This is a genomic window from Legionella lansingensis (assembly GCF_900187355.1).
In the GTDB taxonomy this organism is placed as follows: Bacteria; Pseudomonadota; Gammaproteobacteria; order Legionellales; family Legionellaceae; genus Tatlockia; species Tatlockia lansingensis.
This window is the reverse complement of the sequence record NZ_LT906451.1, coordinates 1,064,559-1,122,229: the sequence shown is the minus strand read 5'-3', so window position 1 is coordinate 1,122,229 and position 57,671 is coordinate 1,064,559. Positions and strand designations below refer to the sequence as shown.

Genomic DNA, 57,671 nt, shown 5'->3' with positions numbered 1-57,671 from the left:
CAGGGACTTTTATTTTAATCTCATCTACCATATCTATCCTCAGCACAGAACCCTACAGTGTATGACTTATGCAGGGGTTTGCATATTAAACAGGAATCACTCATTGGGTCACTGGGTTTGGTTTTTTACTATCAATGCCATAACGTTTCATTGCATCCACAACCATTGACTTTGATAACACATCTTGTTGTGCTAAAGCATCTAGAACAGCAATAACAATGAATTTGGCATCAACTTCAAAGAAATAGCGCAGGCGCTCCCGAGTGTCACTGCGTCCATAACCGTCAGTACCCAAACTAATAAACGGCGCAGAAATAAATGGTCGAATTTGATCTGCATATAAACGTATATAATCAGTAGCTGCAATGACTGGCCCTTTTCGACCGGCTAACTGCTCACTGACATAACTTTGCTTTGGCTTATCTTTGGGATGCATACGATTATGGCGTTCCACTGCCAATCCATCACGTCTTAACTCATTGAAGCTTGTTACACTCCATACATCCGAACTGACCCCAAAATCTTCATCGAGCATTTTTGCCGCTGCAATAACTTCACGCAAGATAGTACCGCTTCCCATTAGCTGCACATGTTTTTTGCTTGGTTTTTTAGATTCCTGCAACAAGTACATTCCTTTGATAATTCCCTCTTCCACTCCCTTGGGCATATCTGGATGGGTGTAGTTTTCATTCATTACGGTAATGTAGTAAAAAACGTTATCTTGCTTTTCATACATTCGATATAAACCATGCTGGATAATTACTGCCAATTCGTAGGCAAATGTTGGATCATAGGAAACACAGTTAGGGATCGTCGAAGCCAGAATATGACTGTGTCCATCCTGATGCTGCAGACCCTCTCCCGCGAGTGTGGTTCTACCCGCTGTTCCGCCTAATAAAAATCCACGAGCCTGCATATCACCTGCAGCCCAGGCCAAATCTCCAATTCGCTGGAAACCAAACATGGAGTAATAAATATAAAAGGGGATCATGGGTAGTCTATTCGAGCTATAGGATGTCCCTGCCGCCATCCAAGAGCAAAAAGCACCCGCCTCATTAATCCCTTCCTCAAGTATTTGTCCGTCTTTGGCTTCTCGGTAATACATTACCTGCTCATGATCGACAGGAGTATATAGCTGACCTACGGGTGAGTAGATACCAATCTGGCGAAACAAACCCTCCATCCCGAATGTTCGGCATTCATCTGGCACAATGGGGACGATTCTTTTACCCAATTCCTTGTCTTTAAGCAGCGTAGATAATATACGAACAAAAGCCATAGTCGTAGAGATCTCACGCTCACCCGTGCTTTGAGTAATCGTGTCAAAGGCAGACAGTTGAGGCACTTTAAGAGGTTTAAATTGACTCTCACGTATTGGCAAAGAACCACCCAAAGCCTCTCTTTGTTTATGCAAATATTGAATTTCCGGACTGCTAGCATCGGGACGATAAAAGGGGATTTCTGTGATCTTATCGTCACTTATTGGAATGCTAAATCGGTCTCTAAACGCTCGCAATTGTTCGATGGACATTTTTTTCTGTTGGTGGGTAATATTTAGACCCTCCCCAGCAGCCCCCATACCATAGCCTTTAATGGTTTTAGCCAAGATCACGGTAGGGTTACCTCGATGTTCAACTGCTTGGGCATAGGCAGCATAGACTTTTTGTGGATCGTGGCCTCCGCGATTCAGACGCCAGATTTCATCATCTGACATATTTTCAACCATTTTTTTAAGCTCAGGATACTGACCAAAAAAATGCTTGCGAACATAGGCACCATCATTGGCTTTATAAGCTTGATAATCACCATCCACGCATTCTTCCATGCGCTTTTGCATTATACCCTTGTCATCACGAGCAAATAGCGGATCCCAACGCCCGCCCCAGATGACTTTAATTACATTCCACCCTGCCCCACGAAATAATCCCTCTAATTCTTGAATTATTTTGCCATTACCACGAACGGGGCCATCAAGTCGTTGTAAATTACAATTGACTACAAAAATCAGATTATCTAACTTTTCACGCGCAGCAATGGATAACGCCCCTACTGATTCAGGTTCATCCATCTCTCCATCACCAAGAAAAGCCCAGACTTTGCGACCCTCGGCCTTGATTAGGCCACGATTTTCAAGGTATTTAAGAAAACGAGCCTGATATATTGCCTGTAAGGGCCCCAAACCCATCGACACTGTAGGGAACTGCCAAAAATCTCCCATTAGCCAAGGATGAGGATATGAAGACAGGCCATTCACTTCGACTTCTTGCCTGAAGTGATCTAATTGTTCCTCAGACAATCGCCCTTCCAGAAAGGCACGTGCGTAGATTCCTGGGGAAGAATGTCCTTGGAAATAAATTAAATCCCCACCATTTTCTCCCTTTGGTCCTTTGAAGAAATAATTAAACCCAACTTCATATAAGGTGGCTGCTGAAGCGTAAGTAGCGATATGTCCACCCAATTCTGGAGCATATTTACCTGCACGCAAAACCATGGCTACGGCATTCCATCGAATAAGAGCAGCAATTCGCTTACCAATTCCCTCATCAGGTGGCATTAATTTTTCTTCATGCGTTCTAATGGTATTACAATAAGGGGTATTAATGGAGCTTGTCAGTTTCACTCCCTCGGCATTAGCTTTTTTAATGAGCTCTTGTAAAAGAAATGTGGCACGTTCGCTTCCATCAGCGGAGAGTACAGCCTGTAAGGCATCCAGCCATTCACGTGTTTCAATCGGGTCTATGTCATTACTATTTTCATATAACATGAATGTTCCTCACTATCTGAAGCTTCAGGGGCATACTGGCTGCAAGCTTTTATAAACCATCCCACTGCAAGCCTGCATACAAACCTGGTAATCGGCTCGACAATCGCAAGTTGTTTTGCGGCATTGTAGTGGATCGCGAAAGGAATTCAACTGAAGTGTGAGAAAATCCCCTTTTACACAGACTTCATTTTTATAGCGCTTATAGTTCTTCACCGTTGTTCTCGTTGAAGATGCACAACATTGTCGGCAATTATTGCGACAAGCTTGTTTACATGCTTGAGCTCTAGCTTCACACAAGCTTTGGCAAGAAGCTATTTTGTTTTTCTCTTGTGCGCTCATCATATAAGTACACGAAACAAGGAAGACACAACACAATATGCAAATAAGTTTTATCATCATTCACTCGTCAATTATGGTTGTTCGTTATAGCCAAGACGTAAGGGTAAACAATGCCAAAAAAACTAAATATACAACGAGTGCCTGCTCCATCAAGTTCTCAGCGTAAGGCAAGATTACTGTTTCGGTTTCATTCGTACGTGCTGCCAATAAACCACCCTGACTTAATAAGTCATCATTTTTTTCTGGGGATGCAAAAAACATTCCCATGAAAAAACCAATCCCTCTTTGGAAATTTCCAACCAACAAATATAACAAAAGTGTCAGCCTAGCAGGAATCCAATCCAAAACATCAGTAATTGTTTGAGCCAGTTTTGCAGTTAATGATTGCTCGCTACATAACGAAATGAGTCGATAAACAAGTATTCCTATGGGCCCAGCAACAATGTACCAGAAAATAACTGCAAAAAGTTCTCCATTAACTTTAGCAAAATAATCACCCACCATCGTTTCATTTTCCTGTTCCTCACTTCGAACTGGATAAAAAGGATTTTGTGGGCCTAAGCAATAATAAAAAATTACCAGATTAAGTAGAAATCCTATAAAACCAAACAGCAAATGACCAAAAATGTACAATAGTAGCCAAACAATCACCACCGGAATGAGTACTACAAGAGCTAGAACTGAAGCCTGGATAAGAAATGAGGTTTCTGCTGCTACCCATTTTTGGCTAATAGCGGCAAAGTAGGATGAGAACCAATAGAATCTATTGTGTGATACAGCATGGATGAGGTAACGCTCGCTCAACAAACAAAGGACAATAACAAATAATTTCATTTTTAATCCTTACGCATTTTATCAGACAAGGCTATTGGTGTTGGGTATTTTAACACCACCCAATAAGAAGAGACGATAAAGGTTAAGATTGTTGTTGCTTGTATCAGATTTGCCGCTACTTCGGAAATCAGCTTGGTACTTAAGGAGACACTGGCTACTAGCAAAGAGAACTCACTTGCTTGCCCTAATCGTACACCAACTTCTCTCGCCACGGGTTTCTTTTCACCGGCTTTACTCAGAAGTAAATTAAAGAGAATTGGCTTAATAACCAACATTAAAACAGCTAGAATAAAAGCAGGTATAACCACCTGGGCAGCAAAACCAAAGTTAAACGTCGCACCAATTGCAAAGAAAAACATTACCAGAAAAAAGTCACGAAGAGGCTTCAGACTTTCAGCAATATAAAGTGAAATTGGACTTGAAGCCAGTGTTACACCCGCTATGAAGGCACCAATATCTTCCGTCAACCCTAATCTCTGTGCAAGAACTGACATTCCCAAACACCAACCTATTGATAATAAAAAAACGTACTCTTGGGTACGATCAAAACGAGCTAACAATCTCACCAAAATATAACGCTCTACCGCAAAACCGAACAAAGTAAGCGCTGGCAGTGCAAGACAAACCAAGAGTAAATCATTCCAGGAGAATCCCCCGCCCTGAACACCATTAATTAAAATGAGAACGATAATAGCAATCACGTCTTGCATTAACAGCACACTGATCATCACTTCACCTGTATGTTGATGATGCAAGATCGTTGTAGGGAGCAGTTTTAAGCCAATGATAGTACTTGAAAACATCATGGCCGCCCCTAGAATCCACGATTCGGTTTTCTCCAAACCAAACCAGCGACCTATTAAATAGGCAAGAACAGCAAAGCATATTGAGCTGATAACGGCAATCAAGGTTATCTTTCGTAACATATGCACTAAATTTTGCGGCTGCAAATGAAGGCCTAATAAGAACAATAGAAATACGATGCCAACGTCTCCTACCTGTTGGACAACACTAACATCAGCAACGAGCCCTAAGCCCCAAGGTCCTAAGGCAGCTCCTAATAAAATGTATGCAACGAGTAGAGACTGCTTGGTATAGAGCACCAATGTTGAAAATATAGCTGCTCCAGCAAAGATTAAAAAAATGGTATAAAAAACTGCCCCTGTATGCATACGCTTCTTGTCTCTCTCACTTAAATTAACAAATTTTTAATTCCGAAAAATCAAAAAACAAATTACCGTGGCTTGACCACGGTATACAGCAATCTCCAGTAAACCATGGATACCGTGGTCAAGCCATGGTAATTCGGTGTTCTAAAGTCAAGCAATAGAAACTCGGAGATCGAGTATTAAATAAATAACAGCGCCTAGGATACCATATATTAGGATCTATGCATCAATGATAACCTTCATGTGATTTCCCACGAAATACATAATACGTGTAAGCCGTATAAGCGAGCAAAAGAGGCAACATAATTACCACTCCCACTAGAATAAATAATAAGGTAGAATTTGGAGCCGCCCCCTCCCAGATATCAACCCGATGAGGAATCAAGTAAGGATAGACACTAATAGCGATTCCCGTATAAGAACATAAGAAGATTACAATACTATAAAGAAAAGGCTTAACCTCATTGCTGCTTGCAAAACTTCTCCAAGTTAACACAATCACCAAAGCTGTAATAAGAGGTAAGGGCGATAATAATAATACATTAGGAAAGCTATACCAACGCTGAAAAACTTCCTCACTATGCAATGGTGTCCATATGCTGACAAAAACTAAAAAAATACTGACCAGCACTAACAAACCTTTCGCTAAATGAGCCATTTTGCTTTGTAATCGCCCTTCGCATTTCATGAACATCCAGGTAGCACCAAGCAAACCGTAGCCGCATATAAGAGCAATGCCTGTAAGTAAGCTAAAAGGGGTTAACCAATCTGCCTCATTAATAGTCATGGATGCTTCATTTATTGGGAAGCCTTGAACAAAAGCACCTAATATCACCCCTTGAAAAAAGGTCGCAGCCAGGGAACTGATTGCAAATGACCAATTCCATAAATATTTGGTTCGCTCCGCTTTAAAGCGAAACTCAAAACTAACACCCCTAAAGATTAAGGCAATGAGCATAAGCATAATAGGCATATAGAGAATAGGGAGTAATAAGCCGTAAACAGTTGGAAAAGCCCCATATAACATCGCTCCACCAAAGACGAGCCAAGTTTCATTACCATCCCAGACCGGAGCAACTGAGTTCATCATTTGATCGCGTTCTCGCTCGCTTTCCGTAAAAGGAAATAAGATACCAACGCCCAAATCAAAGCCATCCAGAACGACATACATAATCACTATAAAAGCCAATAAACTCGCAAAGACAAAAGGAAGCATTATTTTTTCCCCCGCTGAGTATCAGTCATATATTGGAATATATGATGTTCTACATCATGAGTGACTAGAGGCGCACGACGGATGGTTTTGAACAAATAATAAAGATAAAAACCAAAAACAATCCCGTACGCCAAAATCAAAAGAACCATGGAAATGATCACTTCCTCAACACCAATGGCCGAAACCGCAGCTTTCGTTCTCATCAAGTTATATACTACCCAAGGCTGACGGCCTATTTCAGCCGTTAACCAGCCACAGACGCTAGCAATAAAGCCCAGTGGCGCCATAAAAAGACAGAATTGATGAAAGCGCTTTGAGGTAAAAAGGGCCTTTCGCCTCCTTAAGAGCAAGCCCACTAACGCAGTAGCCAGCATCAAGAGCCCTATCCCTACCATGATTCGAAAGCTAAAAAAGACGGGGGCAACCAAAGGTTGATCCATCTTGTCTACAGATTTTAATCCGAGAAGTTCCCCATCTAACTCATGGGTATTCAATAAACTGCCTAACTTGGGTATAGCTACAGTGAAGTGATTTTTCTGTTCTTGCTGGGATGGCCAGGCGAAAACTAAAAAAGGAGCGCCGCGTTGTGTTTCCCACACACCTTCCATTGCTGCAGTTTTTAATGGCTGGTATCGATGAACAGTAAGACCGACAGTATCTCCCAGATAAATTTGGATAGGGACTACAATCAGAGCTGCCCACATAGCAAAAGATAAGCAGGTAGTAGCCACATCAACATGTTTATGTTTTAACAAGAAGTAACTAGAAACTGCAGCTACGACAAAACACGTTGTGGTATATGAAGCCAAAATCATATGCAGCATGCGTGGAATAAAAGACGGATTAAAAACGACGTCCCACCAATTGGCAACAAGATATTTCCCATTCAATAGAACATAACCCGTAGGCGTTTGCATCCAAGAATTTGCTGATAAAATCCAGAAGGCAGAAATGGTCGTTCCAACAGTAACCAGCAAGGTTGCTATAAAATGAAGCCCAGGGGGTACTTTCTTCCAACCAAAAAGCATAACACCTAAGAATCCTGCCTCAAGAAAGAAGGCTGTTAGGGTTTCATAGGCAAATAAGGCACCTAGAACATTACCAAACTGAGCGATAAACGGACCAAAATTTGTGCCTATTTGGTAAGCCAAGACAATTCCTGAGACCACCCCCATACCAAAGGTGAGTGCAAAAATTTTGGTCCAGAATTGACAAATTCTTAAATAAATTGGGTTGTGAGATTTAAGCCACATCGCTTCCATAATGACCAAAAACATGGCCAGGCCTAAATTGAGTGTGGGAAAAAGAATGTGGAATCCTATGCTAAAAGCAAATTGTACCCGAGATAGAATTTCTACGATCATAGTGATCATCCTTTGGAAGGCTTTTATGAATAGATTGATCTTAAAATTTTTTAAATTTGCCAAATCAAAAAACCGAATTACCGTGGCTGATCACGGTATCCAGCGATCTTCAATATACTATGGATACCGTGGTCAAGCCACAGTAATTCGGTGTTCTAAAAGTCAAACAATAAAAACTTGAAAATCGAGTAAGATAATATCAGAAAACATCATAACTTATTGTTCTCCGAAGAAAAATAGAGAGTTCATCTTGGGAAGAATCCATTTAAAAAACATCAGGACATCTTTTACCTGCACACAGAATAGACAAATAGTAGGCAGGGTGATAGTATTTTTAATTTCGCCCTAGGTTACAACTCGTTGAAGTTGTAATAATTGTGCAGAGTGGTTCAATCAATAGACAGGAGTAAAGACGTCGATGGATTACAGCAGTTCAGTGGCACCGAATCATTCCTCCCTTCAATCGTTTCTGCCCTGGATTGTATGGGGATTAGGTTGTTTATTTTATTTTTATGAGTGCTTGCTTCAGGTCTCACCAAGTGTGATGAGCACCGAATTGATGCGTGATTTTGCAGTTACCAGCCAGACTCTGGGTATTTTATCAGGTATTTATTTTTACTCCTATGCAGCCATGCAATTGCCTGGTGGTGTATTAATGGATTACTTCGGCCCTCAACGCCTATTAACAATTGCAACAACGATCTGCGCTGTTAGTACAATCGCCTTTGGTTTAACCAATAGCTTTTTTATGGCCTGTATCGCTCGTCTGATGATCGGCTTTGGCTCTGCCTTCGCTGCCGTAGGTTCAATGAAGCTGGCCGCTAATTGGTTCCCTCCTCAACGTTTTGCATTATTAACAGGCATGATGGTAACAATAGGAATGCTAGGTGCGATTGGTGGGGAAACACCCTTGGCTTTACTAATTGATGGTTATGGTTGGCGCAAAAGCATGATCATTATGGGCTCCGTGGGAATCGTCTTAGCCTTATTGATCATGCTCATTGCCAAAGATTCTCCTCATAAACGAGTAGCCCTAAAACATAATATTGAAGAAGAACCTCTACTTCCCAGTCTTTTAACTATTGTCAAAAATCGGCAGTTATGGTTGGTCGCTATTTATGGTGGATTAATGTATATGGCTACACCTGTATTCTGTGGCCTATGGGGAGTTCCCTTTTTGATGTATAAAATGCATATTGCAAAAGCAACAGCCGCAAATTATATCTCCTTGGTTTTTGTAGGCTGGGCCATCGCCAGTCCGATATGGGGAATTTTTTCAAATCGCATAGGTCTAAGAAAACCACCAATGTATATAGGCAGTATCGGAGCCATAATCACCAGTTTGCTATTTATTTATGCTAACATAGAGGCCGGTTGGATTATGCAAATCCTTTTGTTTAGCTTTGGCATTTTTTCTGCTGGTTTTCTTCCTGCTTTTGCCATTGCTAAGGAACTGTGCAGTAAACGCTATGTTGCCACTGGCTTAAGCTTCATGAATATGATGAATATGGTAGGTATTGCCTTAGCACAACCCATCATTGGTTTTATTCTTGATAGAATGTGGCATGGAGAAATCGTTGATAAAGTCCGGGTTTATCCGTTAGAAGCCTATCATGTTGCTTTAGCTTTGTTACCTGCTGGCATGCTAGTTTCCTTGTTGATTTTACCTCGGATTAGAGAAACGTATTGTCAATCTGTAGAGGATAAACGGGAAGAGTTGAAAGTATAATTCGACGTTTCTCATCACGGTTCGAGCTACACTTTCCAATCGCACCGAAATTATAGACTTATTTGAAACATACATATGAACATGGCAAAAAAACTTTATATTAAAACAAATGGCTGCCAGATGAATGAATACGATTCATCCAAAATGGCAGAAGTACTGCTACAGTCCCATGGACTGGAAAAAACGGACAATGTTGAGGAGGCAGATGTCATTCTTTTAAACACTTGCTCCATTCGCGAAAAAGCCCAAGAGAAGGTCTTTTCTCAACTCGGGCAATGGCGAGAATACAAACAGAAAAATCCTCACGTTGTTATTGGAGTTGGTGGTTGTGTTGCTAGCCAAGAAGGTGCCGACATTATAAAGAGAGCTCCTTTTGTGGATCTCGTTTTCGGTCCGCAAACCCTTCATCGTCTACCTGCTTTGCTTAACGAACGTTTGTACACAAAAAAGCCCGTTGTTGACATCAGTTTTCCTGAAATTGAAAAATTTGATCATCTGCCTGCGCCACGAGCTGAGGGACCTGTTGCCTTTGTCTCTATCATGGAAGGTTGCAGCAAATATTGCAGTTACTGTGTTGTTCCCTACACCCGGGGTGAAGAGATTAGCCGCCCTTTTGATGATGTTTTAGCCGAGTGTTACCAACTCGCGAAGCAAGGGGTAAGGGAAATTAATCTCCTTGGACAAAACGTAAACGATTATCGCGGTGCTATGGACAATGGTGATATTGCTGATCTGGCACTACTCATTCATTATCTGGCAGCGATTGATGGCATCGGTCGTATTCGCTTTACAACATCTCATCCTCTGGCCTTCTCTGATAATTTGATCAATGCCTATGCTGAAGTTCCACAACTCGCCAATCATCTACATCTACCAGTACAAAGTGGTTCAGATAAAATCCTTACAATGATGAAGCGCGGCTATACCGCAATGGAATTTAAATCGAAAATCCGCAAATTACGCAAAGTACGCCCCGATATTCGTCTATCAACAGATATTATCGTTGGCTTTCCTGGCGAGACAGACGAAGATTTTCAAGCAACCATGAATCTTGTCCATGAAATTGGCTTTGATACCTCTTTTAGTTTTATATACAGTCCTCGTCCAGGAACACCAGCGGCTAATTTAGCCGATGAAACCCCCATGGAAGTAAAGAAGCAAAGACTACAGATTCTACAGAATCGGCTACTGTTGCAGGCCTCTCACTATAGTCAAGCGATGGTTGGAAGTCACCAACGCATTCTTGTTACTGGCGCATCCAAAAAAAATCCGCAACAGTTGGCAGGACGAACGGAGTGCAATCGCGTTGTTAATTTTGACGGTCCTGCAACGTTAGTAGGTCAATTCGTTAATGTTCTCATTAGTGAAGCTCTGCCCAATTCCTTGCGCGGACGATCAATTGACGAGCATATTACGGCATGACCGATTCCATTAAGCAATGCGTTACCATACCCCGCGAATATCACGGACAACGAATTGACGTGGTACTCGCACAATTATTCCCAGATTACTCGCGTTCGCAATTAAGCCATTGGCTAAAGCAGGGACTTATCACATTAAATCAACAGTCATGTAAACCTAAAGATAAAGTCTTGGGTGGTGATGAAATCCAAATAGATGTGGAATTCCCCGAAAATGGCACTGAGACTTCCCTCCCAGAAGCCATCCCACTAGATAGTATTTTTGAAGATGACGAAATCCTAGTGATTAATAAACCAGCAGGTTTTGTCGTTCATCCTGGTGCTGGTAATCGTGAACATACCCTTGTGAATGCTCTATTACATCACGCTCCGCAACTTGGCCATTTGCCACGAGCAGGTATTGTTCATCGGCTAGATAAAGATACCACTGGTCTGCTCGTGATTGCCAAAACGCTACCGGCACATACGAATTTGATTAGGCAAATGCAGGCACATGAGATACATCGCTGTTATATCACATTAGTCAATGGACACCTCATCTCAGGGGGAGAAATTGACACTTTTTTTGGTCGCCATCCTCGCAATCGCCTCAAAATGGCTGTTTGCGAACAAGGGCGGCAAGCTATAACCCATTATTCCATCCGCAAACATTACCACTATTTTACTTTGCTTGATGTTCAGCTATTAACCGGTCGAACGCATCAGATCCGGGTACATATGGCTTATATTAATCACCCTGTTGTTGGCGACCCATTATACGGTGGACGGATGCGTTTTCCTCCACAAGCGAATGAGGAACTAAGAGAAGTCCTTCAGCGATTTAAACGTCAGGCATTGCATGCAGCTACCTTGTCATTTTCTCACCCTAAATCCAAAGAAGAATTGACATTTGCAGCACCTTTACCGGATGATTTTCGCTTTCTTCTTGAAACCCTGGATAAATATCTTGACTAAACTCCATGCAAACTGGCCTTCTCCTTCTAATGTCAAGGCCTTTACAACTCTACGACATTCAGGCTTTAGTAAAATACCTTTTGACAGCAACAATCTAGCTGCTCATGTTGGTGATAACCCAGATGCTGTTTCCTTGAATCGGCAGCAGTTAAGAAAAGAGTTAGGGACGACACAAGAGCCCGCTTGGCTTGAGCAAATCCACAGTAATGTTTGTGTTGTGACGGAAGAAGACAATAATCGTGTTGCAGATGCAGCTATTACCAGAACTGCACGTCAACCTCTGGCCATATTGACTGCGGACTGTCTACCCATTTTACTCTGTAATCAGGAGGGTAATGAGATTGCAGCGATTCATGCTGGCTGGCGTGGGCTGGTTAACGGGATCGTTGAAAATACGCTAGCTCGCATTAAAAGCGCTCCTGATAAACTGATGGCATGGATTGGCCCAGCAATCTGCCAATCGTGTTATGAAACCGGTCCTGAGGTATTGGAAAGTTATCAAAAACGCTATCCTTTTGCGACGCAAGAGTTCCGTCCCATCGGTGAGAAATGGCATGCTAATCTAGCAAAACTCGCGGAACGAATTCTTAATTACTCTGGCGTTACAGCTGTTTATCAATCAAATTCCTGCACATTTGAGCAAAAAAATGACTTCTATTCCTATCGCAGAGAGTCACAAACAGGTAGAATGGCAACACTTATTTGGTTTACTGAAACATTTGGAAACAAACAATATGACTATGACTAATGCAATCCGTATAACTCTAGCAATCTTGCTTTTAAATATCTTTTCTTTTACAGCAATTGCCCAAGAAGAACCCAAGGCCTTGGGTACATGGGCACCAATCCTCAAGAGCACCATGCCGGCCATCGTAAATATTGCTGTTCAAGGCTACATTCCTAGCTATGTACCTAGCGCAGAGGATGACGATGAGGCCAATGATAATGATAGACCTTCCCACCCACAACCACAATTGCCTGAAAAACCAAAAAAATTTCAAAGCATTGGTTCAGGAGTTATCGTCGATCCACAAAATGGGATAATTATCACCAATGATCATGTCCTGCGTAATGCTTCCTTGATCACTGTTACCTTAAATGATGGTCGTCGTTTAAAAGCGAAACTCATCGGTGGTGATAGCGATACAGACATTGCTGTATTAAAAATTGACGCAAAAAACTTAAAAAGCCTCCCTATTGGTAACTCCGACAACGCCGAGGTAGGTGATTTTGTGGTTGCCATTGGTAATCCCTTTGGATTAAATAGCTTTGGTAATAGCCAAACCGCTACGTTTGGAATTATCAGCGCAACCAAACGCAGTGATTTAAACATTGAAGGTGTTGAGAATTTTATTCAAACCGATGCTGCAATTAATCCAGGAAATTCAGGCGGTGCTTTAGTTAATACGAAAGGAGAATTAATAGGAATTAACACCGCGATTATTTCACCTTACGGTGGTAACGTAGGCATTGGCTTTGCCATTCCAATTAACATGGCAAAAGATGTTGCTCAACAATTAATTAAATATGGTACTATCCATCGCGGTTTAATGGGTATTTTTGTACAACACCTCACCCCTGAATTAGCTCAAGCCATGGGCTATCCAGAAGATTTTCAAGGAGCAATTATTGCGCAAGTGAATCAGGATTCACCAGCAGAAAAAGCGGGTTTGAAACCTGGGGATATCATTACCAAAATTAATGACACGAAAATCACCCAAGCGACTCAGGTCAAATCCACTATAGGACTGTTGCGTGTTGGTAGCGAAGCAAAATTGACTATCCAACGCGATGGAAAAGAGATGACATTAAGCGCAGTAGTGACTGATGTCAAAAAACATGAGCAAAAACTGCAAGCTGGTAATCCCTTCCTCTATGGACTTGCACTCAAAAACTTTGAGCAAGACTCTCCTCTGCATGGTCATGTGGTGGGAGTTCAAGTTACTGGGGCTGCAGAGACTAGTGCTGGTTGGCGAGCTGGCTTAAGGCCTGGTGATATTATCATTAGTGCTAATAAGCAACCTACTCCCAGCGTTAGAGCTTTACAAACAGTCGCTCATCAGCAAAGCAAGCAATTATTGCTGCAGGTTTTACGCGGCCCTGGCGCACTGTACTTGTTGGTTGTATAGATTATCGTAATCCCCCGGCCTCTGAACTCGAATTCCCGCGGCATCGACCGCGGGATCCATCATCAGTCTGGACATGGTTACCACGGATCAGTCATTCACGAATAGAACAATCTTTAACTTAATCGAGATAACAAGGGGCCTTGCCTATAGGCTTTCAATTTGTCGTTTCAGAGGTAAAAAATATTAATGATCAGTAAGTAAGTATTGACATTAAACGTCTAAAGAGACAAAATCACGACCTCTTGTGGCTATGTAGCTCAGCCGGTTAGAGCGCGGCACTCATAATGCTGAGGTCGGTGGTTCGAGTCCACCCATAGCCACCACTTGACCGCAGTTTTGTATATTGAATTTAGCCCCCTTCTTGACTCGCAAATTCGCAAAGGGTAAGCCCCCCTATTCTGGAGTAGAGCCTAATCTCACTCTAATTTTATCTGCTTAAAACAGTAAGGAAGTTCATTTGCAAGCAACGGGCCAATTTGATCAACGAAAGGGATATTGTTAACGCCGCTATTCATATCAACTCCTTTTGCTTAGGAGCAGAAGCTTACACTCCCTTCTCCGAATATCTTTTATTCGTAAATCCAAGAAATTATTCCATTCTATTAGGTGCAAATAACGCGTGTCAAATGAAAATAGATCATAAATCAATCTAATTGATGAATTATACTATAATTTGTGCATATATAATTTCATCTTATGGATTGTAATATGAAAAGTAAAAAAGACACTACAAAAGAAGCTTCTGTTATCAAACGCTCTAAGCTTGAGCCTCCTTATGATGCCGGAGATTGTGGTTATTATGCTGTATGTGTTGGTCTGTTGCATCTTGGAATGCAAGCTAAAACAGATGAAAAGCTCGCTGCAACAATAAATAACAGCCAAATGTTATCAACTGTATTCTCTCACATGCCCAAGATAAGCAGAATCACTGGTGCCAACAATGTGCAAACCCTCGAGAATATACTAACAGAGCTCAACGCAACAGGCTGGGATAGCCTTTCTTTTAAAGAGATATTGAGTGAATTTAGCGATGGGATCCGCAGCTCCCTTGTAGCTTCTGATTGGGGAGTCAACTATTTTAAAGCCATACTAAGAGAAGGAGCGTGGGTACTTGATCACCAAAAATGGATGGACCTGCCACCATTTAAACGTTTAAATGGGAAAATTTTAGACAGAATGGTGGAGCTTGCAAATGGTAAAGACGTAGACATTGATAAGGCAGGTGAGTTAAGGTTCCAAGCCACACTCGAAATTTTTAAAGAATTAGAGGATACAGCGTTAGAAAGTATGGCAACAGCGGTCATTACGAAACATTATGGTCCTAGATCTGCAAAAGCCTGGGTCGACGATGAGTTTTTAAGATACTTTTCGAAACTACTTTTCCCCAATGCCGAGAATGTGTTTTTTGATCCTAAAGGAATTGAAATTACCAGTAAGGGGCCTTCAACATCACACTGGTATATCGATGTTCCTAAAAATGATACAACAGATTCTTTATTAAAAACCGTAAACTCAGGGTCCAGCAAAGATCTTAAAGAAATTGAAGTGTATCGAGTAAAAGATAAACATTCGGATAATCTTTCCACACTTATAAAAGAGCACGAAGAGTTACTGAAAGCACAACAACAATTAATCACGACATTTAAAGATGCAGCTTCAGGTCTTTATGCGAAGTATCTTGATTCATCCCTTGCAGAAGGACTTTCTGCCTTAAGCTATTTTGATAAAGAACCACCTACTCAAGAAACCATCGATAACGCTTTAATCCCTATTATTGCAGCCGATGAAACGAGTACAAAAGTGTACACTGAATTGAGTATGACTCGAAAATCCATTGCTGATATGAATGAAAAAATCAAGAAAGTTGAAAAAGAACTTGAATTAAGAAAGGACAAAACCTCCATATCCTCACTTATCAGCTCTGGTTTGTCATTGCAGACAAGTAAAGAAAAACATACTGCTAGTGACAAATCTGAAGTGATTGATGAAGTTCAACTCCCGGGAAATAAAGATCTCCCGACATAAGGGAACGTCTCTACGGATGCAGATGATGTTGAGAAACTACCTGACGAGTATTTATCTCGTTCTATCGCAATAATTGGAAATTTTGCACATATTTATTACTTCAATCAAAGATTAGGGCAAGATCAAGCATCAGATCCTCTGCCAATATCACCTTTGTCACCGCATGCGCATGCTGTTCCTCTTAGAAATTTATTGTTGTTAAAAACAATCTCAATATGAATTTTTTATAATTAAATTGATTTTTTAATAATCTATTAAGCTTTTTATGATTCAATGCTCTCTAAATAATTAAATTTCATCTTGATAGTGTACATATGAAAAGTAAAATAGACATTACAAAAGAAGCTCCTATTATCAAACGTTCTAGGCTTGAGCCCCCTTATGATGCTGGAGATTGTGGTTATTATGCTGTATGTGTTGGTGTGTTGCATCTTGGAATGCAAGCTAAAACAGATGAAAAGCTCGCTGCAACAATAAATAACAGCCAAATGTTATCAACTGTATTCTCTCACATGCCCAAGATAAGCAGAATCACTGGTGCCAACAATGTGCAAACCCTCGAGAATATACTAACAGAGCTCAACGCAACAGGCTGGGATAGCCTTTCTTTTAAAGAGATATTGAGTGAATTTAGCGATGGGATCCGCAGCTCCCTTGTAGCTTCTGATTGGGGAGTCAACTATTTTAAAGCCATACTAAGAGAAGGAGCGTGGGTACTTGATCACCAAAAATGGATGGACCTGCCACCATTTAAACGTTTAAATGGGAAAATTTTAGACAGAATGGTGGAGCTTGCAAATGGTAAAGACGTAGACATTGATAAGGCAGGTGAGTTAAGGTTCCAAGCCACACTCGAAATTTTTAAAGAATTAGAGGATACAGCGTTAAAAAGTATGGCAACAGCGGTCATTACGAAACATTATGGTCCTAGATCTGCAAAAGCCTGGGTCGACGATGAGTTTTTAAGATACTTTTCGAAACTACTTTTCCCCAATGCCGAGAATGTGTTTTTTGATCCTAAAGGAATTGAAATTACCAGTAAGGGGCCTTCAACATCACACTGGTATATCGATGTTCCTAAAAATGATACAACAGATTCTTTATTAAAAACCGTAAACTCAGGGTCCAGCAAAGATCTTAAAGAAATTGAAGTGTATCGAGTAAAAGATAAACATTCGGATAATCTTTCCACACTTATAAAAGAGCACGAAGAGTTACTGAAAGCACAACAACAATTAATCACGACATTTAAAGATGCAGCTTCAGGTCTTTATGCGAAGTATCTTGATTCATCCCTTGCAGAAGGACTTTCTGCCTTAAGCTATTTTGATAAAGAACCACCTACTCAAGAAACCATCGATAACGCTTTAATCCCTATTATTGCAGCCGATGAAACGAGTACAAAAGTGTACACTGAATTGAGTATGACTCGAAAATCCATTGCTGATATGAATGAAAAAATCAAGAAAGTTGAAAAAGAACTTGAATTAAGAAAGGACAAAACCTCCATATCCTCACTTATCAGCTCTGGTTTGTCATTGCAGACAAGTAAAGAAAAACATGGCAACCCTAAGGCGCGTGATGAAATTCAAATCCCACAAAGTAAAGATCTGTCTTCGACATAAAATTATTCTAAGGCCTGTTGACAATTCATTTATCCAATTTCTCGAAAACCCCTACTCACCCCGCTCCTAGACTTGATCAGGGAGCGTCAAGTAGGCCTTGTAGAGCCATAGACCCTGGTTATTTATACGGAGTAGTTGAATAGACTTTCAGGATCATGGGTTTTATCAATTTTAGTTGCTGGTGGGAAAAGAGAACTATAGCTCGATAAAGCGATCTCAACTTTAGTTCCTGGTAATACAATGGTCAGTCCAGAGTGATAGCCTGTCTTATAGATTGAAATAAATTTTTGCGTGCATTCATCATTGGGAAGTTCTATATACCAATGATTATTATTTGGTCCTTCCCCTGTTATTTTTACGCTATCCTTGTCAAACATAATATTGGATGAGCCTAACAAATGAGTAACCAAGCGTTTGAGAAATGCATCGTCTAACCAGGCTTTCGGCGCGTCTACTGCATAAAAATGAGAAATGACCTCCTTAGCGGAGAGGATTAGCTCTTCATCAGTTAAGGCATCACACGCTTCAATTTGCGCTTGAAACATAATTTCAAATAGCAAATCGTCATTAGGTTTTTGGGGGTTGACTGCAATTGCTTTTTCATAAAGTTCGTCTGCTTTCATTTGAATTTTCTTCATTATTTTTTTGAATGAAGGTAGTTTTTCCCATGCTCGATTGGTTTCTAACCATAAACCACTTTTAATTTCATTCTTAACCCGTTCTTCTAACCAATCTGAGTCGCAATTAAGTCGTTTCAATTGTGATGTGAAATTAGATAAAATCTCATTAAAAGTGAGTTGTTCAAAGCCTGTTGCAGCCATTGCATCTAAATAACTCAACAAGCATTCTTGGTTGGTTTTAAATGGTTTTACAAGACATTTTTTAAGCGAACCAGGTTGTGCCGCTAAAAGTTTGCTGAGTGTGTCACTGACATTAATCACAGATGCTATTTTCTCATCCTCCCTGGCTTTGAGTGCTAAGTAAAAGAGTCCAATAATCACTGTATGATAGCCGCAATCCCCAACACTTTGGACAGGAGATAATTTAACCTTCCCTGTCATAGCAATCTCTGTCTTTTTTTGCATTATCCATATGAATCAAAAAAATAAATTGTGTTTATTATATCGCACTACTAAACTTCGCTCTAATTAAATTGGTGATTCGAGTTCACTATTAGAGAAATTTTAATCAATATGATTTCATATTAATCGTCATATTTTCTGAAAACCCTATGGTATCCTTTTAAATTTAGTTATCATGTCTCTATCAATTATTTTATGGTTGTTTGATGCGAAAGATTGCGGTTGGCCTACTCGTTCTATTTTGCTTAACAGTTGTTCGCGCTACAGAAGTCACCATTAAGTCTGTTACCCTTGAAGGCAAGCCGGCTTATGTGCTTCAAGTTGGCGATTTTGCGCATCAGAATAATGCTCTCCAATTAAAGTTTAAATTATCCTACTCCATTAAGCAGCCAATAAACATTGAGCAATCTCCCAATCAGAGCAATTATTTAGTTAAGGTTGGCCCGATTCCTGATTACGCACTGGCTATCGATTTACAAAAAAAATTGCAGGAAGAGATAAGCAAAACTCAGATCATGAAGTTTCCGACTGTTAGTACAGTCAAAGTTGATCCCATTATTGCAGCGCAAGCTCAACCTCTAAGTACAACAAAAATCGAACCTGTTAGCGAAGAAAAGCTGCAGCTTGGGAGTGAAACAAATGTTAAAAAATCTATTAAAAGGGAAGAGGAAGTGCTTCCTCCTTCCTCACCCGCAAAAAAACTGTGGAATTTGCGAGGTGCTGATATTCGTGCAGTCATTGCCGAAGTTTCTCGAGTCACAGGTAAAAACTTCATTATTGATCCCCGTGTCCAAGGCAAAATATCTATTGTTTCAAGTACAGCAATGTCAGATAAAGAACTCTATCAAGTTTTTTTATCTATGCTACAAATCTCAGGTTACGCAGCCATTCCAAGTGGCGATGTGATAAAAATTGTTCCTAATATTGACGCAAAAACCCAGTCCCCCGATCTTTTAAGCCAAATGAGAAGCCCACCCAAAGGCGATGACATGATGGTTGCAGTCATCCCGGTTCACTATGTTCCTTCAGAACAGCTGGTGCCTGTTTTAAGGCCTTTGATGCCACAATGGAGTAGTGTCTCCGCATATGCGCCTTCCAATATGCTGATTTTATCTGGCCGAGCAAACAATGTTAAACAAATGGCTCGAATCATTCGCCAGGTCGATAGTTCTTCAGCCAATGGCATCGATATGGTCCCTTTAAAACATGCTCTAGCAATGGATGTCGCCAACACGCTAAAAGATTTAGTCAAAACGCAACCAGGTCTTGGTAGTCATACTCAGACGATGTTGGCAGCCGATGATCGCAGCAATTCCATTTTATTGAGCGGGAGTAGAACCGATAGGATCAGGCTGCGGTTACTTATTGCGAAACTGGATAAAGAAAGCCCTTATGGCACGAACAGTAATACGCAGGTTGTTTATCTCCATTATTTACGAGCCGAGGATTTGGTACCCATCCTGGCAGGAATTGCTCAGGCAAATTTCAGTGGCAATGTCGCGACAACCATAGGAACAATTACTAGGCCTGAGATAGACAGTACCAATCCTGCCTTCAATATGGCAAGTGGTACATCCAGTAGTAGCCAAAGCCTCACAGCACTAACACCCCCACCAACGTCGACCAGTCCGGCGGCAACACCCAATACAACTGGAACAGCTACACAAACAGAGGGTTCAACCAAGCCAACAGTGCAGATCATTGCCGAACCGAACACCAATTCCATTATCCTCAATGCACCAGTTACTCTGATTCGCATTTTAAAATCGGTTATAAGCCAGTTAGATATTAAACCAGCCCAATTACTTATTGAGGCGCTTGTTGTTGAAATCGATGAGGCTGATCTTACCAGTTTAGGCATTGAGTGGGGCTCTGATCAACAAACCGGTAGGCCTCGTGATTTCAGACCAGGTTTTGCTATTATTAATTCAAAAACAGCAATTGATGACCTGCAAGCGCAAATATTTGCTCTTGCTCGTGATCGCAAGGCGAATATTTTATCCACCCCTTCTGTCGTTGTTCTTGATAATAGGCAAGCAAAAATTCTTGTTGGAAAACAAGTTTCAGTAGCTACAACGAGTTATCCCAATAATGCTGGGGGAACAACAACGGCCAGTCCCTTTGTGACGTTTGATCGTGTTAATGTTGCTCTTCATTTATATGTAAGGCCACAAATTACCCGTGGTGATGGCATCCAACTTCAGATAGATCAAGGGAACGATACGATAGATCCCTCCAGCACTCTCAACACGGATAATCCAATCTTCAAAATTTCAAGCATCGTGACTGCTGTCCATGTAGAAAGTGGAGACATTGTTGTATTAGGAGGACTCACCCAAGACAGCTTGGCTGGAGATGATACTCGCATACCATTTATCGGTGATATTCCAGGTGTGGGTCGCCTTTTCCAACATAACATTAAGAACCGTGAGAAACGTGTATTAATGGTATTTATACGGCCTTGCATATTAAGAAGTCGCAATGATGCTCTTTATGTGACTAGTGGTAAATATCATGATGTAAGAGAAGAGCAATTGGAATTCTTGCGAACACAACCTTATCATCCTGAAAATACTGATGTGTTACTGCCACCGCGAAACCAGGCGGCCTTACCAAGACCCTTCAGTGGCTCAACACAACAGACTGTTATACTTAAACAACCTAAACAACGCATATTAATGACGAAATAACCGCTTATGGAAACCAGTGAAAGAACAAGACGTCTTCCTTACAGTTTTGCTAAAAACCATAACATCATCGCCAATGTGCAAGAGAATGGCAGAGCGGTAGTCTATCATCTAGCGAATCCCTCTTTACCCATTTTGGCGGAAGTGAAGCGTTTATTACAATGCGAACTTCACTGTAAAGAGGTTAATGAGACTGAATTTCAACAGCATCTGGCACAGATTTATCAATCTCAATCTTCAATTCTGGATGCCGCCGAGGTCATGGAAGAAGACATGAATTTATCTTCGCTGGCTTCCCAATTACCCATCAGTGAAGATTTGTTGGATAATCAAGATGATGCGCCAATTATTCGCTTACTCAATGCCTTATTCACCCAAGCTATCAAACAGAAAGCGTCTGATATTCATATCGAAACGTATGAAGATAGGGTTCTGGTTCGTAACCGTATTGATGGGGTACTCAACGAAGTTCTGGAAATTCAGCGTGCTGTTGCACCTTTAGTTATTTCTCGTGTTAAGGTCATGGCAAAGTTGGATATTGCCGAAAAACGCATCCCGCAAGATGGTCGCATTGCCTTACGGATAGGTGGACATAATATTGACGTGCGCGTCTCTACATTGCCTTCTAATCACGGAGAGCGCATCGTCCTTCGTATTCTGGATAAACAGACCGCGCAGTTAGACTTAAAGCTTTTAGGGATGCCGCAATCCACTTTAGTTGCCATGCGCAGCTTAATTGCTGAACCGCATGGCATCATTCTCGTCACTGGCCCAACAGGCTCGGGTAAAACAACTTCTCTATACGCAATGTTAACTGAGCTCAATCAAGTCAGTCGCAATATTTTAACTATTGAAGATCCTATTGAATATGACCTACCCGGCATAGGTCAAACGCAAGTTAATGTAAAGGTGCAGATGACTTTTGCGAAAGGACTACGAGCCATTTTGCGTCAGGATCCAGATGTTGTAATGATAGGAGAAATTCGAGATTTGGAAACTGCTGAAATTGCAGTACAGGCAAGTTTGACCGGCCATTTAGTTCTTTCAACACTCCATACAAATAGCGCGCTTGGTGCTATTACCCGCTTGCATGATATGGGTGTTGAATCCTTCTTACTGGCCTCAAGCCTTGTGGGTTTAATCGCCCAACGATTGGTTCGCAAGCTCTGCTCACATTGCAAAACCCCTCATCAATTACGTGACGATGAACAAGAATTAATGCGTCTTAAACCAGATACCGATACCTCAAATGTCTATGAACCAAAAGGTTGTGAACATTGTAATCACTCGGGATATCGTGGTCGTACCGGTATCTATGAGTTAATCATGATTGATGAAACGCTGCGTGGCATGATTCATCGCAACGAAAGCTTACAAATCATTGATAGTTATCTACGCCCTACTACACCCACAATACGCGAAGATGGCTTCAAAAGGGTACTCGCGGGAGATACCTCATTGGCGGAAATATTAAGGGTGACCAGTCAGCATTAATAATGCTTCGCAAAAATGACAGGGATGTTCAGAATGACAGGAAATAATCAAAATGTGAAGCCTAATTCATCAGCATCAGAGATTTGAAAAATCTCTAATTTTTCAAGTTCTGTTCTTGCCTCGTTATCATTAAACAAGCGGGCTACCGAACGTCCAGTGACAGATAAATGGGAATCCCAAAATTCAATAAAACTAGCAACTTGATCTTGGGGTTCAGGGAGATTATTGAGTATTGCAGTAGAGTGATGAACGATAGCTTTTGCGATATCCTCATTGTTCAACTGAAAACCTACACGGGTGGTAATTATTTCGATAAATATTTCGTGGGATTCTAAAATAAAATTGCATAAAAAATCGGGGTGTTCCACTAAATACTCTCTTAACTTCGTCATGAACTCCATTTCTGACCTATGATTGAGGAGAATATCAACCTGCTTCCGCTTATCGAGGTGAGAAAACTCCAATCCCGAAAGCGATGATAACCATGAGGTAAAATCACTGGCGCTTTCTGCTGTTGAATCCCCTGCTCCGTAATTAAAATGAGGGTAAGTCCTCTTGCGTTTATCAGGTGTATCCCAAACAATATACATGCCGTTTTCCTCTGCCACCGCTTCCATACGAAATTTGACTATATAACCATCGACATAATTCCCTATAACGGGCAGAGCTTGTTTCAGAACAACAATTAATTGGGATAGTGAAGCAGACCCATCCTTATACTTTTCAAGGGTTTCCTTAAGGGTTTGGACTTCAGAGTTAATGTATGTCCCAGTTTCTCTTGTCTGTAGTTCAAACATGTATGCTAAAGATTCTTCTAAAGCTGCCAGTGAATCCTTCATACTACTTCCTTTATTCATCCCCTATTTTTAACCTTAGTCTAAAAATTTGCATTTACCAAATAGCAAACTGCAATATTAATAAATGAACATAATGGGCAGCAGGAAAGCTTTTAGAATTTATGACAGATCTTGATGGTCGTGCAGACCCATCAAGATTATTTATGAATAACTTCTGAAGATACTTTAATAACCAGATGGTGAAGTTGATGTACCTCCATTGGTTGTATTTGAATCACCATTGGTATTTGTATTCGTACTATCTGGTGTTGTACTTGTGCCAATCCCTGAATCAGTGCCTGTACTGGTAGAATCGTTGGTACCTGCATTAGTAGGATCATCCGTGCCAGGTGATGTATCTGTTGTACTTGGCTCAGTCGGTGTAGTAGTGCTATCACCAGGTAATGGGGTAGGCGTTGTGCTATCACCATTGGTTGATGAAGGCGTCTCAGATGGCATACCTGGAGTGGTTGTTTGATCCGAAGTACTACTGTTTTGATCCACAGATGTTGAGCCCGGTGTTGAAGTCAAAGCATCCTCATCCGAAGCGCTAATCAAAAACTCGCCAGTTATGCTGCCGTCCAATGGATCTAAAGTGCTAGTATCATCATCGGCAGACATTGATTGTGTCGTGGTAGCATGAATGGAATCCGTATTATCCACACCTGAAGAAAAACAGGAGCCAGAGAATGTGAATAAGCCTGCTGTGGCTAGTAAAACTGAAAGTATACTTTTCATAAAGCTCTCCTTGCATCACAGTTTTGCTCGCGATTAATTTTTGTCCAATTACAGTATAGATGACTATCCGTTATCGCTATACCTCATCCCAAAAATTCTCCTCATAAGCAGGAGCAGGAGCAAACTCACTATCAGAAGCTAACTCTGGCCTTAGTAGCACATGAAAAGCACTATCCTCTCCTTCAATGAGAGCGCCAGTATCTATAAATACAAATCCGGTTAATTCCGCAGGCTTTGAGTCCACCAAAGGAGAAGCGTAACTGGTGTATACTGACATGCCACAAATGGTTAGCAACATGGGAAGCAACATCTTCATAACCACCCCTTGCAGAGCAATAAGGTTTTATCCCTAGTTAAATTATAGATTAATTATTCTTTAAATACCCCTCACCCTACCCTTTCCCACAAGGGGAGAGGGAAAAATTGCCTTCCGCCTTGGGAAAAAATGTATCTCCCCTTGTGGGCTAAATCTTCTACACATCTCTGAAAACCCAGTCCAGCTCTGCTCTCCGACGTCCCGCGGCTTGTCCGCGGGATCCAGGAGCACGGCACTAAAACACTGGACCCCGCGGACAAGCCGCGGGGCGTAGGCAGAGATGTGATCAAGAGACAGCCTTGTGGGAGAGGTCGACACGCATAGCGCGGCAGGTGAGGGGAAAACGGGGCTATTATAACGATCTCTTGCGCCAGGTAGTCCCATTCGGACCATCTTCCAGATCAATCCCTTCCTTGGCTAGAATGGCTCGAATTTCATCCGCTCTTGTCCAATTACGAGAAGTTCTAGCCTGCAACCTTTCTGAGATTAACTTTTCAATTCTATCCTTTTCTTCCTCCTCAAGTCCTGCTTTTAAGAAAGATTCAGGGGAAGCTTGTAACAGGCCCAGTATAGAAGCCAAGTACTTTAGAGTGGATGCAAGTAGAGGAGAATTGGTCTTATTGAGTTCATGGCTCAATTGGAACAATACAGACAATGCTCTGGGTGTATTGAAATCATCATCCATGGCTTGATTAAATTGTTGTAGCCAATGGTCATCAACATTATTGTCTGCCCAGTTAATGTCCTTTATGGCTTGATACAGCCGCATCAAGCCATTCTTTGCGTTTTGTAAATTTTCCTCGGAATAATTTAAGGAGCTACGATAATGGCTACTCAACAGAAAATAGCGAATAACTTCCGGGTGGTATTGGCGCAATACGTCTTCAATGGTAAAGAAATTACCCACTGATTTGGCCATTTTTTCATTATTAACCTGCAACAAACCAACATGCATCCAATAATTCGCAAAAGGTTTTCTTGTGGCAGCCTCACTTTGGGCAATTTCATTCTCATGGTGAGGAAATTGCAAATCCAGCCCACCACCATGGATATCAAAATGCTCACCAAGCTCCTGCATTGCCATAGCAGAACATTCAATATGCCAACCAGGACGACCATCCCCCCATATTGACGGCCAACTTGGCTCCCCTGGTTTTGCTTGTTTCCATAATACAAAATCTAATGGCGAACGCTTTTCTTTAACTACTTCTACACGTGCGCCAGCCATTAAACCATCTAAGTCTTTATGCGACAATTTGCCATATTCTTGAAAGCGGTCAACTTGATAACAGACATCACCGTTTTCACTCACATAAGCAAACCCCGCATCTATCAATCTTTTAATTAGAGTTATGATGGATTCTATATGTGCGGTAGCCCTTGGCTCAATATCAGGAGGTAAAATATTCAGCGCTTTGGTATCATCGTGCATTGCCTTGATATATTGAGAGGTCAATTCATCTATGGATACCCCTCGCTCTTTAGCGCGAACAATGATTTTATCATCAATATCAGTAATATTGCGTACATAAGTGACTTCATAACCTTGTGAACGCAAATAGCGAACGATCACATCGAAACAAACCATGGAACGAGCATGACCTAAATGACAACGGTCATAAACGGTTATTCCACATACATAGATACCAATTTTACCTGGTGATATCGGTTTGAATGGCTCTTGCTTTCTTGTCAGAGAGTTATATAGATTCAACATGCATAAGCCCCTTTAATTCATTTTTCCCCAAGTATCTTTAAGACCCACTACACGATGAAAGGTAGTCACTTGACTTCTTACAATTTGATTGACGCAATAATAGCCTAAACGCTCAAATTGAAATACTTCATTGGGGTACGCTGTCTTTAAGAAAGGTTCACAAAAACCCTGTTTCACAATTAAAGAGTCCTTGTTAAGAAACTGGAGAAAATCCTCCTCTCGCGCCGGATTAGCATCGGTAAACAATCTGTCATATTGAAGAATAGTCACAGGAAAGGCATGCTGACAGGATACCCAATGGATAACTCCTTTAACTTTCCTATCACCAGGATTTTTTCCTAAAGTATTCTCATCGTAAGTGCAGCGCAACTCAATAATTTCTCCTCTTGCATCACGAATTACATCCGTGCAACGAATGACATAAGCATGTCTTAATCGAACTTCATTCCCTGGGGAAAGGCGAAAATAATCTTTTGGTGGATTTTCCATAAAATCACTGCGCTCAATATAAATTTCTCGGGCAAAAGGGAGTACACGAGATTTAGATGTAGGATCCTGAGGATTTAATTTGGCCTCCAAATTTTCTACGGCATCAGCAGGATAGTTTTCGATAACCACCTTTAAAGGGTCGATAACTGCCAAAGCCCTAGGAGCGGTTTTGTTTAAATCATCACGTACACATTCTTCGAGAATGGACATATCAATGACAGAATCACTGCGGGAAATGCCTATGAGTTCACAGAATTGTCTAATCGCAGATGATGGATAACCCCGTTTTCGCATCCCCCGTAAGGTTGGTAACCGTGGGTCATCCCAGCCTGAGACAATTCCCTGCTCAACTAACATTCGCAATTTACGCTTGGAAGTGACTGTGTGTGATAAATTGAGCCGGGCAAACTCAGTTTGTACGGGCCTAGAGGGCACTGGCAAATTCTCAATGAACCAATCATACAGTGGCCGATGATCCTGGAACTCTAAGGTGCATAATGAGTGCGTTATTTCTTCCAAAGCATCTGAGAGTGGGTGAGCATAATCATACATAGGATAAATGCACCACTCATTTCCTGTGCGTTGATGCTTAGCATGCCTTATACGATAAAGAACGGGATCACGCATATTTACATTACCAGACTGCATGTCAATCCGAGCACGCAGCACATGCGTACCATCAGCAAACTCACCTGCCTTCATTCTTTGAAACAAATCAAGGTTCTCTTCGATGGGTCGATTGCGATATGGACTTTCGCGCCCAGGCTCAAGTAAGCTTCCTCGATGTGCACGTATCTCTTCTATGGTTAAGCTGTCAACATAAGCTCTGCCCTGTTTAATTAAATCAACCGCAAAGTCATATAATTCATGGTAATAGTCGGAAGAATACGTAATGGCATGCCATTGAAAACCAAGCCAATCAACATCCTCAATAATAGCATCAACAAATTCTTGCTCTTCTTTAATAGGATTTGTGTCGTCGAAACGCAAATAGCAGCGACCATTAAATTCCTCTGCCAACCCGAAATTTAAACAAATTGACTTTGCATGTCCTATGTGTAGGTAACCATTTGGCTCTGGCGGAAATCTAGTGATAACTTCTTGGTGTTTCCCACTAGCTAATTCCTCGATGATCATCTGCCTAATAAAATGTGCTCTTTTTTCACTGCCTTCAGTCATAATCTCACTCATTATCTATCTTTTGACGCATTTCACGGATTAAAGATGCCCCTTCAGCAATGGCGTTATTCTGGGCAACATAAGCTTCATGGATCTTTTTAATCAGGGCCGCCCCCACAATCACACCATCGGCAAATGCTGCCACCTTAGCTGCCATAGTCGGTGTTTTAATACCAAATCCTACCATAAGCGGCAGACTAACTTGTGATTTTCGTTGTTGGTATTGCTCTTTTACGGTGTCCAGATCAAAATCCTCAGATCCAGTGACACCCTTTAGAGAAACATAATAGAAATACCCTCTTCCATAACTATTTATTAATGCCATTCGTTTATCAGAAGTGGTCGGTGAACATAAGTAAATAGAATGTAAATTATTACGCTGCCAGACAGAAGCAATAAATTCACTTTCTTCCGGGGGCAAATCCACAATAATTGTACCATCTGCACCAACTTCTTGTGCTCTTTTTGCAAAACGCTCATAACCATATTGTTCAATAGGATTTAAATAGCCCATCAGAATAATAGGCGTGTTTTTGTCATGTTTTCGGAATTGCTCAACCATGGAAAACACATGATCACAATCCATTCCATGGGCCAAGGCTCTTTCCATAGCCCCCTGGATAACTGGTCCTTCCGCCATGGGATCAGAAAAGGGTATTCCTACTTCTAAAATATTAGCACCTGCCGTAACCAATTCATGCATTAGCGGAACTGTCATTGCTGGATTAGGATCGCCCGCAGTGATATAAGGGCTAAGAATTTTTTTACCTTGTTCCCGCAACTGTGCTAATGTCTTATCAATCCGATTCATAGATAACCTTATTCGTTCAAATGGATGCCGCGGGGACCCGAGAATGCGTCCCAAACAGCCCTATATTGTTAAACCATCGATACTAGCTACCGTATGCATATCCTTATCACCGCGTCCTGATAAATTCACAATAATTCTTTGTGAAGGAGACATTTCTTTTGCCAATTTCATAGCATAGGCAACTGCATGACTTGACTCCAGAGCTGGAATAATCCCCTCTATTCGAATTAAGGTGCGAAATGCATTGAGTGCTTCTTCATCATTTATTGCCACATACTTAACCCTACCAATATCTTTCAGATAAGCATGCTCAGGTCCGACCCCAGGATAATCAAGACCTGCTGAAACCGAATATGTGTCTTTTATCTGTCCATGTTCATCGCAAAGCAAATAAGTACGATTACCATGTAAAACACCGGGTTTTCCCGCAATTAAGGAGGCCGCATGTTCTCCTGTTTCAATACCCTTGCCAGCAGCCTCTACTCCATAGATCGCCACTGATTTATCTTTCAAGAAGTGATAAAACAACCCAATAGCATTGGAACCACCCCCAACACAAGCCACTAACGCATCAGGTAATTGCCCGGTTGCCTCAAGAAGTTGAGCACGCGCTTCTTGACCAATAACAGCCTGAAAATCCCTTACCATTTGTGGGTAAGGATGAGGACCGGCCACCGTGCCAATGATGTAGAATGTGTTGTCCACATTGCTCACCCAGTCACGCATTGCTTCATTTAAAGCATCTTTTAATGTTCTGGAGCCTGCGGTGACGGGTACAACGTCTGCACCCAGTAATTTCATCCTATAAACATTGCTAGATTGCCTTTTGATGTCCTCAGACCCCATATAGACGACACATTTCAACCCTAATTTTGCTGCTACTGTGGCTGAGGCGACACCATGTTGTCCCGCTCCCGTTTCGGCAATGATCCTTGTTTTTCCCATTCTTTTAGCGAGCAGGGCCTGCCCCACTGTATTATTAATTTTATGGGCACCTGTATGATTTAGATCTTCTCGTTTCAAATAAATCTGGGCTCCTCCTACTTGGGAAGTCAAGCGTTGAGCAAGATAAAGGGGTGTGGGTCGTCCAACATAATCGCGTAACTCTGACCCCAATTCGGCTAAAAAATCTGGATCTCGTCGATATACTTCATACGCTTCTTGCAATTGTTGCAAAGCATGCATTAATGTATCAGCTACAAAGACACCACCATATTGTCCAAAATGCCCATGCTCGTCTGGGAGCTCTCTCTCACTCATGCTTTACCCCATAATGCGTTTACAAAATCATTCATTTTCCCATGATCTTTTATACCAGGAGATGCCTCAATACCACTACAAACATCAACTGCGAAGGGTGAGCAGATACTCACCGCCTCTTTGACATTACTTGCATTTAATCCACCAGCCAGAATAATTGGTTTTACTCGTTTTTGCGGAATAATGCGCCAATCAAAACGACTCCCCGTGCCTCCATATGATCGTGAGGGAGTATCCAATAAAATTGCAGCAGCCTCTTGGAATTCAGCACTTAGCTCCATAATAGCTTCTTTTGAGTGCGCAGATATGGCTTTAACATAAGGAATCTTAAATTGGCTACAAAATCTTGCTGATTCTTGTCCATGAAATTGCACCCCCTGAATGGGCAGCTCATTGATAATTTGCTCGACCAAGGAAGACTCTGGGTTAACTACCACGGCTAAAATATCAACAAATACAGGAATATCTTGTACCAACAGTTTTGCTTGTGGCACGGAAACATAACGAGGACTTTGCGGATAAAAAATCAGGCCAATCGCATCAACACCCAAATCTATTGCATGTGCGATATCCTGTTTGCGCGTCATACCACACATTTTTATCCGCACTCGATGAGCCAATTATTTCTCCCATAAAAATAGCGGGCCTGGGTTCGTCCTAATGACGCCAAACTCGTCTGGATAAGTAACAGACACTAAGTATAAACCATAGGGAGGAGCCGTTTCAGCACCTAAACGTCTATCTTTTGCTTGCAAAACTTCACTCACCCAACTGATCGGTTTTTTTCCTGAGCCTACCGCAATAAGCACACCAGCAATATTCCTGACCATATGATGTAGGAAAGCATTAGCGGTAATATCTATCATCACCAAATCACCAATGCGTGTAACTTGCAGATCATAAATATTCCGCATCGGCGTATTCGACTGGCATTCCACAGAACGAAAAGATGTATAGTCGTTCTCACCCAACAGACATTGACTTGCTTCGTGCATCGCATGATGGTCAAGCTGGCGATATTGCCAGGTTACACTACTACGTAATAGTGCCGGACGTATCGGTGAATTATAGATTACATAACGGTAGCGTCGGGAAAGGGCTGAGTAGCGAGCATGAAAGTTATCTGACATCTCGCGCCCCCATTTAACACACACATCTTTAGGTAAAAAAGAATTAGCACCATGAATCCAGGAACGAATTGTACGTTCTTTGTCACAATCAAAATGAATAATCTGGTTTGTGGCATGCACACCTGTATCGGTTCTACCTGCGCAAACAACGCTGATTTCAGTATCAGCTACTTTAGCTAGGGCTTCTTCTATTACTTGCTGAACCGTATGCAGGCCTGCTTGCGCTTGCCAGCCATGATACTGGCTACCATCGTATTCTACCCCTAAGGCAATACGCATGAGCATTTCCTGCTAAAAACGGCCAATGTATAACACCAAGATATGTTTTGTCTAGAGTGTAACTATTATGCAAGAGGTCTATTGCATAAGCTAATGGCCTATCTCATAATCTGCGATTATTTTTTAATTTTGTTTCTTATATGACTGCATCCTTATTAGACGGCAAGCTTGTTTCAGCAAAATTGAAACTGGAAATTAAATTGGCTGTAGAGAGAATGACCGCCAAAGGAAAGCGAGCCCCTGGCCTTGCTGTTATCTTAGTAGGTAATGATCCTGCCTCTAGTATTTATGTAAACAACAAAAGAAAGGCTTGCTCCGAAGTCGGATTTCATTCTTATGCTCACGACTTGCCCAAATCCACTACTGAAAAGGAATTGCTAGAGTTAATTGATCAATTAAATAACTCGTCTGACATCGATGGCATTCTCGTGCAACTTCCTCTTCCTGCAGGCATAGACCCGAACAAAATTATTGAGTGCATTCATCCTAGTAAAGACATTGATGGCTTTCATCCTTACAATATGGGCCGCTTAACGTTACGCAACCCCTCACTAAGACCTTGCACCCCTTATGGAATCATCAATTTATTAGAGTATTATCAAATTCCTATTTGGGGAAAACACACCGTCGTTGTCGGTGCATCAAATATTGTAGGCCGACCTATGGCAATGGAATTCTTATTGGCAGCAGCGACTGTTACGGTTTGTCATCGCTTTACTGAAAATTTGGAGCAATATGTACACATGGCGGATATCCTTGTAGTAGCCACAGGAATACCTGATGTAATTGATATTAACTGGTTAAATTCAAAACAAGTAATTGTCGATGTAGGCATTCATCGCTTAGCCAACGGAACATTAAGAGGGGACATCGATTTCAATAAAGCTAAAGATAAAGTCGCATGGATAACACCTGTACCAGGAGGTGTTGGTCCTATGACAATTGCCATTTTGCTGCAAAATACACTTTTTGCAAACCAGTTCTCCTAAGAGATTCTGCCCTAAAAGCCCCAAAATAGAAGATCTTTTTCTTAACACACTTTAAAAAATTTGTGCATTATTTGTTATGTTATATCGAGAACACGATGTATAATGAACAAATTGTTTACATTTTGTTGAGTCGTTATGCCCAAACCTATCTTCGGTGGACAATATGTCTATTATTATGATTTTCCAAACCAAGTTGATTTAGATTTCTGCCCACTTCCACCGCAGGAGGTATATCCTCACATTACCTCTGAGGGTGATAATTATACCGTCGAAGCCAATCGTTTCTCAGAGTATGTAAAGAAAATAAAAGTTCAATGTGACGATAAAATGGTATGGATGATGAGTGCAGTTCCCACTGCGTTAGAATCATTAGAGGATGTGATTCCCCTGAGACAATTATGTGATTATCTTAATACCAGTGATTATTGGAAAAAGGATGGTGATTGGCCTCAACAAGTAAATGATGAGCAATTAAGAGCATTTAACATCGAAGTCCTAAAAAATTGGCTTTTTCAAAAAACCGCGCAACATTTTTATGCTCAGAATCAAGAAACCCTTCCAAGTCTAAATGAATATAAAATGCAACTGGCTATTAATCTGGAGCAATTTAAAAATGAGTTTATGGAAAAAATAGCACAAACTTGGCAACAGCGAAACAGAATGATTGAAGAAAAAAGGAAAGAGTGGAAAGGTTCACCAGCAGGCTTTGATGTTGCAATGGAACGAACCCAATCTATATTAGGCTCTAAACAAGGAAATAATGAAGACTTTATTCAAATACTGTCGGAGCAATTAAAACAAATTGCAGCTGAAGACAACGTTATCGCGTCTCTCTCATTAGTTAATACAAATCCTATACAGATAGTAACCCAAATGCTGCATGATGAACGGGTTGATGATGTAACCACGTTAGCTCCTGTAATCGTTCGTGATATTCAGCATGTTATCGAGCATATGACAGATAAACCCACATCAGTTGATTTCTCTAAGAATGTTCAAGCACTCGATCAGTTTGTAGTGAATGTTCGCTCAGCCTGTAATCGCGCAGCTCTTATCGATCTTTATGATCGTTTGGAGCGTAGCACAAATAAAGAAATCGCTGAAAAAATGATTGGCGATTGGGATGTGATCGGAACTGACATTCGTGATAGTAATCGGATGATGACGGAGTCTGATAAACTTCGAATTATCGCATATGCACAAGGGAACATGACAAAGCAAGAATACGATGAGGAAATGTCCAAATTAAGTGTAAAGCTTGAACGAGGTGAGATCACCGCTCAAGAAGAAGTGGTAATTAAAATGTTTCCTAAGCTTAAGCGAGCGCTTACTCGATTACCAAAAGAATATTTAGAGGACTTTTCTCTTGTGTTAAAGCGAGCATTTGTACATCAGCAAATTACGCACCCCGAAAAATTCCTCCAAAACCCTCATGAAGCCGCTGTTTTCTCTGCGCTTTCCTTAGACCCTAGCAAAATTAAGACGAATAAAGAACTTATCCAGCAAAAAATCAAGCACGTGATACAAAACGCGGTTCTTAATGGGCAGGCAGAAAATGAGATCCCTACATTGAAAGAGCTGCAACATCAAATTGAACTTATGGCTTTGAAGGAAAAAATTATTGCTGCCGGTGGGGAGCCTGCTTTAACTCCTTTGATTCACACAGTAACTAAAGTAAGACAAGACATTGTCGCAACAGCAACTCATTTGTTGGAGCAAGAATATGAGAAATGTAAAAAGGAACTGCATGGCTCTTATGAAAATATTCCTCAGCACATTGATAGCTCTTTGAAAAGGTCAAAAAGTAAATTACTGCGATCTCTCTGTCGCGTTATCGATCAAAAAATCAAAGACAATAAAGAGAATCTGGCTGTATTAACCGATCAGTATGACAAAGTAAAAGAGATTCTTTCCCCTCTTAATGATCAGTCTTCGAGTAAAATACATTCAATACTGTTAGACGATGTTAAAAAAGAGATTGAATTTTTTAATCAGTGGGGAAATCCAATTCAGTATGAAAATATTCAAGGATTTATTGGAGGGGATAGCGAGATATTAGGAGATGGGGTTTGTCAAGCAAATACCTTTAGATTAATTACTCGAGAAATGACTAGCTTGAGTAGAAATCAAACGCTCTCCAATTCGCAATGGGAAGCGGAAGTAAAAATCTTACCCCAAGATCGCTTCAATCAAGCTTTATATCAAGTAGGCACAAGGGAAGAAAATAACAATGATTTATCAAAAGCAGTGTTAAAACGTCTTCATCTTAAGAAAATTCAAGTACTACATAAAGATTCGCATTTTGCAGATGAACCCGCATTTAGTTCTGACTCTATCTATCAGGTACTTGCTCAAGCTGTTAATCTGCAACAGAGGTCCAAATTAAAAAATTATAACATTGTAAAAATATCTATTGGGCATCACTCACTTAAAAAAGATGGAACCAAAGAAATAGATCACGAATCGTGGGGGCATGCTCTCTATTTACGTTATGATCCAAAGAGAAAAACCGCTTATTTTTATGATCCAAATCATGGACGTAGCATTAATTTTTACACCTGGAAAAAATTAGAGAATGATCTTGATTTTAAAAAGATGAGTCAAAAAGAACAGGATGAGGCTGTTTTAAATTACATGCTTTTGTGTTTTTCTCAAATGATCGTTAATGACTTTAATGATATCAACGCTGTAAACTGTTATGAAATGGAGATGGATTTTAGTTTTATCGATAAGCTCGTTTCTGCTGGTAATACAATCATTGGAGGGTTAAATAATTTCTTTAAAAAGCAAACAGAAAAGGAGCCAGATAGTAAAATAGGGAATTTGCCTAGCGGTCCTCGCTCAGACGAGGACTCAAGTCAAAATATATTCTCATAATAAATGATGGAGAGATCCCCGCCTGCGCGGGGATGACACTCTCACTGCTGTCAAGAGGGGAGACAAAGTACAAAACATTAACCCAGACAAATCCTAACGCTCGAGCTCGTCCCAGTCAAATTCTTCATTATCTAACTCGTCCTCCAGCTCTTCTCTTAAACGTTTACGTTCAAGTCGCTCTTCCAGCAGCTTGCGTACACGTTTTTTATGGTCTAAATCCTGAGCATTATCTTCTGTGTCATAGGAGTAGTCTGAAAAAGAGTTATCCTCCTCATATTCTCTAGGAAAGCTCATAACTGCCTCCGTTTTATTTATTAATCAATGTAAGTATAGTGCAAATATATTTGTGGGTATTTTTGTGATTTCAAGTCTACTTATTTAAATTACAGAACATATACGACAAACATTGGAATAGCGTTTTGGACTGTTTATAATCTCAATTTTTTTGCGAATCTTTTTATGCTTAGTTATCAACACGGTTACCATGCCGGCAATTTTGCCGATGTTGTTAAACACTTAACGCTCTCGCGCATCCTTAACTATATGATCCAGAAGGAAAAACCCCTATTTTATCTGGAAACTCATGCTGGGCGTGGCATTTATGATTTGCAGGATAGTCAAGCGGTGAAAACCAGAGAATATCTGCAAGGCATTCATTTGCTTTGGCAGGAAAAAAACAAATTGTCTACTCTTTTCTCACCCTATTTACAATGCATTAGTGATATTAATCCCACAGGAAGCTTACGCTTCTACCCTGGTTCGCCTGCACTTGCCATTGCCTTGCTAAGACCACAAGACCGTATATATTGTTGTGAACTGCATCCTCGTGAATTTGAACACTTACAAACCCTGGCCCATCCCAGAAAACGAGTTTTTTATGAACATCATGATGGCCTATTTAATTTAAACGCCTTGTTACCTCCGCCGGAACGGCGCGCTATTATATTTCTTGATCCTTCTTATGAAATCAAACAAGAGTATAAAGAGATACCCAAAGCCATCAAAGCCGCGTATCAAAAATTTTCAACCGGGGTTTTTTGTCTTTGGTATCCTTTGGTCGACAAAAAATTGCATGAACAGCTGCTAAGAGGAATGGAAAATATCGGTGCGCCAAACACATTGCGGATTGAATTTTCTCTCAATCCCATGATAAACCAAGGAATGACAGGCTGTGGCTTATGGATTATTAACCCTCCCTACGCACTGACCAACGAAATGAAGACCATCCTTAATCAATTGTGTAGTCTAATTAATCCAGGGACATCTTCATTCATTGTGGAAGATTAGGATTATTTAATCCTAATATCAAAAAGGGAATGGTATATATAAGGAGCTTGGGATGAGTATTCTACCTATACCCGCTTTTAATGATAATTACATTTGGTTAATTACTGATGAAACAGGAAACAAGGCGTTTTGCGTTGACCCTGGTGATGCCAGACCTGTGATTGACTTTGTTACACAGAACTCAATAGAACTTACAACCATTTTACTTACTCATCACCATTATGATCATATTGGTGGCGTCCCTGAGCTTATTCGTTTTAATCCTAATATAGTTGTCTACGGACCTTTGGATCCTCGTATCAGTCATATCACTCATCCTCTTACAGAAAACACTACCCTATCCATTGCCACATGTAATTTTGAGGTTTTAAATACACCAGGGCATACGTCCACTCATATTAGCCTTTATGAACCCTCATTAGGTTGGCTATTTTGTGGTGATACCCTCTTTTCAGCTGGTTGTGGCCGAGTATTTGATGGCACAATCGCAGAACTTCATCATTCTCTGCAAGTATTAAAAGCATTGCCTGCCGATACAAACGTTTTTTGTGCGCATGAATATACACGTCAAAATCTTCGTTTTGCTACTTTGGTCGAACCCGATAATTTAAAAATCCAAAACTATGCCAAAGAATTGGCTAAACATAACCAATGTTCCCTTCCCTCCACTATGGGTTTAGAAAGAGAGATCAACCCATTTCTGAGAACAGAAGAAGAGGATGTCATTAAATATGCATCCCTTAAAGGAAATAAAAATCTTGACTCCCTTAGCGTTTTTAAACAAATAAGAGCCGATAAAGATACTTTTTCTTAACAAATAGAATTAATTTAAACCTTTTAGCTTATGATAAAAACAAAAAGGGTTTATCCTTTGGATTTTATTTAGTACACTGATTAGCCTTTTGATTCGTAATAGGCGTCACATTGAAGTTTAGACCAAGCATTTTTAGTTTAATCCTCTTACTGTTAAGCTCTTACGTGTTTTCAAATATTGGACAAGCCCAAAGTGTATGGGATGTTATGCGCTCACAATTTCGTTTGAATCATGAAGTGACGCAACCCGAAGTGCAAACCCAGCTGCGCTGGCTTATTTCTCATCCAAGTTATCTAAATAAACTGGCTCGTTCCGAACCCTATATTTACCATATCGTGACAGAAATCAAAAAACGAGGAATGCCGGGAGAGATTGCTCTTATACCCATGATTGAAAGTGCCTATGATCCTTTTGCATACTCAGGCGCAGGTGCTGCAGGTCTTTGGCAATTAATGCCTGGTACTGGCAATAACTTGGGATTAAAACAAGATTGGTGGTTTGATGCCCGCCGCAGCATCCGTCCATCAACCGATGCTGCCCTTAATTATCTAACCTACTTAAATAAGTATTTTAATGGCAACTGGATTCTTGCAATTGCGGCCTATGATTCTGGTGAAGGAACCATTGCTCGCGCGATAAAAAATAGTCGGCAATCAAGATCTATTCGCTTCTGGTCTTTACCTGTACCGAATGAAACAAGGGCCTACGTGCCAAGACTGCTGGCACTTGCGGAAATCATTAAATATCCACAGCGCTATAGGATCACATTACCCGATATTCCCCATGTTCCCTACTTTGAGGAAGTAAATATTGGTAGTCAAATTGATTTGAATCATGCAGCCAGACTTGCGGGAATGTCGTATAAGGACCTCATCAAATTGAATCCCGGCTATAATCGTTGGGCCACAGCACCTTACAAACCCTTTAAATTGCTTATACCCAAGGATAAAGTGGCAAAATTCAATCGTAATCTCGCCAGCGTTCCTGAAGACAAACGCGTGAGTTGGAGCCGATATCAAGTTCGCCCAGGCGACGATCTGAACTCGATTGCCCGGAGAAACTTCACTACTGTCAATTTGCTACGAGAATTAAATCGGTTAAAATCTGATAGACTAAGACCCGGACAATATGTCCTTATACCAAGTACCAAAAATGCCCCAGTCACAGCTAAGAAACCAACGATGCTGGCACTGGCTGACCAACCCGCAACAACACAAAGTCTTAAGGTGCTCCATATTGTACAACGAAGCGACACCTATCAAACGTTGGAGAAAAAGTATAATGTTTCCACAGCAGAAATTCGCAAATGGAATAATTTGAATTCTTCTCAATCATTAAAACCAGGACAGCAATTAACAATATGGAAAAAAACCGTCAAGTATGGTGTGTACATCGTAAAAGCAGGTGATAATTTAAGCAGTATTGCCAAGCGTAACCATACAAAAGTAGCAACACTTGCTAGGTTAAACCCGGATATTAATAAGCGCTTACTGCATCCTGGGCAGAAATTAGTAATTGGTTAAGATAGCTTATAATGCCAAGTATTATACTAACTTACTTTCGGCATCCCACAGGACAAAACCCAAAGATCCTATACTTTAATACGAATATTTATCTCATAGGTGAGAGTTTGAAATCGTGTGATATACTTAAGTAAGTATTAAATTTTAATCAGAGCCATGAAACTACTCTTTGATTTTTTTCCAATTCTACTTTTCTTTATTAGCTATAAATTTTTTGGGATATACAATGCCACAGCTGTGGCCATGGGTGCATCCCTATTTCAGGTTGTTTTTCATCGGCTTAAACATCAGCGCTATGAAAAGATTCATTTAATTAGTCTTGCTATAATTTTTGTTTTAGGAGGGGCAACTTTGTTGTTCCACAACCCTTGGTTTATTAAATGGAAACCCACTGGGATTTATTGGTTAACTTCTTTGATATTCCTTTTCTCACCATTGTTTAGCAAGAAGCCGCTCATTCAAAAAATGATGGAAGGAAATATTAATCTGCCTACAAAAATCTGGTACCGCTTGAATTATGCTTGGGCTATATTTTTTGTCGCAATGGGCATTGTTAATCTATATGTCGCCTACTTTTATAGCACTGATATTTGGGTTAACTTTAAATTATTTGGTGGAGCCGGTTTTACCTTGCTCTTTGTTTTTTTGCAAGCGATTTACTTAACTCGGCACGTGGTGGAGGGAGACGTAGAACAACAACCCTCAGGTGATCCTCGATAGGAAGAAACCTGTATCTATTAGGAGCAAGAATGCGATTGCTACTGGTTGAAGATGATGAATTATTAGGAGATGCTGTCAAAGCAGGTCTTACTCAATTTGGTTATGTTGTTGATTGGCTAAAAGATGGCGAGGCGGCTAGAGCAGCGGTCAAGGCTGAATCCTTTGAGCTAATCATTCTTGATTTAGGTTTACCGAAGCTTTCGGGTCTTGGTTTTTTGCAAGCCATTCGTCATGACGGGAATGCTACCCCAGTTATCATTCTCACTGCGCGAGAGTCTGTAGAAGATAGAGTAAAGGGTTTGGATAGTGGTGCGGATGATTATCTAACAAAGCCTTTTGATTTAAATGAATTAAGCGCGAGAGTTCGCGCTTTGGTAAGACGCTCTCAAGGCCGTGCAGACTCCGTCTTGCAATACCGCAATGTTACCTTGGATCCAGCAGCACATTCTGTCTATGTTGATGGTGTGATGGTCAATGTTCCGCGTCGTGAATTTGCTTTATTGCAAAAACTGCTGGAGAACAGTGGTCAGGTTCTATCACGCGAACAGCTTATGCAGAGTATTTATGGCTGGGATGAGGACGTGGATTCTAATGCACTGGAAGTACATATTCACAACTTACGCAAAAAACTCAATGCCAACTTTATTCGCACTATTCGCGGCGTAGGATACATGGCAGAAAAAACTGAGAGTAATTAAGCATTGAAATCCTCTATACGCAAATTCTTGCTAATTAATTTGTTGTTAGCGATAACGATAACAACAACATTGACAGCAATAGGTAACTACTATTTAGATCAAAAGGATATTCAAGAACATCTTGATACCTTGATGGCTATTTCTGCGCTTTCTTATCAAGCGCTATTAGGAGACGATCTACATCAGCGACCTCTTGGAAAAATTCAAGATTCTCTCGAAGTCATTCCACAAAAGATTGATAATTACTATCAACGACGATTTCTAAACAATTTACCACCGAAGAATTATCTCGATAAATTCAACTTTCAAGTGTGGACGAATGGCGGAAAACTGTTATTACACTCCCCCACTGCACCTAAAATTCCACTGACTGCTGAGGTTGATGGTTTTAGCGACAAATTGGTGTCAAAGCAAAAATGGCGTGTATTCACTACTTACAACGAACAGGCCGGCGTACGAACCGTTTTGGCAGAACGCTATGATACCCGTAATGAATTAGGTCATCGTATTGCCCAAGATGATTTGTATATTATGCTATTAACCTTCCCACTATCCGGTTTATTAATTTGGATTATTATTGGTCGAGGTTTGGATAGCCTTGATAGGGTGGCGCAAGAGGTAGCAAATCGTGCCCCTACACATCTTGAGCCTGTTGATTTGCAAGAAGTACCCGAAGAAATTAAACCCGTCATTGATGAGTTAAACAAACTTTTTTATCGTCTTAAAGAAGGCTTTGAACGAGAAAAGCGATTTGCAGCCGATGCAGCCCATGAGTTACGAACACCTCTTGCCGCGCTTAAGGCCCAAGCTCAAGTGGCATTAAATACCACTAACATTGAGGAAAAAAATGTAGCTCTGCAAAAACTAATTGCTAGTGTGAATCGTAGTACCCACATCGTGCAGCAATTGCTAACAATGAGCAAGCTTGTTCCTGAAGCTGCCAACATTAACGACATTGATGAAGTCAATCTTGTGAAGCTGACACGAGAAGTGCTAGCGATGCTGGCTCCAACTGCTGTAGAAAAACAAATTGATCTCGAATTTGAACACGATAAAGATCTACCTAATCTCCCAGGTAATCCAACTGCTTTGAGCATCTTAATTCGCAATTTGGTTGACAATGCCATCCGTTATAGCAAAGAGAACGGCAAGGTATCTGTTCAGGTCTTTATCCAAAATCAAGAATTAGTGTTGGAAGTGCGCGATAATGGACCCGGTATTCCCCCAGAATTGCAAAGCCGGGTATTTGAACGCTTTTTCCGTGTACTCGGGAACAAAAGTCCAGGTAGTGGTCTAGGTTTGGCTATCGTGCGCCAAATCACTGAACTTCATGGAGGTCGTGTTGAATTAGATTCTCCTTCCGTAGGAACTGGCTTGATCGTTCGTGTTTATTTTCCGACACGAAAAGGTTAGTCCGTCTTTGATGTTCTGCTCCTACCAGTTAGCCTCTAGCCATTAATTGCAAAGCCTGGCGAATTAATTGTTCACACGTTTTCTGACCGTCATCAATTTTTTTAACGACTTTGGCTGCTTCTTGTTGTTTATATCCTAAAGCCTCTAAAGCACTGATAGCTTCCTCTTGGTTCACATTGACCAGTGTCTGTGGGGTTTCATTAGAATCTGTTTGGGAGAAGAATTGTTTTAGGTTATCCCTCATCTCCACAACTAAACGCTCGGCAGTTTTCTTACCTATCCCGGGGAGTTTGGTTAAAAGTAAAGTATTTTGTTGACTGATACACTGAACGAACTCTGAGGGTGTGACGCTGGAAAGAATGGCCATGGCCAATTTAGGGCCCACACCATTTACCTTAATTAAAGCCCTGAAGAGAGCTCGTTCTTGTTTATCCAAAAAACCAAACAACAGTAAAGCATCTTCCCTGACGATAGTATGAATATGCAATCCCACACGATTACGATGAGACTCGAGTTGAAAAAACGTGTTGAGGGATGTCTCTACATCATAGCCAACACCGTTAACGTCAATGACCAATTTTCCAGGTTGATGTCTATCAACAATTTGTCCATTTAACCAACCAATCATCGTAAGCGTCTCCTTGAATGTTGTTGGCGTTGAATAAGTGGAAGATTATGGCGCATGTGGCTATGACAAATCGCAATCGCCAAAGCATCTGCAGCATCATTTTGTGGTACAGAATTGAGCATTAATAATTTCATCACCATGTGTTTAACTTGCTCTTTTTGTGCTGCCCCATATCCGACAATAGCCTGTTTAACTTCTCTTGCGGAATACTCGTTTATTTGCAACCGATGTGAGGCAGCAGCTACCATAGCGGCTCCTCTTGCATGCCCTAATTTGAGGGCTGAATTAGGATTTTGATGCAGAAATACTTGCTCTATCGCCACTTCGTCAGGACGATAGCTATCCATTAACTGGCAGATCCCATCAAAAATTTGCAATAGCCGTTGGCTTAATTCTCCTTCAGCGGTGCGAATACAGCCACTATCTAAATAATGAATTTTGCGTTTTTCTTCCTTGATAATCCCGTAGCCAGTAATACGGGACCCAGGATCAATACCTAAAATAATGCTGCTCATCAGGCCGTTTCAAAGAGAGTCTCAGGGAGTTCTGCATTGCTATAAACCTCCTGTACGTCATCTAAATCTTCGAGCATATCTATTAATTTTAATAAGGTTTCCGCAGCTTCCTTATCTATGGCTACCGTAGTTTGTGCACGCATGGTCAACTGAGATTGCTCAATTTCATAACCTGCCTCCTGAAGGGCTGCTAATACAGCATGGTAGCTTTCAGCTGGTGTAATGACTTCAATTTGGTTGTCTTCAAGAATTACATCCTCCGCTCCTGCTTCTATCGCCACCTCCATTGCCTCTTCTTCTGATTGGCCAGAGGTCAAAAGAATTTCGCCTTGTTTGTGGAAAAGATAAGCTACTGAGCCATCGGTTCCCAGATTACCACCATACTTAGTAAACGCATGCCTTACATCAGAAACGGTACGATTTTTATTATCAGATAAACAATCAACTAAAATTGCCACACCACCTGGACCATAGCCTTCATAACGCATCTCAATCATATTTGCATCTTCTAAACCACCGGCACCTCGTTTTATAGCATTATCGATGGTGTCCCGTTTCATGTTAGCTTTGAGTGCCTTGCTGATTGCATCCCGCAATCTTGGATTAGAACTTTCTTCTGCACCACCCATTCTGGCAGCAACAGAAATTTCACGAATCAATTTGGTGAAAATTTTGCCACGCTTAGCATCTTGAGCGCCTTTACGAAAACGAATATTAGCCCATTTACTATGTCCAGCCATTCCTGCACCTCAAAAAAACTTAGCCAGGTACCCATAAAATTCTCCATATGGCTGAATTTCATAGATAACAAGCAATGATGGTTAAATAAATAAAATTATACATCGTCTATAAATTAAAAAGAACCGAGCTTGGTAAACTCGACATTGTTGGCTATTTCAAGCTATTCTAGGCAGGTTTATTTTCTGAAGGGAGGTTGAGGTGTATTTAGCAGGATTTGGTAACCATCACCAAAGTGAGGCCATCGCAGGTGCTTTGCCCCAGGATCAGAATTCACCCCAACAATGTCGATTTGGACTTTATGCAGAGCAACTCAGTGGTAGTGCTTTTACACGCCCAAGGCATGTTAACCTAAGAAGCTGGCTTTATCGCACACTTCCCTCTGTCGTGCATGAAGATTATATTCCTTACGAAAAGCCTTTGCCCTTAACTTACGAGGCTAATCAACCACCTAATCCTTTACGTTGGCAGCCTCTATCTGCGCCCTCAGAAAACAAGGATTTTGTAGATGGTTTATTTCACATAGCAGGTAATAAATCGTCTAATGCCTTTATTTATCAATGTAATCAATCCATGGATGGACGCTATTTTAGCAACAGTGATGGCGAGTTCTTATTTGTCCCTTACCTAGGCGACCTACATATTCATACTGAATTCGGTAAGTTAACCATAGGCCCTGGTAAAATTGCTGTCATTCCAAGGGGTGTAAAATTTAAAGTGGATTTGCTCTCATCCTTGGCTGCAGGATATTTGTGTGAAAATAGTAGTAGCCCTTTAAATTTGCCACAATTAGGACCAATTGGTGCAAATGGTTTGGCTAATCCGCGTCATTTTCTTTATCCACAAGCAGCATTTGAGCACATTGAAAAAGAAGTCGTGTTAATTTGTAAATATCAACATAAATTTTGGACTGCTAAATCAAATCATTCTCCGTTGAATGTTGTGGCTTGGCATGGGAATTATGCACCTTATTGTTATGACTTATCACTTTTTAATACCATCAACACCGTAAGCTTCGATCACCCAGATCCTTCCATATTTACAGTGTTAACCTCAGAAAGTAATACTCCTGGGGTTGCAAATCTTGATTTTGTTATCTTTCCGCCAAGGTGGATGGTAGCCGAGCATACGTTTAGACCCCCCTACTTCCATCGCAATATTATGAATGAACTGATGGGGCTTATTACCGGTGAATATGATGCGAAGAAAGAGGGTTTTATTCCTGGTGGTGTGAGCATTCATAATTGCATGACCGCTCATGGGCCTGATGGCGATACCTATCGCTCAGTCATTCATGAAGAACTAAAACCTACTCGCTATCAAAATACGTTAGCGTTTATGTTTGAAACTAGAAAGCCCTGGTTAGTAAGTGAACAGGCGTTTAGGCATCCTGCACGTGAAGCAAATTATTCAGCTTGCTGGCAGAGTTTGCCCTTAAATTTTCAGACCCCCTAGGGTCTGTTGACATTTCGCGAAATATCAACAGACCCTACGATGTTTAAAAGGAGTAAGCAAGATGAATTTTGATTATGCTAAATCCATTCTACTAGCTACTATTATTGGCTTAATTCCTGAGTATGGAAACGCAACTCAAGTGAGTGGTCAGCCTCAAGAGTCTTTCCAATCTATTTGTCTTACATCATGGATGAAACGTGTAGATAACATCAAAGATGAGGTTGACTATCAAAATTTTGGTAAAAAATATTGTGAATGTGCGGACAAACACATTTTGGACAATCCGGAAGATACCAACAAAATAACGCAGCTTTGCCTGTCTCAGACGATACTACAAGACACTATGGATTCAATAGAAAATGAAGTTGGTCTGGATAAAGCCACGGAAGAAGATGTGCTGGAATATTGTGAAGACAAATTCGAGTTGGTTTTCCCTACAATGAGTGACAGTGATAAACAAATCTCAACAGCTTATTGTAATTGTGCTAACCCCAAGTTAAGAAAGATTCTCGAAATGGCTGATACCATGACTGAAAGCGATTATACTAAACACATTAATGAAGTTGCCGCTGCCTGTTTCTCAGGAACTGAAAATAAAGATCAAAACACCTCAACCAAGCCCGCTCAAACAAATGAGACACAAAACGTACTACAGTGACAGCCTAATTTTGATAGGTAACGATCGATCTTAAACGAGGGATGGTACGGAAGGAGGCCGCTCTTATAGTCCGCCAAAACAAATCGTTCATAAGCCAAGCATATGTGAGACCTTTAGAACAGATCTTCTTGGCTTAAACCTACTTTTTCCAAGAGTCCTCGTAACGTCTTTAGTGCTTCGACTTGAATTTGTCTTACGCGTTCGCGGGTTAAGTTGATTTCCTTTCCCACATCCTCAAGCGTTGCCTTTTCGAATCCTCGCAAACCAAAGCGTCGAGCAATAACCTGTTGCTGATTTTCGGTTAACTTATCTAGCAGAGATTCAATATGTGTCCGTAAATTTTCATCTGTCAAAAGCTCAGCAGGATTCATACTATTTTCATCAGCAATAGTATCTAATAATGATTTATTCTCATCATAACCAATAGGAGTATCTACCGAAGCAACTTTATCGTTCAAACCAAGCAATTTTTCCACATCCTCAAGTGGCTTGTCTACCATATCAGCTATTTCTTCGGCCGACGGTTCATGATCAAGCTTTTGTGTTAACTGACGAGCAGCTCTGAGGTAAACATTGAGCTCTTTCACAACATGAATTGGAAGACGAATGGTTCTCGTTTGATTCATGATGGCCCGTTCTATCGTCTGTCGAATCCACCAGGTAGCATAAGTTGAAAAACGGAATCCTCTCTCAGGATCAAATTTTTCAACAGATTTCATCAGCCCCAGATTACCTTCTTCAATCAGGTCAAGTAAGGGTAATCCGCGATTCAAATAGCGTCTGGCTATTTTCACAACCAAGCGAAGATTGGACTCAATCATTTTCTTGCGTGCTGCTGTATCTCCTTTCAGCGCCAGCTTAGCATAATAGACCTCTTCTTCAGCTGAAAGCAGCGGTGAGAAGCCAATTTCACTAAGATAAATCTGCGTAGCATCCATTATTTTTGCGGCTTGTCTGCCACGCTGAAAACTCGGAAAAGCTTCTTCATCACTAAAATCATGCTCTGGCTCTGCTGGAGCAGCTGCTACCTCGGCCTCTTCTTCGTCAAGTAAGGCTGCATCATCTGGTGATTCATCCCAATCTTCTTCATGGATTTCATCTGGTTTAACTGATTCGTCATCTGGTTGCATCATATCACCTATGTGTTTATATCTGTAAAAGAAAAAACACCCTTCATTCAATGACCAACTGCAACATCAATTAGGTGGTTAACCTCGCAAATAATTGAGTGGATTCACTGGTCTTCCTGCCCTTCTGATCTCAAAATGAACTCCCCAAAATCGTCTATCGATAACCCCCATTTCGGCAATAACTTGTCCAGCTTTAACTGTTTGACCTTCTTTCACCAAATTACGTAAATTATTACCATATGCGGTCAGAAACTGATTATTATGCTTGATGATAATCAAGTTTCCATAACCCGATAAACCATTACCAGAGTAGGCTACTACCCCACTGGAAGCAGCCCGGATCTTTTCCCCTTTTTTACCAGCAATATCTATGCCTTTTTTGCCCTGTTGCGGAACAAATCTTGAGGCTACTCGTCCATTCACAGGCCAAACCCATCCACTTGAGCTAGGGGTAGCCCAGGTCGTGATAGGCTTAAATTTGGGTGCTTGTCTTTTTATTATTGTAGTTCTTTTTACAGCATATATCCGCTTACTTGACGTTGAATATGGTAACGCACGTGCTGTAGGACGAGAAACGCGACCTATCCTTAATACTTGCCCGACTCTTAAAGTATAGGGGCTTGATAAATGGTTGAATGCTGCCAATTCGCGATAATCGAGGTCATGACGGAAAGCGACGGCATATAATGTTTCTCCACGTTGAACGACATGGGTCCCTTGATAATTTTTCTGCGCTCGCCATTTCCCTTCGACAACAGGAGCCAAGGTTGTTCTGGATTCACAGCCAATAAGAAATAAGATGATTAATACAACACCCAACCTGTACATACTCACGTCCTAGCTAACTTAAATAGAATCCCAAATTCATGAACCCAATTTTTGAGACTGTTCAATTAAACCATGTCATTCTCGCGTAGGTGGGAATGACATGGTTTGGTAAACATTCCAATTTTTATAGATTCCCCAATAACCATTTCATAACGCCAAATCAATGTTACTCACCCAATTAGATAACTGATCAAAAACCTTATAGTGAGTTAGGTCGAGATGTAGAGGAGTAATGGACACAGAATTTTGACTAATCGCATAAAAATCTGTGCCTGGGCCTGCATCCGCCTCTAATCCAGGGGGGCCTATCCAGTATATTGGCCTGCCACGTGGATCATATTCTTTAATGACTGGTTCCGCCCCATGACGAGTCCCGAGTCTTGTCACTTCAATCCCTCTAATTTTATCCAAAGGTAAGTCAGGAATATTTACATTTAGAATAGTTTGTGGTGGCAACATATTGTTCGTTAATTTGAGCACAAGTTGCCGGGCAATTGCCGCTGCCGTGTCATAGTATTGAATATTATCGCCTACTATAGAAAAGGCAATCGCGGGCAAGCCCAGATAACGCCCTTCAACGGCTGCCGCTACCGTTCCTGAATAAAGGATGTCATCACCCAGGTTAGCACCCTCATTAATACCTGAAACAACAATATCTACTCCTGGCTTAAGGAAACCAGTAAGCGCCAAATGCACGCAATCGGTAGGTGTTCCTTCAACACTAAAATAACCATTATCCAATTGCCTCACACGCAGAGGTCTTGTAAGGGTTAGAGAATTACTGGCAGCGCTGCGATTGCGATCAGGAGCAACCACTATCGTTTCTGCAAGAAGCGACATTTCATTAGCTAAAGCCCTTATTCCCGGAGAGTGAACCCCATCATCATTACTTACTAGAACTCTCATGACTTAGCTCTCAGGTGACTCTAGCCATTTCACTATAGCAAGGCGCAGTGCCAAATTCTGTTTATTTTTTTCAATTGAGCTTTTAAGTTCAGGCTGATTAGGATTACTTTGCAAAGCAGCTTGCTGTTGTGCTATGTTTTCTTGAAGTTCCAATATCGATTTACCAAAGCCTTGTGGGCTAGTTTGTAATTGATAGGCTAGTTCATTGACTTCGCGAGCTATATTCACCAACTGGGCACAGCTTATGTCAGCTGGTTTTTTATTAGGGCAATTTTGAACAGCTTGTTGTAGCGCTTGTGGATTTTGACGATAATAGGTCTCATCTTGCCTACCACATGCCACTAATGCAATTGATGCAAAAATTAGGAATACATATTTCCCCATTAACAACCTCTTGTGCATATTTATAAAGGTTCAGATGTTATCATTTGTCAACTGCTAACGCCATGTTGAGTTCAAACTGGGGTGTGGTTGAAACGGAACGTTGCCCTACATTTTAAATCGCACCTTTCAGATTGAATAAATAGAGCTGATTAGTTATTGTTAGAGGATTTTTTAATTTTAAAGTAAACACTATGTTAGATTTTAGATTAGTTCGTGATGAACAAACGGGTGAGCTGATAGTAGAAACCTCAATTTGCGGTAAACCTCTTTTAACCACACCTCAACTTAATAAAAGTACGGCCTTTACTCAGGAGGAACGTCAAGCCTTTGGTCTGCTAGGAAAATTGCCTCATCGCGTGGAGACCTTGGATGAGCAAGTGAAACGGGCTTATCTACAATACGCAAGCTATAGCACTCGTCTAAAGCAAAACATTTACCTTAATAATCTCCATGACAAAAACCAAGTATTGTTTTATAAGCTAATCAGTAAACATTTAGGGGAAATGTTGCCCACGATTTATACACCTATCGTGGGTACAGCTGTAAAGCGCTACAGTCATGAATATCGCCAACCTCGTGGACTCTACATCACCCATCTGGATAAAAATCATATCGAAGAGATACTCAACAATCGTTCTAACCCAGAAATTGATTTGATTGTGGTCACAGATGGCGAAGGAGTACTTGGTATTGGTGATCAGGGCATAGGAGGTATGGATATACCCGTGGCTAAGTTGATGGTTTATACGCTTTGCGGTGGCATCGATCCCACACGAACGTTGCCGGTCTTTCTTGATGTGGGCACCAACAATCAGGATTTATTAAATGATCCTTTATATTTAGGCTGTCAGCACCCACGTATCAATACTGAAGAATATGATGATTTTATCCTCGCTTTCGTGAATGCTGTTCATAAATATTTCCCTAAAGCCTTTTTGCACTGGGAGGATTTTGGCCGCAGTAATGCTCGCCGCATTTTGGACAAATTCCAGGATAAACTTTGCACCTTCAACGATGATATTCAAGGAACTGGAGCAGTAACTTTAGCTGCTCTTCTCGCCGCTTGTGATGTAACAGGTAAGAAGTTAGACGATCATCGGATTGTTGTGTTTGGCGCTGGTTCAGCTGGTACTGGCATAAGTGATCAGATTGTTGATGCCATGGTAAGGCGTGGTCTTTCTCTTGAAGAAGCCTATGAACGTTTCTGGTTAATTGATCGTCAAGGACTGCTGATAGACTCTGATTTAGAACTCACTGAAGCACAAAAACCTTATGCACGAAAGGCCAATGAGATTGCAGACTGGTGTTGTCATAGTCGGGAATACCCTTCACTGACGGACACCGTCCGGCAAATCAAACCAACCATTTTAATTGGCTGTTCAGCACAACCAGGTGCATTTTCACAAGACATCATTGAAATTATGTCATCTACCTGTGAGCGACCGATTATTTTCCCTCTGTCTAATCCAGATGACCGATGTGAAGCCCAACCTAGAGATATTATGACCTGGAGTAAAGGTAGAGCATTGATAGCTACTGGAACAGCATTCCCGGCCGTAGAATATCAAAATCGTTTGTTAGAAATTGCCCAGTGTAATAATGCGCTGGTATTTCCAGGTATCGGCCTAGGTATCTTAGCAGTAGAAGCATCAAAGCTATCGAAAAAGATGATTTGGGCAGCTGCAGAAGCCTTAAGCGAGTTTTCACCATGCAAAAAGGAAAGTTTTTTGCCTCTTCTGCCTTCACTTGATGAAGCTCAAACTGTCGCCAAACAGATAGCGCTTGCCGTAGCTCATACTGCAATTAAAGAAAATTTGGCACAGCGTAACCAGAAAGCCGATCTAGAAAAAGTCATCAAAGATATGTTCTGGGAGCCTCGGTATTTACCATTTAAAAAAATAAATACAGTGGAGAGCTAACTGATGTATCCTTACGCTTCATCAAGGCTACTCTGGTTCCTCGGTTCAAGCCTATACAATTTTTCGTGGGGATATATCAGCCCGCATAGCGGGAATACATTCTGGAGTAGCACAAGGCTTTTAATCAAGATGGATTCCCGCCTACGCGGGAATGACACAGTTGGTCAATGAGGAAGTCATGGTTTCTTTGGCAACAGAACGATGAGCATAAACCCAAGCCTTTGTTCCTGACGCCAACTGCACTTGAATGCGTTGATAATCGCCCACCTCATAGGCATCAGCCTGCAGAAGCTCTTCATACGTTAATTCAAATACTGTTCCCTCAACAATATCGCTATCGTTTCCTGTAGGCATTAATATTTGATGAATTGCCTTCCCACTTACTTCAATGACATAGGGATCGGTGATTTGTAGATCGTCTAATTTATGGGCTTTTAAATGATCTTTGCTACCTTTTAACAGACGTGAAAAGGTAGCAATTTGCACGGAGTCTAATTGTAATGTTCCGTAAGAAAACAATTTTTCCATAGACAAATAACCTAAACTAATTATTTTTTCTCCGCAACTTAAATGCTGCCAAAGAATAATACTTATAAAGCAGGAGCGTCTTGTTGGACACCACCGACAATCCAGTCTTTGGAATTATAAAATTTACGAAAATGCCAAATTTCATCCAAAGCAGAGACTGGATCATTATCTTCCTTAATTGAACCCGTAAAGCGCACACTTGCAATGGTAGAGTCCACCTGTTCTGAAATATCTAGCAACTGAGCATTCAAATTAATCACTTCAGTACGATTAGGTTCATTACCTCGTTCTTCCAGCTGCATTTTAATTTCTGCAAAAACCTCAGGCGCAGTAAAATCTTGCAGATCCTGAAGATTTTTTTGATCATAGGCAGCTTGTAAACGGATAAACTTCACCTTGGCTTCACGCAAAAAATCCTCCTCCACGAAGCCTGTCAAAGATGATGAACCACGATTTGTGTTTTGGTAATTATTATTGCTCTGCCAGCTATATGGGGTTTGTCTAGACATAGTACTTGACGGTTGCAAACCAGGTTGCATGCGCCGGCGTAAGAAATTAACAACAAAGAACAATAAAGTACCAACAATTAGCCAGGATAACAATCCACTTCCCAAGCCATTACCCATGAAGAGGCTAGCTAGCAAACCACCAGCCAGTAATCCACCTAAGACCCCTCCCCATCTGCTTCGATTACTAGATTGCCCTATTGTATTTTGCTTAGGCTTAGAGGAGAAAAGACTATGGTGCGAACGTTGCACACCAAAACTTCTACCACCACCAAATCGTTTTGCGGAAGCTTCATCGACCATCAACCCAAAAGATAGCAATCCAATTAATAAAGACAAGAGTAAAGTGCGCACTTAATGCCCCTTATTTGATGAAAAACAGCATTATAACCGAAGAAGTGCTATTCCTGCAGAAATTAAAGAGAAAATTTTATTCTCCCATACATTAGCTCCCAACCCCCAATATTGAATTAAATATTACTAATGGAGAAATAAAGTATTGTATCTATAAGCTGTAAGGGTTTACCACTCTAAAAGATAACTTCATTTTGGAAAAGCTTTAGGGTCTAGCAAAATTTCAGAATGATGCTACAATGTGATCCGGAATTATATAGAAACAGAAAGAGTAACTATGTCAGAGAAAATTCGTGGTAAGGTAAAATGGTTTAATGATAAGAAGGGTTTCGGCTTCATTGAAAGTGATGGTAAAGACTACTTTGTTCATTTCAGTGCAATTCAAAGCAGTGGCTTTAAAACATTAGCTGAGGGTGCGGCTGTCTTGTTCAGAGCAGGCCAAGGGCAAAAAGGTCCTCAAGCTGAAGACGTCGAACTCGTTTAATTAGTTATACCAGTATATATACTGCACTTCATTGAAGTGCAGTATATATGTATTACTTATACTTTCCGTTACCATCAGATGGCGTGTTATTGCTGCTAATGAAGTTTACCGTTACCTTCTGCACCGTTCCTGTCTGAGGCTCCCAAGGCCGCGCATACTTAAATACCAAAGTAGTATTTTTAGGGTAGGATCGTCCGCTTATTAACTGGAAGGTAAACGACATTTCCCCCCCTGCCCCCATTAATTTTGTTTGCGGCGCAGCATAACGACTTGATAATAATTTCAAAAAAGATTTGTCATAATCCTCAACCGTCCATTGGTAACCGGTGGTCGGGTTAGCTGGTAACGTCACCAGGAATTGAGTTGCACTTGTATCAACGTTTATAGACATAGAATTAGCCGCCTGAGTTAATGTTGTGAAAGCCAAAAGAAAACAACTCAATAATTTTTTCATCTTATTGTCCGAGAAATTAGTAGCATTTTTAATTATAATACATTCTTTTTTAGCTACAAATGCGCTGTGTATTTCAAGAATCTCCCGGATCCTGAGGAATCTTTCACGATATTCGGATAGTAGCCTCTTTTGGAGAACCAAATGGGCCAAGAATTACCTAGTGTTGTAATTAAAATATATAAAAATTAACTTTTCAGGTTACAAAAAGTCCTGTATAGTTATTTATTGAACTAAAAGATATTTTCTATACTAATGTGGTCTGCATCCTCTAATATCATTGCTATTATTATTTCCCTTCATATTATCGGCTGAAAAGCCGAAACCATATCTCACATTCAAAATTTTCCTTATCACTTCCTTTAAAATTCTAGCAATGAGGGCAGCTATGCTTACGAAAAAATCAAAATTTTTACCATTGTTTATGTGGCTTTTGCCTCTGTCATTTTTTACTTATCAATTTATTTTACGCTTATGGCCAGGCTTAATGATGCATCAAATTATGGAGCAATTTTCTATTGATGCCAGTCATTTTGGCGTTCTTGCTGCGCTTTACTATTATGGTTACGCTGGTATGCAAATCCCTGTTGCTATCATGCTAGAGCGGTTTAAAGTGCACTATGTCGTTAGTGCACTGGCAATTCTTTGTGGACTCGCTACTATTCTTTTTACCATGACCAATCAATGGTATTTAGCATGTTTAAGCCGATTTTTAGTTGGTGCGGGTTCCGCTGTAGGATTTCTAGCTGTATCAAAAGTTGCTTCACAGTGGTTCTCAAAAGAACATTATGCCAAAATGATTGGCTTTTCCTTTAGTGTTGGCCTTCTTGGCGCTATTTATGGCGGGAAACCAATTACTGTGCTTATAGAAAATCATGCTTGGCAACACATAGCCTTCACTCTAGCTTTTGTCGCTATCGTTCTTGGTTTTACTGTCTTTTGCTTTTTACGAACTCCGGAAAACCCTAACAATGAGCAAGATGTTTTTAAGTTAGTGAATTTTAAAGCGATATTAAGGTTACCCTCTATCTGGCTCTTAGCCTTTGCCAATTTGCTAATGGTTGGCTCTCTTGAGGGATTTGCCGATATTTGGGGAGTGCCTTATTTAACAACAGCATTCGAGATAAGTAAAAGTGAAGCCGCACAATTAATTTCTTTTATTTTTATGGGGATGCTCGTTGGAGGACCACTATTGGCATGCTTAAGCAGGAAATTTGGTAATTACATGGTCATCAGTCTTTGTGGTCTTGTCATGGCGCTCGCCTTTAAATTCCTGCTCTCAAGCACAACATACAATTGGTATTCATTGGCATTGTTGTTCTTAACAATAGGTATCATGTGTTGCTACCAGGTTATTGTCTTTGCAGCAGGTGCCGATTTAGTTGAGACCAAATTATTGGGTGTGACAGTAGCTTTCCTAAATTGTATTAATATGCTCGGAGGATCATTTTTTCATACATTGATCGGCCACGCGATGGATGCCACTTGGTCCGGAGCACTAAATGCAGACGGTCTCAGAGAATACTCTTTGGAATCTTATAGGGCCTCCTTAATGCTTATCCCTTACTGTGCAGTAATTGGTGCTTGTCTTATAGGTTTGGTTGGTTTTCGAGTATATCGCTCTGGTTCTGAAATTGTACAAAAATCGTAATTAACTGTATTCCGCTCCCTCAACCCTCAGGGAGCTGATGCAATATATTAGGGAGGTTCCCTAATTATTTAATGATTTTGGTTGATGAAATTAACAAAATCTAAATAGACACCATTAGTCCAGCCAAAACCAGTCTCATTCGTTGCATAGCTGAATTTAATTTTATTCGTAGTACGAGTACTAAGTGTTTCTACATCATATTTCTCAAAAATAGTGTGCGTTTTTTTATAGCCTTCATCCACTGAATTAATAAACCTATTGGCGACATCAACTGCCAATTCTCTATAACCATAACGTTCTAATCCATAGACAGCGAAGTATTGCAAGGGTGCCCACCCGAAAGGAGCATCCCATTGGAAGCCAAGGTTATTCGTACTCGTGAGTAGTCCACCCTTACCTAAGAGACGAGGGGTATTGCTGACAACAGCCTTAGCTTGCTCTTTTGACGCAATGCCTGCCCACAGAGGATAAAAAGTGGTGGCATAAATATAGCGACGTAATCGCTTGGTTTTAAAATTATAATCAAAATAAAAACCCATATCTTTGTCCCACAAATAACGATTGATTCGTTGAGCTCGTTCTTTGGCACGTTTTGCCCATATCTCTGCTACTGCTGGCTCTTTTAAAATTTGATAAATTTCATGGGTATCCTCTTCCATTTTATATAGAAGGACATTTAAATCTACAGGAGCATAATCTAAAATCGCCGCACCAAAAGGACCGTATTTTGCAGTGATATCTAGTCCAGACTCTCTAAGACTACGATCCGCTCTATAGAAAAGCTTTGTTAGTTGATTGGTATTTTCGTTGTAATAGAGGCTCTTGTCGTAATCTTTAACGTGGTGCGTTTTAAAATAAGCTAAAACCTTTGAATAGTACTCAGTAGACTCCTCTGGACAAGGGCCCTCCCCCTTCGCATAATAGCGGGACAAATGAAGTTCAGGGATTAAATGAGGGGGTGAAACCCAATATTGATATAGTTTATTTATCCCAGGCAAAGTGGTTTTTAGCCACTCTTTGTCCAAGGTTTTATAATAGTAAGCCAATATCATCTGTGTTAACAGTGGGGGACTGGAGCGTTGCAAATAGTAGGTTCGATTTGCATTAAGAATAGTTCCGTAATGATCTATTTCATAAAGCAGATTATCGATCATATTTCTTGCCAAGATAAGACGGTTATTCTCTAGTAACCCAAGCTCTATAAAAAAGCTGTCCCATCCATACATCTCATTAAACCGTCCGCCAGGAACAACATAAGGATGTGGCAAATACAGTAAGCCATGCTGTTGAATGAGATTGATATCATCAGGTAAATAGTGGAATTCGAGCAATTGCGCGTTATCGGTTGATAGTTTTTTAATAATCGCTGCCTTAAGGGCAGAAATCTCCTCGTCTTTTGCCACATAAATGATTAGCTTACGAACAGCTAATTTAGTATCGAGTTGAGATGTTAATAAATCGTCGTTATTACGAGTAAGTACATCCCAACTCTTTGCAATATATAGACTGACCTCTGAAATTTGCTTACCTGACTTGGTGAAGGCCGGAGCATTAACTAACGTATACAACAGATTGATCATGAACAAATTAAACAGTAATTTTTGCATCCTTTCCTCAGGACTATTCCTTATCTCTTTAAAATAGTCTACAGATAAAACTCTAGTTTTTTAATGATATCTTGAGGTTAAAAAGAAGCTTTTCCATCTGTCAAAATTAGACGACCACTGTAGTACTGGATAAAAATTAAAATTTTTCAGAATCTCAGGGATTGAAATTACCTTATTATTTTCTTTCGTTCCAAAACAGGGGCAACCGCAATCTTACCTTCTTTCTTGGGTAATAGATAAAGTAATAGAGGGATTTCTAGATAGGCGTGTACCATAGCCATAAGACTATATAATTTCTTACTAGCTTGAAAATCATACAAAAAGCTTATTGCCAATAACAAAAATAGACTCACCAGAAGAATATTTAGCTTTATAGGCGTTTTACAAAACGTCGGCAGCACTTTAATGACATAATAGTAATGAATGAGTTGCAAATAGACAGCACTAGCAAAAAAAGCGATAGTAATTACCCCCCTATCAGGGGAAACAAGATAATGAGACAAATAAAGATGACTTTGCTCAGTGGTATAGAAATCAGTGTCAATAGCAAACCCCATCGATAGGACAAAAACCAGGATAGGATTTATGATAAAAATCAACCAAGCTTTTTTCGCTGCCTTTTGTTCCAGCAAAAATCCCCAAGGCGTCAGATTATGCAAAAAAGCCAAGCATAGAAAGAGTAGAATAGGACTAACTATAAAAGTAAGAGAAAATATGAACAACGCGATGATATTTAAAATACTTGCTTTGAAATAAATTGTTACCGTCAGCAACATCAGCACGAAAAGGATTTCAATCACCACCAAGTGCTTAATCGAAGTAAAAATAGCGATGGTCTTTATTAATAATAAAAGCAGTAATACACTCATTACACTGAAGATAAACTTTGGCGGCAGTTTGTACGCCAAATGCTTACTGATATAGGACAGTTCGTAGAAAATATGAGCTGCGCCAAAAAAGCTAAGGGAAAATAAGTAGGAGCTTAGAGGAAAAATGGATGCCAACATTATTGGTATTGCAG

At 40.7% G+C, this 57,671-nt stretch carries 52 protein-coding genes and 1 tRNA gene (2 of these 53 cut by a window edge); 24 read left to right on the top strand and 29 right to left on the bottom strand.

The genetic code is table 11. The features are described from left to right. From aceF to CKV79_RS05080, 6 genes are all read right to left on the bottom strand, one after another. Positions 1–31, bottom strand: partial view of a dihydrolipoyllysine-residue acetyltransferase gene (gene aceF / locus CKV79_RS05105; protein WP_028374039.1) — the 5' portion only. 1,580 nt of this gene lie to the left of the window's left edge; only the first 31 of its 1,611 coding nucleotides appear in the window; the start codon lies at positions 29–31; its stop codon lies beyond the left edge, outside the window. Positions 32–100: 69 nt separating this feature from the next. Then, positions 101–2,764, bottom strand: a complete 2,664-nt coding sequence (gene aceE, locus CKV79_RS05100; protein ID WP_028374038.1) for a pyruvate dehydrogenase (acetyl-transferring), homodimeric type — start codon at positions 2,762–2,764, stop codon at positions 101–103. A gap of 423 nt (positions 2,765–3,187) precedes the next feature. Beyond that, positions 3,188–3,937 carry a regulatory signaling modulator protein AmpE gene (locus CKV79_RS05095; protein ID WP_028374037.1) on the bottom strand — a complete coding sequence of 250 codons (750 nt, stop codon included), beginning with the start codon at positions 3,935–3,937 and terminating at the stop codon, positions 3,188–3,190. 2 nt (positions 3,938–3,939) lie between these two features. Continuing rightward, positions 3,940–5,109, bottom strand: a complete 1,170-nt coding sequence (locus CKV79_RS05090) for a cation:proton antiporter (protein ID WP_028374036.1) — start codon at positions 5,107–5,109, stop codon at positions 3,940–3,942. A 223-nt stretch (positions 5,110–5,332) separates the two neighbouring features. Beyond that, positions 5,333–6,322 carry a cytochrome d ubiquinol oxidase subunit II gene (cydB, locus tag CKV79_RS05085; RefSeq protein ID WP_028374035.1) on the bottom strand — a complete coding sequence of 330 codons (990 nt, stop codon included), beginning with the start codon at positions 6,320–6,322 and terminating at the stop codon, positions 5,333–5,335. Then, positions 6,322–7,686 carry a cytochrome ubiquinol oxidase subunit I gene (locus tag CKV79_RS05080; RefSeq protein WP_028374034.1) on the bottom strand — a complete coding sequence of 455 codons (1,365 nt, stop codon included), beginning with the start codon at positions 7,684–7,686 and terminating at the stop codon, positions 6,322–6,324. The genes cydB and CKV79_RS05080 overlap by 1 nt, the downstream gene beginning before the upstream one ends. Before the next feature lie 418 nt (positions 7,687–8,104). Between CKV79_RS05080 and CKV79_RS05075 the strand changes: the two genes are divergently transcribed. The 8 genes from CKV79_RS05075 (at position 8,105) to CKV79_RS05040 (ending at position 17,569) form a co-directional block, all read left to right on the top strand. Continuing rightward, positions 8,105–9,415, top strand: a complete 1,311-nt coding sequence (locus CKV79_RS05075) for an MFS transporter (protein WP_028374033.1) — start codon at positions 8,105–8,107, stop codon at positions 9,413–9,415. 81 nt (positions 9,416–9,496) lie between these two features. Continuing rightward, on the top strand, positions 9,497–10,837 hold the full coding sequence (gene miaB / locus CKV79_RS05070) for a tRNA (N6-isopentenyl adenosine(37)-C2)-methylthiotransferase MiaB (RefSeq protein WP_028374032.1): 1,341 nt from the start codon (positions 9,497–9,499) through the stop codon (positions 10,835–10,837). Continuing rightward, the gene (gene rluD, locus CKV79_RS05065) at positions 10,834–11,790 is read left to right on the top strand and encodes a 23S rRNA pseudouridine(1911/1915/1917) synthase RluD (protein WP_028374031.1); all 957 of its coding nucleotides are present in this window, start codon (positions 10,834–10,836) and stop codon (positions 11,788–11,790) included. Before miaB ends, rluD begins: the two co-directional genes overlap by 4 nt. After that, entirely contained in the window at positions 11,783–12,538 is a 756-nt protein-coding gene (gene pgeF / locus CKV79_RS05060; protein ID WP_408606913.1) for a peptidoglycan editing factor PgeF, read from the top strand. Before rluD ends, pgeF begins: the two co-directional genes overlap by 8 nt. Before the next feature lie 112 nt (positions 12,539–12,650). Beyond that, a complete protein-coding gene (locus tag CKV79_RS05055; protein ID WP_408606918.1) occupies positions 12,651–13,919 on the top strand; it encodes a Do family serine endopeptidase in 1,269 nt (422 codons plus the stop codon). A 246-nt stretch (positions 13,920–14,165) separates the two neighbouring features. Next, positions 14,166–14,242, top strand: a tRNA-Met gene (locus tag CKV79_RS05050). Positions 14,243–14,627: 385 nt separating this feature from the next. Then, positions 14,628–15,944 (top strand): hypothetical protein, encoded by a 1,317-nt coding sequence (locus tag CKV79_RS05045; protein WP_095141732.1) that lies wholly within the window; start codon positions 14,628–14,630, stop codon positions 15,942–15,944. A gap of 314 nt (positions 15,945–16,258) precedes the next feature. Further along, entirely contained in the window at positions 16,259–17,569 is a 1,311-nt protein-coding gene (locus tag CKV79_RS05040; protein ID WP_095141730.1) for a hypothetical protein, read from the top strand. A 122-nt stretch (positions 17,570–17,691) separates the two neighbouring features. Here the strand turns inward: CKV79_RS05040 and CKV79_RS05035 are convergent, their stop codons facing one another. Then, a complete protein-coding gene (locus CKV79_RS05035) occupies positions 17,692–18,654 on the bottom strand; it encodes a hypothetical protein (protein WP_028374205.1) in 963 nt (320 codons plus the stop codon). 203 nt (positions 18,655–18,857) lie between these two features. Here CKV79_RS05035 and lspD point away from each other — a divergent pair, with 203 nt between their 5' ends. Together lspD and lspE are read left to right on the top strand one after the other, a co-directional pair. Next, positions 18,858–21,341 (top strand): GspD family T2SS secretin variant LspD, encoded by a 2,484-nt coding sequence (gene lspD, locus CKV79_RS05030; protein WP_028374204.1) that lies wholly within the window; start codon positions 18,858–18,860, stop codon positions 21,339–21,341. A 6-nt stretch (positions 21,342–21,347) separates the two neighbouring features. After that, on the top strand, positions 21,348–22,832 hold the full coding sequence (gene lspE / locus CKV79_RS05025) for a GspE family T2SS ATPase variant LspE (protein ID WP_028374203.1): 1,485 nt from the start codon (positions 21,348–21,350) through the stop codon (positions 22,830–22,832). A gap of 47 nt (positions 22,833–22,879) precedes the next feature. Here the strand turns inward: lspE and CKV79_RS05020 are convergent, their stop codons facing one another. The 9 genes from CKV79_RS05020 to truA form a co-directional block, all read right to left on the bottom strand. Further along, positions 22,880–23,671: a hypothetical protein gene (locus tag CKV79_RS05020; RefSeq protein ID WP_028374202.1), complete on the bottom strand. Its 792-nt coding sequence runs from the start codon at positions 23,669–23,671 to the stop codon at positions 22,880–22,882. 183 nt (positions 23,672–23,854) lie between these two features. Beyond that, complete coding sequence (locus tag CKV79_RS05015) at positions 23,855–24,406, bottom strand: hypothetical protein (protein WP_028374201.1); 552 nt, start codon at positions 24,404–24,406, stop codon at positions 23,855–23,857. 76 nt (positions 24,407–24,482) lie between these two features. Then, complete coding sequence (locus CKV79_RS05010; RefSeq protein WP_028374200.1) at positions 24,483–24,722, bottom strand: hypothetical protein; 240 nt, start codon at positions 24,720–24,722, stop codon at positions 24,483–24,485. A gap of 352 nt (positions 24,723–25,074) precedes the next feature. Further along, the gene (gene cysS, locus CKV79_RS05005) at positions 25,075–26,439 is read right to left on the bottom strand and encodes a cysteine--tRNA ligase (RefSeq protein WP_028374199.1); all 1,365 of its coding nucleotides are present in this window, start codon (positions 26,437–26,439) and stop codon (positions 25,075–25,077) included. Positions 26,440–26,451: 12 nt separating this feature from the next. Next, a complete protein-coding gene (locus CKV79_RS05000) occupies positions 26,452–28,107 on the bottom strand; it encodes a glutamine--tRNA ligase/YqeY domain fusion protein (protein ID WP_028374198.1) in 1,656 nt (551 codons plus the stop codon). A gap of 4 nt (positions 28,108–28,111) precedes the next feature. Further along, positions 28,112–28,918, bottom strand: a complete 807-nt coding sequence (trpA, locus tag CKV79_RS04995) for a tryptophan synthase subunit alpha (RefSeq protein WP_058387146.1) — start codon at positions 28,916–28,918, stop codon at positions 28,112–28,114. Positions 28,919–28,978: 60 nt separating this feature from the next. Then, positions 28,979–30,178 (bottom strand): tryptophan synthase subunit beta, encoded by a 1,200-nt coding sequence (gene trpB, locus CKV79_RS04990; RefSeq protein WP_028373500.1) that lies wholly within the window; start codon positions 30,176–30,178, stop codon positions 28,979–28,981. After that, the gene (locus tag CKV79_RS04985; RefSeq protein ID WP_028373501.1) at positions 30,175–30,774 is read right to left on the bottom strand and encodes a phosphoribosylanthranilate isomerase; all 600 of its coding nucleotides are present in this window, start codon (positions 30,772–30,774) and stop codon (positions 30,175–30,177) included. Before CKV79_RS04985 ends, trpB begins: the two co-directional genes overlap by 4 nt. A gap of 24 nt (positions 30,775–30,798) precedes the next feature. Continuing rightward, positions 30,799–31,587 (bottom strand): tRNA pseudouridine(38-40) synthase TruA, encoded by a 789-nt coding sequence (truA, locus tag CKV79_RS04980; RefSeq protein ID WP_028373502.1) that lies wholly within the window; start codon positions 31,585–31,587, stop codon positions 30,799–30,801. Positions 31,588–31,727: 140 nt separating this feature from the next. Here truA and folD point away from each other — a divergent pair, with 140 nt between their 5' ends. Together folD and CKV79_RS04970 are read left to right on the top strand one after the other, a co-directional pair. Next, entirely contained in the window at positions 31,728–32,576 is an 849-nt protein-coding gene (gene folD / locus CKV79_RS04975) for a bifunctional methylenetetrahydrofolate dehydrogenase/methenyltetrahydrofolate cyclohydrolase FolD (protein ID WP_028373503.1), read from the top strand. Positions 32,577–32,711: 135 nt separating this feature from the next. Beyond that, positions 32,712–35,453 carry a hypothetical protein gene (locus CKV79_RS04970; RefSeq protein ID WP_051546174.1) on the top strand — a complete coding sequence of 914 codons (2,742 nt, stop codon included), beginning with the start codon at positions 32,712–32,714 and terminating at the stop codon, positions 35,451–35,453. Positions 35,454–35,546: 93 nt separating this feature from the next. Here CKV79_RS04970 and CKV79_RS04965 read toward each other — a convergent pair whose 3' ends face one another. Beyond that, entirely contained in the window at positions 35,547–35,747 is a 201-nt protein-coding gene (locus CKV79_RS04965; protein ID WP_028373504.1) for a hypothetical protein, read from the bottom strand. Between the two features lie 165 nt (positions 35,748–35,912). On the opposite strand from CKV79_RS04965, the gene CKV79_RS04960 reads away from it, so the two are divergent. From CKV79_RS04960 to CKV79_RS04935, 6 genes are all read left to right on the top strand, one after another. After that, positions 35,913–36,740: a 23S rRNA (adenine(2030)-N(6))-methyltransferase RlmJ gene (locus CKV79_RS04960; RefSeq protein ID WP_028373505.1), complete on the top strand. Its 828-nt coding sequence runs from the start codon at positions 35,913–35,915 to the stop codon at positions 36,738–36,740. Between the two features lie 52 nt (positions 36,741–36,792). Then, the gene (gloB, locus tag CKV79_RS04955) at positions 36,793–37,554 is read left to right on the top strand and encodes a hydroxyacylglutathione hydrolase (RefSeq protein ID WP_028373506.1); all 762 of its coding nucleotides are present in this window, start codon (positions 36,793–36,795) and stop codon (positions 37,552–37,554) included. A 98-nt stretch (positions 37,555–37,652) separates the two neighbouring features. Beyond that, positions 37,653–39,077 carry a lytic transglycosylase gene (locus CKV79_RS04950; protein WP_408606917.1) on the top strand — a complete coding sequence of 475 codons (1,425 nt, stop codon included), beginning with the start codon at positions 37,653–37,655 and terminating at the stop codon, positions 39,075–39,077. A gap of 156 nt (positions 39,078–39,233) precedes the next feature. Then, positions 39,234–39,797 (top strand): septation protein A, encoded by a 564-nt coding sequence (locus tag CKV79_RS04945; RefSeq protein WP_028373508.1) that lies wholly within the window; start codon positions 39,234–39,236, stop codon positions 39,795–39,797. A 29-nt stretch (positions 39,798–39,826) separates the two neighbouring features. After that, the gene (locus CKV79_RS04940) at positions 39,827–40,495 is read left to right on the top strand and encodes a response regulator (protein WP_028373509.1); all 669 of its coding nucleotides are present in this window, start codon (positions 39,827–39,829) and stop codon (positions 40,493–40,495) included. Between the two features lie 3 nt (positions 40,496–40,498). Further along, the gene (locus tag CKV79_RS04935) at positions 40,499–41,908 is read left to right on the top strand and encodes an ATP-binding protein (RefSeq protein ID WP_028373510.1); all 1,410 of its coding nucleotides are present in this window, start codon (positions 40,499–40,501) and stop codon (positions 41,906–41,908) included. Positions 41,909–41,936: 28 nt separating this feature from the next. Here the strand turns inward: CKV79_RS04935 and ruvA are convergent, their stop codons facing one another. The 3 genes from ruvA to CKV79_RS04920 are packed head-to-tail and all read right to left on the bottom strand — an operon-like array spanning position 41,937 to position 43,791. Beyond that, positions 41,937–42,536, bottom strand: coding sequence for a Holliday junction branch migration protein RuvA (ruvA, locus tag CKV79_RS04930; RefSeq protein ID WP_028373511.1), 600 nt, complete (start codon positions 42,534–42,536; stop codon positions 41,937–41,939). Beyond that, positions 42,533–43,051 carry a crossover junction endodeoxyribonuclease RuvC gene (gene ruvC / locus CKV79_RS04925; protein ID WP_035915665.1) on the bottom strand — a complete coding sequence of 173 codons (519 nt, stop codon included), beginning with the start codon at positions 43,049–43,051 and terminating at the stop codon, positions 42,533–42,535. Before ruvC ends, ruvA begins: the two co-directional genes overlap by 4 nt. Then, positions 43,051–43,791 (bottom strand): YebC/PmpR family DNA-binding transcriptional regulator, encoded by a 741-nt coding sequence (locus CKV79_RS04920; RefSeq protein ID WP_028373513.1) that lies wholly within the window; start codon positions 43,789–43,791, stop codon positions 43,051–43,053. The genes ruvC and CKV79_RS04920 overlap by 1 nt, the downstream gene beginning before the upstream one ends. Before the next feature lie 199 nt (positions 43,792–43,990). Between CKV79_RS04920 and hmgA the strand changes: the two genes are divergently transcribed. Beyond that, positions 43,991–45,244 (top strand): homogentisate 1,2-dioxygenase, encoded by a 1,254-nt coding sequence (gene hmgA, locus CKV79_RS04915; RefSeq protein ID WP_028373514.1) that lies wholly within the window; start codon positions 43,991–43,993, stop codon positions 45,242–45,244. Positions 45,245–45,305: 61 nt separating this feature from the next. Then, positions 45,306–45,902, top strand: coding sequence for a hypothetical protein (locus CKV79_RS04910; RefSeq protein WP_028373515.1), 597 nt, complete (start codon positions 45,306–45,308; stop codon positions 45,900–45,902). Between the two features lie 113 nt (positions 45,903–46,015). Here the strand turns inward: CKV79_RS04910 and rpoS are convergent, their stop codons facing one another. From rpoS to CKV79_RS04890, 4 genes are all read right to left on the bottom strand, one after another. Further along, positions 46,016–47,032 carry an RNA polymerase sigma factor RpoS gene (rpoS, locus tag CKV79_RS04905; protein ID WP_028373516.1) on the bottom strand — a complete coding sequence of 339 codons (1,017 nt, stop codon included), beginning with the start codon at positions 47,030–47,032 and terminating at the stop codon, positions 46,016–46,018. 78 nt (positions 47,033–47,110) lie between these two features. Continuing rightward, positions 47,111–47,860 carry a peptidoglycan DD-metalloendopeptidase family protein gene (locus CKV79_RS04900; protein ID WP_028373517.1) on the bottom strand — a complete coding sequence of 250 codons (750 nt, stop codon included), beginning with the start codon at positions 47,858–47,860 and terminating at the stop codon, positions 47,111–47,113. Positions 47,861–48,007: 147 nt separating this feature from the next. Beyond that, a complete protein-coding gene (gene surE, locus CKV79_RS04895) occupies positions 48,008–48,766 on the bottom strand; it encodes a 5'/3'-nucleotidase SurE (protein ID WP_028373518.1) in 759 nt (252 codons plus the stop codon). Between the two features lie 3 nt (positions 48,767–48,769). After that, positions 48,770–49,150, bottom strand: a complete 381-nt coding sequence (locus tag CKV79_RS04890; RefSeq protein WP_028373519.1) for a hypothetical protein — start codon at positions 49,148–49,150, stop codon at positions 48,770–48,772. Positions 49,151–49,341: 191 nt separating this feature from the next. Between CKV79_RS04890 and CKV79_RS04885 the strand changes: the two genes are divergently transcribed. Further along, a complete protein-coding gene (locus CKV79_RS04885; RefSeq protein WP_028373520.1) occupies positions 49,342–51,069 on the top strand; it encodes an NAD-dependent malic enzyme in 1,728 nt (575 codons plus the stop codon). Between the two features lie 141 nt (positions 51,070–51,210). On the opposite strand, the gene CKV79_RS04880 is transcribed toward CKV79_RS04885, so the two are convergent. Both CKV79_RS04880 and CKV79_RS04875 read right to left on the bottom strand, forming a co-directional pair. Continuing rightward, positions 51,211–51,597 (bottom strand): gamma-glutamylcyclotransferase family protein, encoded by a 387-nt coding sequence (locus CKV79_RS04880; protein ID WP_028373521.1) that lies wholly within the window; start codon positions 51,595–51,597, stop codon positions 51,211–51,213. Positions 51,598–51,659: 62 nt separating this feature from the next. Further along, positions 51,660–52,457 carry a Tim44 domain-containing protein gene (locus CKV79_RS04875; RefSeq protein ID WP_028373522.1) on the bottom strand — a complete coding sequence of 266 codons (798 nt, stop codon included), beginning with the start codon at positions 52,455–52,457 and terminating at the stop codon, positions 51,660–51,662. Between the two features lie 277 nt (positions 52,458–52,734). Between CKV79_RS04875 and CKV79_RS04870 the strand changes: the two genes are divergently transcribed. Next, the gene (locus tag CKV79_RS04870; RefSeq protein WP_028373523.1) at positions 52,735–52,941 is read left to right on the top strand and encodes a cold-shock protein; all 207 of its coding nucleotides are present in this window, start codon (positions 52,735–52,737) and stop codon (positions 52,939–52,941) included. 52 nt (positions 52,942–52,993) lie between these two features. Here the strand turns inward: CKV79_RS04870 and CKV79_RS04865 are convergent, their stop codons facing one another. Continuing rightward, a complete protein-coding gene (locus tag CKV79_RS04865; protein ID WP_028373524.1) occupies positions 52,994–53,395 on the bottom strand; it encodes a protease inhibitor I42 family protein in 402 nt (133 codons plus the stop codon). A 385-nt stretch (positions 53,396–53,780) separates the two neighbouring features. Here CKV79_RS04865 and CKV79_RS04860 point away from each other — a divergent pair, with 385 nt between their 5' ends. Continuing rightward, entirely contained in the window at positions 53,781–55,043 is a 1,263-nt protein-coding gene (locus CKV79_RS04860) for an MFS transporter (protein ID WP_028373525.1), read from the top strand. A gap of 68 nt (positions 55,044–55,111) precedes the next feature. On the opposite strand, the gene CKV79_RS04855 is transcribed toward CKV79_RS04860, so the two are convergent. Beyond that, positions 55,112–56,650 carry a trehalase family glycosidase gene (locus CKV79_RS04855; RefSeq protein ID WP_028373526.1) on the bottom strand — a complete coding sequence of 513 codons (1,539 nt, stop codon included), beginning with the start codon at positions 56,648–56,650 and terminating at the stop codon, positions 55,112–55,114. Between the two features lie 167 nt (positions 56,651–56,817). Next, entirely contained in the window at positions 56,818–57,519 is a 702-nt protein-coding gene (locus CKV79_RS04850) for a hypothetical protein (RefSeq protein WP_028373527.1), read from the bottom strand. A gap of 124 nt (positions 57,520–57,643) precedes the next feature. On the opposite strand from CKV79_RS04850, the gene CKV79_RS04845 reads away from it, so the two are divergent. Beyond that, positions 57,644–57,671 carry the start of a hypothetical protein gene (locus tag CKV79_RS04845; protein WP_028373528.1) on the top strand. It continues 398 nt past the right edge of the window, so 28 of the gene's 426 nt are visible here — the first part of the coding sequence; its start codon is at positions 57,644–57,646; its stop codon lies beyond the right edge, outside the window.

What these genes read in the sequence shown, in the direction of transcription:
- CKV79_RS05045 (WP_095141732.1), top strand. Translation starts at nt 14,628, where the DNA reads ATGAAAAGTAAAAAAGACACTACAAAAGAAGCTTCTGTTATCAAACGC.
- CKV79_RS04910 (WP_028373515.1), top strand. Translation starts at nt 45,306, where the DNA reads ATGAATTTTGATTATGCTAAATCCATTCTACTAGCTACTATTATTGGC.
- CKV79_RS04865 (WP_028373524.1), bottom strand. Translation starts at nt 53,395, where the DNA reads ATGAAAAAATTATTGAGTTGTTTTCTTTTGGCTTTCACAACATTAACT.
- ruvA (WP_028373511.1), bottom strand. Translation starts at nt 42,536, where the DNA reads ATGATTGGTTGGTTAAATGGACAAATTGTTGATAGACATCAACCTGGA.
- rluD (WP_028374031.1), top strand. Translation starts at nt 10,834, where the DNA reads ATGACCGATTCCATTAAGCAATGCGTTACCATACCCCGCGAATATCAC.
- CKV79_RS04860 (WP_028373525.1), top strand. Translation starts at nt 53,781, where the DNA reads ATGCTTACGAAAAAATCAAAATTTTTACCATTGTTTATGTGGCTTTTG.
- CKV79_RS04945 (WP_028373508.1), top strand. Translation starts at nt 39,234, where the DNA reads ATGAAACTACTCTTTGATTTTTTTCCAATTCTACTTTTCTTTATTAGC.
- CKV79_RS05055 (WP_408606918.1), top strand. Translation starts at nt 12,651, where the DNA reads ATGCCGGCCATCGTAAATATTGCTGTTCAAGGCTACATTCCTAGCTAT.
- lspD (WP_028374204.1), top strand. Translation starts at nt 18,858, where the DNA reads ATGCGAAAGATTGCGGTTGGCCTACTCGTTCTATTTTGCTTAACAGTT.
- CKV79_RS05015 (WP_028374201.1), bottom strand. Translation starts at nt 24,406, where the DNA reads ATGAAAAGTATACTTTCAGTTTTACTAGCCACAGCAGGCTTATTCACA.
- aceE (WP_028374038.1), bottom strand. Translation starts at nt 2,764, where the DNA reads ATGTTATATGAAAATAGTAATGACATAGACCCGATTGAAACACGTGAA.
- CKV79_RS05010 (WP_028374200.1), bottom strand. Translation starts at nt 24,722, where the DNA reads ATGAAGATGTTGCTTCCCATGTTGCTAACCATTTGTGGCATGTCAGTA.
- folD (WP_028373503.1), top strand. Translation starts at nt 31,728, where the DNA reads ATGACTGCATCCTTATTAGACGGCAAGCTTGTTTCAGCAAAATTGAAA.
- cydB (WP_028374035.1), bottom strand. Translation starts at nt 6,322, where the DNA reads ATGCTTCCTTTTGTCTTTGCGAGTTTATTGGCTTTTATAGTGATTATG.
- CKV79_RS04985 (WP_028373501.1), bottom strand. Translation starts at nt 30,774, where the DNA reads ATGTGTGGTATGACGCGCAAACAGGATATCGCACATGCAATAGATTTG.
- CKV79_RS05080 (WP_028374034.1), bottom strand. Translation starts at nt 7,686, where the DNA reads ATGATCGTAGAAATTCTATCTCGGGTACAATTTGCTTTTAGCATAGGA.
- CKV79_RS04920 (WP_028373513.1), bottom strand. Translation starts at nt 43,791, where the DNA reads ATGGCTGGACATAGTAAATGGGCTAATATTCGTTTTCGTAAAGGCGCT.
- cysS (WP_028374199.1), bottom strand. Translation starts at nt 26,439, where the DNA reads ATGTTGAATCTATATAACTCTCTGACAAGAAAGCAAGAGCCATTCAAA.
- CKV79_RS05000 (WP_028374198.1), bottom strand. Translation starts at nt 28,107, where the DNA reads ATGACTGAAGGCAGTGAAAAAAGAGCACATTTTATTAGGCAGATGATC.
- CKV79_RS05075 (WP_028374033.1), top strand. Translation starts at nt 8,105, where the DNA reads ATGGATTACAGCAGTTCAGTGGCACCGAATCATTCCTCCCTTCAATCG.
- CKV79_RS05020 (WP_028374202.1), bottom strand. Translation starts at nt 23,671, where the DNA reads ATGAAGGATTCACTGGCAGCTTTAGAAGAATCTTTAGCATACATGTTT.
- CKV79_RS05095 (WP_028374037.1), bottom strand. Translation starts at nt 3,937, where the DNA reads ATGAAATTATTTGTTATTGTCCTTTGTTTGTTGAGCGAGCGTTACCTC.
- CKV79_RS04850 (WP_028373527.1), bottom strand. Translation starts at nt 57,519, where the DNA reads ATGAGTGTATTACTGCTTTTATTATTAATAAAGACCATCGCTATTTTT.
- gloB (WP_028373506.1), top strand. Translation starts at nt 36,793, where the DNA reads ATGAGTATTCTACCTATACCCGCTTTTAATGATAATTACATTTGGTTA.
- rpoS (WP_028373516.1), bottom strand. Translation starts at nt 47,032, where the DNA reads ATGCAACCAGATGACGAATCAGTTAAACCAGATGAAATCCATGAAGAA.
- CKV79_RS04885 (WP_028373520.1), top strand. Translation starts at nt 49,342, where the DNA reads ATGTTAGATTTTAGATTAGTTCGTGATGAACAAACGGGTGAGCTGATA.
- CKV79_RS04880 (WP_028373521.1), bottom strand. Translation starts at nt 51,597, where the DNA reads ATGGAAAAATTGTTTTCTTACGGAACATTACAATTAGACTCCGTGCAA.
- lspE (WP_028374203.1), top strand. Translation starts at nt 21,348, where the DNA reads ATGGAAACCAGTGAAAGAACAAGACGTCTTCCTTACAGTTTTGCTAAA.
- CKV79_RS05035 (WP_028374205.1), bottom strand. Translation starts at nt 18,654, where the DNA reads ATGCAAAAAAAGACAGAGATTGCTATGACAGGGAAGGTTAAATTATCT.
- CKV79_RS04855 (WP_028373526.1), bottom strand. Translation starts at nt 56,650, where the DNA reads ATGCAAAAATTACTGTTTAATTTGTTCATGATCAATCTGTTGTATACG.
- CKV79_RS04890 (WP_028373519.1), bottom strand. Translation starts at nt 49,150, where the DNA reads ATGGGGAAATATGTATTCCTAATTTTTGCATCAATTGCATTAGTGGCA.
- CKV79_RS04970 (WP_051546174.1), top strand. Translation starts at nt 32,712, where the DNA reads ATGCCCAAACCTATCTTCGGTGGACAATATGTCTATTATTATGATTTT.
- ruvC (WP_035915665.1), bottom strand. Translation starts at nt 43,051, where the DNA reads ATGAGCAGCATTATTTTAGGTATTGATCCTGGGTCCCGTATTACTGGC.
- surE (WP_028373518.1), bottom strand. Translation starts at nt 48,766, where the DNA reads ATGAGAGTTCTAGTAAGTAATGATGATGGGGTTCACTCTCCGGGAATA.
- trpB (WP_028373500.1), bottom strand. Translation starts at nt 30,178, where the DNA reads ATGAGTGAGAGAGAGCTCCCAGACGAGCATGGGCATTTTGGACAATAT.
- CKV79_RS04900 (WP_028373517.1), bottom strand. Translation starts at nt 47,860, where the DNA reads ATGTACAGGTTGGGTGTTGTATTAATCATCTTATTTCTTATTGGCTGT.
- truA (WP_028373502.1), bottom strand. Translation starts at nt 31,587, where the DNA reads ATGCGTATTGCCTTAGGGGTAGAATACGATGGTAGCCAGTATCATGGC.
- CKV79_RS05040 (WP_095141730.1), top strand. Translation starts at nt 16,259, where the DNA reads ATGAAAAGTAAAATAGACATTACAAAAGAAGCTCCTATTATCAAACGT.
- CKV79_RS04940 (WP_028373509.1), top strand. Translation starts at nt 39,827, where the DNA reads ATGCGATTGCTACTGGTTGAAGATGATGAATTATTAGGAGATGCTGTC.
- CKV79_RS04965 (WP_028373504.1), bottom strand. Translation starts at nt 35,747, where the DNA reads ATGAGCTTTCCTAGAGAATATGAGGAGGATAACTCTTTTTCAGACTAC.
- trpA (WP_058387146.1), bottom strand. Translation starts at nt 28,918, where the DNA reads ATGAATCGGATTGATAAGACATTAGCACAGTTGCGGGAACAAGGTAAA.
- CKV79_RS04870 (WP_028373523.1), top strand. Translation starts at nt 52,735, where the DNA reads ATGTCAGAGAAAATTCGTGGTAAGGTAAAATGGTTTAATGATAAGAAG.
- miaB (WP_028374032.1), top strand. Translation starts at nt 9,497, where the DNA reads ATGGCAAAAAAACTTTATATTAAAACAAATGGCTGCCAGATGAATGAA.
- CKV79_RS04960 (WP_028373505.1), top strand. Translation starts at nt 35,913, where the DNA reads ATGCTTAGTTATCAACACGGTTACCATGCCGGCAATTTTGCCGATGTT.
- CKV79_RS05090 (WP_028374036.1), bottom strand. Translation starts at nt 5,109, where the DNA reads ATGCATACAGGGGCAGTTTTTTATACCATTTTTTTAATCTTTGCTGGA.